The sequence below is a fragment of the uncultured Methanobrevibacter sp. genome, assembly GCF_902784195.1.
Lineage (GTDB): Archaea > Methanobacteriota > Methanobacteria > Methanobacteriales > Methanobacteriaceae > Methanobrevibacter.
This window is the reverse complement of sequence record NZ_CACZTX010000009.1, coordinates 173,015-230,685: the sequence shown is the minus strand read 5'-3', so window position 1 is coordinate 230,685 and position 57,671 is coordinate 173,015. Positions and strand designations below refer to the sequence as shown.

Below are 57,671 nucleotides of genomic sequence, written 5' to 3'. Positions count from 1 at the left end.
CAAAATTTAATATTACCTTTTGATAAGAATAAAATAGGATCTAAATTTAAAAAGGATGATGTCATCAAAAAAATGGAGGATGCTTTTGAGGATATCCCAGAGTTATCTTTCAAAATGGCTAATGACAATTTAGTTTGTAATATTCCAAATGAATTGGTAGAAAAAGCACCTTTAAACAATAAGAACTTAAAAAATCTGAGTAAAAAAATTAAATTAGATGAAGATAAAAAAGTTTCAATTTCAAGTATTTCTGATGAGGATTTATTAAATCAGGATAATGTTCTTGAACTTATCGATGAGGGTAATGTTCTGGATATTATTGGTGATGATAATCCTCTTGATTTTGTGGATGATAATAAAATATTTGATCTTTTTGATGAAGATAATATTTTAGATCTTATTGATGATGAGGATATTCTTGATTTTGTGGATAATATAGAAGAGCTTATTGATGATGATAAACTTTCTGACCTTATTGATGATGAGGATATTCTTGATCTTGTTGATGATGAGGATATTCTTGATTTTGTAGATTCTAAAAAATTACAAGATTTTGTCCAAAATGAGCAAAATCAGGAAACTGATGAGGTTGTGGATTCTGATCTTGTTGATGATGGTACTGCTCCTGATTTTGAGGGTGAGGTTACTGTTCCTGATCTTGTTGATGATGGTACTGCTCCTGATTTTGAGGGTGAGGTTACTGTTCCTGATCTTGTTGATGATGGTACTGTTCCTGATCTTGAGGGTGATCGAAGTGTTAAAACCATTCTCGGAGAAGGTAAAGTTCCTCAACTTGAAGACAAGGACCATCTTAATGATTTGATTAGCGAAATCCCTAAAAACAAATTAAATGAACTTTTAGATATAGATAAAATCCTTGAATCAATTACCAAAGAAAAAATTATTGATGTCGCTGCAAAGGATAAAGTTTTGGATGCCATTAATAAGGATAAGGTTCCTAAGCTTATTGATAAGGAAAATGTTATTCGTGCAGTTAGTGGTGATAAGATTATCGATGTTGTTGGGGAAGAAGAAGTTTTAGGTCTTGTTGATAGAGAAAAAGTTATTGAAGTTTTGGGTGCAGAAGAAGTTATTAATAGGTTTTATAAGGTAGAATCTAAGGATAAAAAAGGTTCCGTACCTAAATTAGCTGAATTTATATCTAAAGTTTGTAATAATATGGTTTCAACTTCTTTAACTTTTGAACCTTCTAAAAATTCTAAAAATTCTATAAGAGAATTAAGACTTCTTGCAGATAAGATTCGTGATTTGCAAATCAGCGGAACCAAAGGTATTGGTAAAGTTATTACTCGTAAAACTGATGAAGAATGGATTTTACATACTGAGGGATCTAATCTTAGTGCAATCTTTAAAATTGAAGGTATAGATAAAGTAAAATCCACTACTAACGATATTCATGAGATTTATGAAGTTCTAGGTATTGAAGCGGCTCGTAATGCTATTATCAACGAACTTTATACTACTTTGTCAGATCAAGGTTTGTCAGTAGACCTTAGGCATATTATGTTAGTTGCTGATATGATGACATCTGAAGGTGTTGTTAAATCTATTGGTAGACATGGTATTAGTGGTGAAAAATCAAGTGTTCTTGCTCGTGCAGCATTTGAAGAAACTGGCAAGCATTTACTTCATGCAAGTATTAGAGGAGAAGTTGATGATTTAACTGGTATTATTGAAAATATTATTATTGGTCAGCCTATACCTCTTGGTACTGGTTCTGTAAGTGTTACAATGAGAAATGAAGTTTTAGAAAGAAATAATGGTTAATTTACTGATGACATTTCTCTAAAAAGAAATTATTAATAAATTAATTTATTTTTTCTTTTTTATTTTTTTTATTCTATTTTTTGTATTGTTTTTCATATACTTTTTATCCAAATAACTTTTTTAGATTTTATTAAAAAAATATTCATTTTTTGAAATTTGCATTGGAAAATCATAGTAATAATTAAAATTTTTCATTTTCTATTTGGAATAAATAGATAATTATTTAAATTTATAAAATCAAAGATTTATATGGGTAAAACATTTTTTTTTTAAGAGATAATTATTTTAAATTTATAATAGTTTTGGGGGGGTATTTTATGGTTTTAAATCTTTCTAAAGGTTCTGAAGTAGCTTTAAAATATGCAAATATAGAAACATGGTCTTCTAAAAATGAATATTTAACAGAAGATTTGTTACTTTTGGGAATTTTTAGCATAAATAATGCATTTTCTATTAATATTGATGAAACTACTTTTAATATTGTAAAATATGAATATGATGAAATAAATTCAATTCTGAATCATTTTAATTTAAGTTTTGAGAGTATTCATCATGAATTAAAATCTATAATAGGTAAAGGAAATTCTAAACGGAAAACTCTAAATGATGTTAAAAAAACTAGAGGATGTCATGAAATATTATTTAAAGCTAAAGATTTATCTTCAGAGGAACAAAGCAATATTCGTTGTATTCATATTTTAAGAGCCCTTCTAATATCCCCAACTTCAAATTTAAATAGTCTTTTTAATAAACTTAATGTAAATATTGATGAATTTAAGGAAAAATGTGGAGTAAATTCTAATTTAATTCTAAAACCAAACAAAATTCCTACTTTTGAAAAAAATGAAATTAAAGCCAAGAACACCCTTTCTCTTCCTCAAGATTCATTTTTAGGACAATATGGTCAAAACCTTAATGAATCTGTTCTAAAGGGGGACTTTAGTCCAATAGTAGGTAGAGAAAAAGAATTAGAACAATTAGAGATAACTCTTACTAAAATAAAAAAGAGCAATCCATTGATTATAGGGGAACCTGGTGTTGGTAAAACCGCTTTAGTTCAGGCTTTAGCTTTGAAAATAGTTAAAGGGGAAGTTTCTGATAAGTTAAAAGATAAATTTATCATTGAAATTAGTGTTAGTTCATTAGAAGCTGGGACAAGATATAGGGGGGAATTTTCAAGGAGAATTAATCAACTTCTAGTTGAATTAAAACAGTATCCTGATGTAATTTTATTCATTGATGAAATCCATACTATTTTAGGTTCAGGTAGTGCAGGAAATAGTAGTTTGGATGCTGCAAATATGTTAAAACCAGCACTAGCGAATGGTGATATCTCATTAATTGGAGCTACTACTCATAGTGAATATAAAAAGAATTTTGAAAAGGATTCTGCATTTGGACGTAGATTTCAACCTATAATGGTTGAAGAGCCATCTCCTGAAGAAACTATTAAAATTCTTGATGGATTAAAAGAATCTTATGAAAATACACACCAAATTCAAATTTCCGGTGAAGCTATTAAGGCTGCTGTTAATTTATCTGTTAGGTATATTACTGATAGAAATTTACCTGATAAAGCAATAGATGTCATTGATGAAACTTGTGCTAGGGCTAGGATATATGCAACTGATTCATCAAAAAGTATTATTTATGAAGAAGATGTTAGAAATGTTGTAAGTATCAGAACGGGCATCCCTATTGTTTCAGAATCATCACAATTAGAAAAAATTAAAGATATTGAAGTATATTTAAAAGATAATATTGTAGGCCAGGATGAAGCTATAACAAAAGTTTCAAAAAGAATTAAAATGGCACATACTGGCATCCAAGACCCTAATAAGCCATTAGCAGTTTTCTTATTCTTAGGAAATACAGGGGTTGGTAAAACATATATGGCTAAGCTATTAGCTAAATTTCTTTTTGGTGATGAAAATTCGTTAAAAGTTTTTGACATGTCTGAATATAATGAAAGCAATTCAACCACAAAATTTATAGGTGCTCCTCCAAGTTACGTGGGATATGGAGAAGGAGGTACATTAACAAATGCCATAAGAAAGAAACCTTACTCTATTATTCTATTTGATGAAATTGAAAAAGGGGATGAAAAAGTTTTTGATCTATTTTTACAACTTTTTGATGAGGGTAGATTGACTGATTCTACAGGCATTACTGTTAATGCTAGAAATTGTATATTTGTTATGACCTCCAATAAAAATTTACACAGTTTAGATCATCATTTTAGACGTGAATTTATAAATCGGATTGATGATATTATTGAATTTAATGATTTAGGTGAAGAAAGTTCTGAAAAATTAGTTGAATTATATCTTAAACAATTAGAAAAAGATTTCCTAAAACAAAATAATAATAGATTAATTATGGATGATGGGGTGTTGAAGTTTTTAGCAGATACTGAGTTTGATAAAAAGTTAGGTGCAAGAAATCTTAACAGATCTTTAGATAATATTATAAAACTCCCTATTTCTGATTTAATTATTGATAAAAAATTAAAGAAGGGAGACAATCTTAAACTAAGTATTTTAGACAATAAATTGGTTATTAATGTTGAATAGGGATATTTTTGCTAGAACTTTGATTTTTTCTAAATGAGTTCTATTTTAGGTGTTGGTAATGAGTGTGATTGAAGATAATGTTGATATTAATATTTATAGAAAAAATGGTTTTAGATTACTAAATATGTTAATTACAGTTTCTGAAAGTGAACTTTCAAAACAATTTAGGAAAATAGAATCTTTTAAAAGAATATCTGGACAGGATAATTTTGAATATTTGGATAATCTAACTCATGGTTTATATTTGCCGGTTATCCCATACCCTTCTTATAAAGAGTATCAGGAAGCAAATAATAGGTTAAATAATCAAAAAATTCGCTTCATTGATGAACTTTTCTGGTTCTGGCCAACTGCTTTGGATGATTTTGAGAATGAAGAAGCATGGGATTTTTTAGAAAATCAGGATTATGTGAATTTTGTTGAATATTGGAAAGATTTAAATGATGTCAGTGTTTCAGCTCATAATTTGGCAGTTTTTTATCATACTATAGCATTAGATTTGTTCATAACTAATAAAAACAATAAAAAGATGTTAAAATACTCTAGAAAAGCTTTAAATTATTGGAGTTTATCTCTTTCTGAGAGTAATGGGTTTATAAAATTAGTTAAAGAAAGATATAATAATTTACCAAAATCTAGATTAAAAGAATCTTTCATTGAGGAAAATTTACAAGACCTGCCTAAGGTTATATTATCATTATATTTGAGAATTGTTGAAAAGGATATCGAATTAAATAATTTAGAAGAAGCTAAAGAATTTATAGATATGATCAAATACTCTAATTTTGATGATAGTGTGATTGAAATAATTAATGATAATTTATTGAATTTTCTTTTATATAAATTTGATGCAATTATAAAAAATTTTGAATTCTCTTCTGAAAAAATTAAAAAAGAAGAGTTTAAACAGAATACTATTAATTCTATTTCTTTAATGAGGAATGCATCCTCTTTATTAAATATAATGTTGTATATTAATCCGGATAATATTAAAGTTAAAAAAGTTAGGGATAAATATATTAGTTCTTTATGGAGCAAACAACAAAGTATTTTCAAAGAAGTAAATCATCAAGATACTACTAATGAGGTTCGTTTATTTTATGGGTTATTAGTTAATTCTATTTTTTATAGTTTTAAATTGTTTGATTTCAATGAAATTCGTCTTAAACGCACTGATGATAATATTAATCGGATTGAAAGTTATTTAAAAACAGTATCCTGCTCTGATTATGATGAATCATTCATTAATTTGATAATTGAGTTTATTCATAAATATTTGGAGATTGGTTGTGATAAGAAGACTATTTTAAAATACATCAACAAAACAAAAAATTATGAAAATGTGTCTGAAGAAGTTTTCAAAGTAGGTTTTCAAATATTAACTGAATCCTATATGGATTCATTGAAAAATTATGAAAAGATATCAAAAAAATTATATGTTCAAAATTTAAACTTTAAAAAATATGAAATGTTAACTAGGCATTCAACATCCTAGAATTTTTTGTAAAAATTATAATATTTTACTATAAAAAATATTTTTTAATTTTTTGTTAAATGGAGGAAAAACATGTCTAATAATCAAAAATCAGAAGAAAATAATGGAAAACAAATTGGAGGAATTGATTCTAAATTTGAGGGGTCTATTGATTCAAGTGAGTATATTCAATCATTTTATTTATTGATATTGCGAGATTTAACTGATCCCGAAAAAAATGATAAATTTTTTAAAGATAATCCTCAACTACATAGTACTAAGAAATATTCAGAAGATGATGATGTTATTTCATATTTTGATAAATATTTTAAAGACCTTGCAAAAAATGGTTATTTCGATTATTTAGAATATGGTTTTGAGAAAAGAGAGGGAGATCTGTTTGTAAATAAAAATATTCAAAAGGCATTAGAAAATTTTGACTATTCCCTTTCTATACCCCTTAAAGATTTAGCTGAAAAAATGGGGTATGAATATAAGATACATACCATTAAAGAGAAAAAAGACGAGAAGAAAAAACTAGAGGAAAAACTTAAAGAATATAATGATTTGTATAGTAACGATGAATCATTAAAAGGGGATGAAACTCTTAAAAATCAAATAAAAGACTTGGAAAAAAAATTAAAGGGAATAAAAGTCAGGAAATATGGTTTCTTTATTCCTTTTTCTGATTTTAAGAGAAAAATAAAAATTTATTCCATTATTAAATTTTTTAAATATGATTGTGATTATTCTAAAGATAATCCTGCTTTCAGGAATAATTCCCAGTATTTTTTACAAGAAAATGAAGAACAATTTTCAAAACTACAAAATGAAAAAAATGAGATTGAGAAAGTTTTAAATTCTGAAGATATGGAGAAAAAATTAAGCGATATAGTGGAAGAGAATATTAGTTTAAAGAGAAAAAATAGTAAATTAACAGAACAAAACAGTTTGCTGAAAAGGAATAATCTTGATTTAGAAATTCAGATTAGTAAGAGAAGAGATGATTTAAATAGGTCTAAAAGGTCTATTGGACATTTAGAAGAGGAAAACAAAATTCTTGGAGAAAAAATCAAAGAATGCCAAACCCTGTCTGAGGATTTCAGATTAAAAAATTCTGAATTAACAGCGAAATACATGTCTCTTCAAACTCGTGCTGAACAAAAGTTTAAAGAAAAAAATGATGCCATTCTTAAACTTACTTATATAAATCGGAAAAAAAAGACCGAATTTGAAAAATTTTTGGGGGATTATGGTGTTGTAATATATAACATTTGGCGTATGGGTAGAACTCTTGAAAAGGATAATAAATCTTATAAACAATACCAGCGTGTTTTAATTCTTCTAAATAAAATGGGATTAAGAATTGAGGAGTATGATGATATGAAAGATGAATATAAACTTTCTTCAGATGTAACTATATTGGACGTTATTGAAAGTTCTGAAGTTCAAGAAATTATGGTTGAGACGGTTAAACCATCAATTTATTATGGTGAAAAACCAATTTTGGAAGGTGAAGTAATTCTCACAAAACCACAGAACTAAATTAATTTTTAAATATTATTGAATTTTAAAAGAGGATAATATGGCTAGAACAAATACTATTGATTATGGAATAGATTTAGGAACAACTACTTCTTGTATTGTAAAATTTCATGGGAAGGACGATAGGAAGACAGCTATTGTAATTCCTAATAGTACAAATGATTCAATGAATTATACTCCCTCTGCAGTATATTTGCAGATGAGAAATGGTACTGAACTTATTCATGTTGGTAAGAAAGCTAAAGAAAATACTCTCATCCATCCTTTTGATGCCTTTGCAGAATTTAAGCTTAGAATGGGAGATACAAATCCTTATCACTTTCAAGCTGCCAATAAGGATATGTTGGCTGAAGAGTTGGCTGCTGAAGTTTTAAAATCACTTAAAATGGATGCTAGGGAAATATATGGTGAGGAGCTTTCTTCCATAGTAATTACTGTCCCTGCTGATTTTAATCAACCAAAAATTCAAGCAACTGAAAGGGCATCTAAAATTGCAGGATTTAAGGAATGCCATATTATCAAAGAACCTTATGCTGCTGCTTTAGCTTATGCACAGAAATCATCTAAAGAAAATGAAACTGATGATGGCTATTGGATGATTTATGATTTGGGTGGAGGTACTTTTGATGTTGCTATTGTTAGTAAATTTGAGAATAATTTTGAAATAATATCCAATGAAGGTGATGAAAGCTTAGGAGGTAAATTAATTGATTGGGATATTGTGGACAAAATTTTTGTTCCAGCCATAGTTAATAAATACGGGCTTTCTAATTTTAATAGGAATAATATGTTATATAGAAAACAGTTTGCAAAATTGAAACTAGCTGCTGAGGAAGCAAAAATTCATTTATCAAAAAATAGTGCTTATTATGTTGAACTTGATGATTTCTTATTGACGGATGATGGTGACTGGATAGATTTTGAATATGATATTACTATTGCAGAATTAAAGGAAATTATGAAGCCATATATTAATCGTTCTATAAATAGTTGTCATGCTGCACTAAACAAGGCTGATTTGTCAGCTTCTGACATAAATAAACTTATTCTTGTGGGCGGCTCTACTAAAAGTCAGATAATTAAAGAAAGTTTAACAAAAGAATTCAATATTCCTTTAGACAGCAGTATTGATCCAATCACTGTTGTAGCTCGAGGTGCAGCAATTGCGGCTGGAAATATAATTAAATCTTTTGAAGATGTGGTATTGAGCAATAACGAATATTTTATCAAACTCGATTATGAAACAATGGGTACTGCGGATGAATTTTCTGTTGTTTACGAGGTTGTTGCACCTGAAGGTGAAACTCTAGATGGATGTTATATTGAATTTAAGAGTAAAAAGTCTGGTTTTGATTCTGGAAAAATCAGTTTGAACAATAATGTTGGATATGTGGACTTAGTAGCTTATGAGGAAAATGGAATAAATCTCTATAACATTGAATTAACTAATTCAGAAGGGCAATTGTTAAAAATATCTCCAGAATCTCCGGATTCTGTTGAATATATTATTTCAGTTAATGCTCTTGAACCTACTTTGCTTAAGGATGTTGGCTTAGGATTAGCGGATAATAGTTTATTCTATTTTGCTAGAGAAGGGGGCATACTTCCATTTAAAGATACTGTGGTATTTTACACTGAGGATACTCTTGAAAAGGGTTTGGAAAACTTTCTTGAACTACCTTTATATGAAGGTAATAAACCTAAAGCGGATAAAAATACCCTTATTGGAAAACTAAAAATCAGTGGTAAAGACATTCCTAGAAATTTACCTCAAAATAGTGAAGTTGAAATTACCATAAATATTGATAAATCTAATATCATCGAGTTTTCTGCAGAAATTCCTATCTTTGATTTAATGTTAGAACAAGATGCTATAACCATAGGGAATGTTTATGTTTCATCCATTTCGGAATTGAAAGAGAAGTTCGAATATGAAAAAGATAGATTTTATGACTTACAACAGAGATATGTTTCCGCTCCGAATGTTGATGTTGCAGATGAAAATTTCAATAAAATTATCAATGAGAATATGATTAATGATATTGAATCTTTAATCAATGCGGCTGAAAGTGATAGGGATTCACAAACTAGCGCTGAAAAAAGAATAAAAGAATTTGGTTATTCTTTGGATGAAATTAATGATGTCATATCTAAAGAAGAGAAAATTAATGATTTGCGGGAAGATATTGAAAGTTTAATTGAAAATGTGGACCCATTGGTTCAAAAATCTGAGGATTTAAAACAACAAATTTATTTTAAGAAATTTAAAGAAGATTATGATGAGGCTATAAATAAGCAGGATATTGAAACTTTAGAAAGTATTAAAGATGTACTCATAGATTTGCTTTTGGAGTTAAATGTGGATATCTATATCACTATTTTCAATGACTATAAGAATAATGGGGTTTATACTAAAAATCAACTTCAGGCAGATAGTTTAATTAAACGTGGAGAAAGAGTAATTGAAAATAGATATGTGTCTAATGATTTTGTCAATGAATTGGTTTTAAAGGTTATTAATCCACTATCTTCATTAGATGAACGTAGAAAATCGGAGGATTCTGTTCAAAAGAGAAATATTGGGGTTATTACTCGAAAATAATTATACTTTAATTTTAATTAAAAACTTTTATAAAAATAATTTTTATTAACAGTTTAATTTTACTTTTTATAAAGTTTTTTTATGAAATTTTGATATTTGGAAATATGTTAGGTGCTTTTATGGTGGAAATGGTTGAAGCTATATTAATAGTTGAAAATGTATTAAAAATGAATAATCTTCAGTTTCCCAAAAAGCTTGTTGAAGATTTGGCATCAGTTTATATTAGAAGGGATTTAACCGATGGCGAATTAAATAACTTAGTTCTTAAAGTTCAAGAATCCTTAGAAAGGGAGGCTGCAGAAGAGGGGGAAGCTGTAGGAATTATTGCAGGCCAATCAATTGGTGAAGCATTTACTCAGATGTTGTATGATAATAAGCATAGAGGCTATAGTGTAAATGGTAAAAAATCTCTTATTCGGGCTATTGAAATTTTGGATGCGAGGAGATTAATTTCTAATCCTACTATGACTATTTATTTTGAGGACGAGTTCAAAAACGATGAGGAATTCGTCAGGAATATCGCAAGCAGAATTGGTAAAAGTTCATTAAATGATGTACTATCTGACTTTAGTTTAGATTATGCTAATAATTGGGTCGTAGCTTGTCTTGATGAGGAAAAAATAGCTAATAGAAGATTAGATTATTATGATATTATAAATCATATTGGAAGACGTTTTAGGAAAGTTGGTATTGAAGGGGATAAATTATTCTTTGAATCTCGAAATGGCTCTATTCGTGAGCTTAGGGATCTTGCAGACATTATCCGTGATTTGCAGATTAGTGGCATTAGAGGTATTGGCAAAGCTTTTGTTTATAAAGCGGGACTCGGTTCTGTTGATTCTGAGTGGGTTATCCAAACAGAAGGTTCCAATCTTAGGGCGATTCTTAAAATTGAGGGTATAGATAAAGTAAGATCTACTACTAATGATATTCATGAGATTGAACTTGTTTTGGGTATTGAAGCTGCACGTAACGCTATTATTAACGAACTTCATACTGTCTTTTTAGACCAGGGTTTGAATGTGGATATTAGGCATATTATGATTGTTGCAGATGCGATGACTTCTGAAGGTATTGTAAAATCCATTGGCCGTTATGGTATTAGTGGTGATAAATCAAGCGTACTTGCTCGTGCAGCATTTGAGATGTCTGGTGAGCAATTACTCAATGCAAGCATAAGGGGGGAAGTTGATGATTTAACTGGAGTTATTGAAAATATTATTGTTGGCCAAGCTATACCTATGAGCAAGGGTTCTTCTTCAGTTAAACAAAAACATAAGGATTAGATTTCTGTTTTAAATTATATGAATTAGTTATGATATTTTATGAGGAGTTTTATGGTAACTTTTAAAAATGATAAAATAAGTTTTGATTATCCAGAGGGCTATGTTGAAAACACAACAGATGAACATAGAGAACTTGATATAATTGCTTCTTTTGAAAAGAGAACACTTTTAGGTTTGATTAGTGTCTTTGCAGTTTTTAATGAAATTTTTATCACTGATAGAATTCCTAACTCCAAATTTGAAGAAGTTATTAAAGAAGATGGGGATTCTATTTTAGATATTCATCGTTATAGTTTTGAAGAAAAAGAAAGAATTATAATAAAAACTAAAGATGATGCATCTGGAAATATTCGTTATCGTTGTAATATTCCAGAATTGGGTTTTTCAGTTTTATTTATAGTTTTTAATGGGAAAGAAAAATTGTTCATTGAAGATGATATTTATACTATTCTAAATTCTATAAAAAGTTTTAAATCACGGGGAATGGGACTTAAATCTAAAGATTCTTTAGACTCTAAGTTTTGTAGTAAGTGTGGATCTAGAATAGATTCTGGAGCGAAATTTTGTCAAACTTGTGGAAATCCAATTAAAAATTAATATTCTAATGGTGGTATTATGGTTAAAACTTGTTTTCATTGTGGAGAAGAATCTCCAGATATTGCAAAATTTTGTATAAATTGTGGAAATGAATTTGATCTTAGTTTCGGTGGCTTTGACAAGTATCTGGGTCAAGAAACTATAGATAAACTTGATTCTGCTTCATTAAGTTATGATGAGTATGAAAATGTTATTAATGATATCATAGCTAGTGCTAAAATTAATTATGCTAAGTTAATAAGTGATTCTGAGTATGATGAAATGGATTTATTCCCTCTTAAAAGGATTATGTATATTGCTTTAAGTTTTACACCAATTTTATCTAAAATCGAGGGTGAGGGGGATAGTAGTTATGGATTTAACTTAATTAAAGTTGATGAGAGACTAAACTCTTCACAAAAGATTTTGAATATTTTAAAGGAATTAACTCACCATTTACTTGCCGAAATTTTAGAAAATATTATGGCTTATGTTTTAGGTGTTGAAAAAGATGATGGATTAGAAGCAGTTGTTGCAGCTTCTTTGAAATTTAAGAATGCTTTTTTAATGGATGAATATTGTTCTTGTATTGTCCAAGAAAAATTTATTCCATCAGGATATCAAAATTTTGATGATATTTATGAAATTTTAGATTCATTTAAAGAAAATCAAGAAAAGGAAAATGCTTTATTTGAACTAAGTTTTGGTAAATCAATTGCTCAAGATATTATTAAAATATTAAATGAATTCATTGATGATGATTTAAAAGAAAAGATTAAAATCCAATTTAATGTTGATAGAATTGAATCAAACACTGCCCGTGGTGATTTAGAAGATATTTCTGCTATGGAGGATATTCAAAAAGTTAAACATATTACTTTTGTTTCCTTGGCTATTCCTATTAAAATATTTTTTGAGAATAAAGGAGAATACAGTGATATTATATCTCAATACACTGATAAATTTAAAGTAATTAATGAAATCAATAAACAGAATTAACTTTAAGAATTTTTTGATTAATTAGATATTCATTTTAATAATATTTATATATCATAAATGCTATATTATATAGTGTTAGTTTAATTTTTAATTGTTATTCAATTTTTTATTTAATTTAATTATTAATTAGATTAATATGGTTATTTCAAATTTTTAAATTCTAATTTTTATTTAATTTTATTATTTAACAAAATTAATAGCACTTTAAATTACTCTATACTATTACTTTTTAAATTAAAATTTAGGAGGCAGATGATGGATATAGAAAGAGGAATAAGAGTTGCAGTAGACACAGGAGATGTCACTCTCGGCTCAGAAAAATCTATTCAATCTTTAAAATTAGGTAAAGGTAGACTTGCAGTTGTTGCAGCTAACAGTCCTAAAGAAATTTTAGAAGATGTAGAATATTATGCAAATCTCTCTGAAATTCCTTTCATTGTATATGAAGGAACTAGTGTAGACTTAGGTTCCGTTTGCGGTAAACCTTTCACTGTAGCTACTTTAATCATAAACGATCCAGGAGATTCTACTATCTTAGAAAAAATGGGGTAGATTTTGTGTCTATTAAATTTAATGCAAATGAAATCCGTTTTATAGCTCTCTTTGAGAGCATGACTGGTGCAATGGTAAAAGATTGCATACTTGATGATGAAAATTCCAAAGTTACCTTTGTTGTTAAAAACGGTGATATGGGTTTAGCTATTGGTAAAGGCGGAAGCACTGTAACCAAAGTTAAAAAAGCAGTTGGTAGAGGAGTTGAAATCATTGAGCACAATGAAGATCCTGCTCAATTCATTAAGAATGTTTTATCCCCTGCTGAGTTGAAATCCATAAAAATCGTTGAGAAAAACAACGATGAAAAAATAGCTATTGTCAATACAGATTCTTCTAATAAAAGAATAGCTATTGGTAAAAATGGTATTAACATTGAAAGAGCAAAATTATTAGCAAAAAGACAACATGAAATAAATAATATTATTTTAAAATAATATTTAAAAAGAATATTTAAAAATTATTTTAAAAATAATTTTTTAAATTAGTTTTTTTTAAAATAATTCTTTTCTAATATTTTTATTTTGCATTATTGTTTATGGTTAATTTCACATAATCTAAAAAATAATTTTAGATTATGTTTACTTTTTTATTTTTTTATTTTATTTTTTCATTTTTCAAATCTTCAAATTATTTTTAATTTTTAGTAATTTCATCACCATCACACATCAAAAAACCAAACATTTATTAATAAAGTTATTATAATATATTATTATAATAGGTAACATTATGTTAAATTAACATTTGTGTGTAAAAAATTTTATCTTAATTTTTAATGTTGATTAATATAATTTATTAGCTATAATTTCTTTATTTCTAAAACTAATAGCTATGTGTGCGTTTTTGCTATAGTTTTCTTGTATTTATTATAGTTTTACCTATATTATTTTCACATCATTGGATTTCAAATTGAATTTCAATGATTCAAACATTAATTAAATTATCAAAGAATTCGTTTAATTAATGTATTTAATTAGATTCTATACTTATATTCTATTTTGTATAGGAGTTTTGATTGCTATTATATGGTTATTTTATCGTATAATTTTAGTGTTTTGGACATCAATTGAGCTTAATCACCTTAATTTAGAGTCCTAATGGAATGTTTAGTAAATATAATAGTAAATCGCAGCGGTGGACTTCTATCTGAATGGAATTAATTATTTTAATCTTGTAATTTATTCAAAAAGACATTTGTCGTAAAAACTTAAGAGGAAGAATAAATATGCCAGGACTTTTTGCTGCTAAAAAGCTTAAAAAGAATAGACAAAATTTTAAATGGAAAGACGTAGATTACAAAAGAAGAGCATTACGTTTAGATGTAAAAGCAGACCCTCTCGAAGGGGCACCTCAAGCTAGAGGAATCGTTATTGAAAAAGTAGGAATTGAAGCAAAGCAACCTAACTCTGCTATTCGTAAATGTGTTCGTGTTCAATTAATCAAAAACGGTAAACAATTAACTGCATTTGCACCAGGTGACGGAGCAATCGGTTTTATCGATGAGCACGATGAAGTTATGATTGAAGGTATCGGTGGACCATCTGGAAGATCCATGGGTGACATTCCAGGAGTTCGTTGGAAAGTAAGTAAAGTTAACAATGTTGCTTTATCCGAAATGGTAAGCGGAAAAATTGATAAACCAGTAAGATAATTGAGGTAATTTTCATGGCTAAATTATTTGATAAATGGGACCTTGACGAAGTAGAGGTACAAGATTTAGGTTTAAAAAGATACATCTGCTTAGATGAAACTATCGTTCCTCATACTTTAGGTAGACACGTAAAAAGACAATTTGCAAAATCCAAAGTTTCTATTGTAGAAAGATTAATGAACAAAATCATGAGAACCCAAAGAAACTCTGGTAAAAAGAACAAAGCTTACAATATTGTAAAAGAAGCTTTAGAAATTATTCACAAAAGAACTAAAAAGAACCCTGTTCAAGTTTTAGTTACTGCTGTAGAAAACACTTCTCCACGTGAAGAAACTACCCGTATTAAATACGGTGGTATTGGATACCAAGTAGCTGTAGACATTTCTCCACAAAGAAGAGTAGACCTTTCTTTAGGATTCTTAACTAGAGGAACTTTACAATCTGCATTCAAAAACAGAAAATCTGTAGCTGAATGTTTAGCAAACGAATTAATCTTTGCATCTGAAGAAGATACTAGAAGTTTCGCTTTACAGAAAAAAGAAGAAAAAGAAAGAGTTGCAAAAGCAGCACACTAATTTTAGTGTTTTTAATAATTATAGAATTAATCAGAATTTTATTTTTAATTTCTTTTTTGAATTTTTAATTAAATTTTTAAAAAAGCATTCTAATCTGAATTCTGTTTAATTTTTATATTCTTTAATTTTTTAATTTTTTTTATTTAAAAGACATAATATTGACTTAAATATAGACTTAAATAATAAACTAATGTTTATAGGTGATGATTTTGAGTAGACGAGACAAAATGATTGCAAAAATCAAAGAATTGATGTATCAACCTGCAAATATCAGAAACATTGGTATCTGTGCACACATTGACCACGGTAAAACTACTTTATCCGACAATCTCTTAGCAGGTGCAGGAATGATTTCTGAAGAACTTGCTGGAGACCAAAGATTCTTAGATTTTGACGAACAAGAACAAGCTCGTGGTATTACCATTGACGCTGCAAACGTATCTATGGTACACGAATATCATGATGATGAATATTTAATTAACTTAATTGACACTCCTGGTCACGTTGACTTCGGTGGAGACGTAACTCGTGCAATGAGAGCTGTAGACGGTGCAGTAGTAGTTGTATGTGCAGTAGAAGGTATCATGCCTCAAACTGAAACTGTACTTAGACAAGCTTTAAGAGAAAAAGTTAAACCTGTATTATTCATTAACAAAGTTGACAGATTAATCAACGAAGTAAAATTAGGACCAGAAGAATTAGCAAACAAATTCATTGGAATCATCAATGAAGCTAACAAATTAATCACTAAAATGGCTCCTAAAGATAAAAAAGATGAATGGCTTGTAAAAGTGGATGATGGTAGTGTAGCATTCGGTTCAGCATACCACAATTGGGCTATTAACATCCCAATGATGCAAGAAACCGGAATCAACTTTAAAGACATCATTGATTACTGTAATGATGAAAACCAAAAAGAATTAGCTAAAAAAGTACCTTTAGCTGAAGTATTATTAGGTATGGTAGTAGAACACTTACCTTCTCCTGAAGTTTCCCAACAATACAGATGTCCTAACATTTGGGATGGAGACATTGAAAGTGAAGCTGGTCAAACCATGATTCACACCAGCCCTGACGGACCTTTAGCTGTAATGGTTACTAATGTATCTGTAGATAAGCACGCTGGTGAAGTAGCTACCGGTAGAGTATACGGTGGTACTGTAGAACAAGGTACTGAAGTGTTCTTGGTAGGAGGTCAAGCTAGATCCAGAGTACAACAAGTAGGTGTTTTCTTCGGTCCTGAAAGAGTTCCTACTGAAAAGGTTCCTGCTGGTAACATTGTTTACATTACTGGTGCAAAAGGAGCTACCGCAGGTGAAACCATCTGTTCTCCTGAAAACAAGATTGTAGAGTTTGAAGGAATTGAACACATCTCTGAACCTGTAGTTACTGTAGCTGTAGAAGCTAAAAACACTAAAGACTTACCAAAACTTATTGAAGTATTAAGACAAACTGCAAAAGAAGACCCTACCATTCACGTTAACATTAACGAAGAAACTGGTGAACACTTAGTTTCCGGTATGGGAGAACTTCACTTAGAAGTTATCGGTGTAAGAATCAACAACAAAGGGGTAGATATCAACACTTCCGAACCCATTGTTGTATACAGAGAAACCGTTGCAGGAAAAACTGCTAACCCTGTAGAAGGTAAATCTCCTAACAAGCATAACAGATTATACCTTGAAGTTGCACCTTTAGAAGATTCAATCTTCCAAGCATTGCAAAATGGTGACATCAAAGAAGGTAAAATCAAAGATAAGGAAGAAGCTCAAAAATTCATTGAACATGGTCTTGACAAAGAAGAAGCTAGAAGAGTATGGGATGTTTACAACAAATCCTTATTCATCAACATGACTCGTGGTATTCAATACTTAGATGAGATCAAAGAGCTTGTTATTGAAGGTTTCGAATCTGCACTCGAAGAAGGTCCAGTTGCAAACGAAATTGCAATGGGTATGAAATTCACTCTTGTAGATGCAAAACTTCACGAAGACGCAGTTCACAGAGGACCAGCTCAAATTTTACCTGCTATCCGTAACGCTATTAAAGGTGGTATGATGATGGCAGACCCTACCTTACTTGAACCTGTTCAAAAAGTTTTCATTAACACCCCAACTGATTACATGGGATCCTGTACTAAAGAAATCTTAAACAGAAGAGGTCAAATCATCGACATGCCAACTGAAGGTGACATGGTAAACGTTGAAGCTAAAGTACCTGTAGCTGAAATGTTCGGTTTCGCTGGTGAAATCAGATCTGCAACTCAAGGTAGATGTTTATGGTCTACTGAAAACTCCGGTTTCGAAAGATTACCAAGAGAATTGCAAAGTCAAATTATTAGACAAATCAGAGAAAGAAAAGGATTATCCCCAGAACCATTTGGTCCTGACCACTACTTAGGATAAGTTCTAAGTTAGACAAGTTCTAAATTAGACAAGTTCTAAATTAGATAATCTCTAAGTTAAATTAAGATAATCTTTATCTTAATTTTTCTGATCTGTTTTTATTAAATTAGGAATTTTTCCTAATTTTAATTTTTTATTTTAATTAATTATTTTTTTAATTAAATCTCATTAAGTTTTATACTTAATATACTGTTTTTTTAATTTTTTCAATTATTAAAAAAATAGTATTATAATCATATAGTTTATATATTATAAAAAATATAATAATATACATATAGTTGAGTATTCTTATATTACATGTGATTTATTTTATATTGCATGTAATTGTTACCATGTAATTTTTACATGTAAGTTATAGAATAAATCCGTTGATATATCTTTGATAACATTTATTGATTATTATTTCATAAGTATTTCAAAAATATTCAACAATATAAATAACTTAACAAATAATTTTACTTAATTATATACTTAACTTATATACAATTTATAAAAAGAGGTTTTTATAATGGCAAAAGCAAAAGAACATTTAAATTTAGCATTTATTGGACACGTTGACCACGGTAAATCCACTTTAGTAGGACACTTATTATTAAAAGCTGGTGCAATCGCTGAACAACAATTAGATGAAGGTGAAGACAAATTCAGATTTGTTATGGACAAATTAGGTGAAGAAAGAGAAAGAGGAGTAACCATTGACTTAGCTCACCAAAAATTCTCCACCAACAAATACGACTACACTGTAGTAGACTGTCCTGGACACAGAGACTTCGTTAAAAACATGATTACTGGTGCATCCCAAGCTGACGCAGCTGTATTAGTAGTAGCTGCTAACGACGGTGTAATGCCACAAACCAAAGAACACATGTTCTTATCCATGACTTTAGGTATTAAACAATTAATCATTGCTGTAAACAAAATGGATATGGTAGATTACAGTGAAGACAGATTCAACGAAGTAAAAGATGAAGTATCTGACTTACTCAGATCCATCGGTAGAGACCCAGCAACCACTCCTTTCATCCCTATGTCTGCATTTGAAGGAGACAACATCAAAGAGCTCTCCGGTAACATGTCCTGGTACAAAGGTAGTCCATTAATGGATGAATTAGACAAATTAGTACCACCTGAAAAACCTGTAGACTTACCATTAAGAATTCCTATTCAAGACGTATACTCCATCACTGGTGTAGGTACTGTACCTGTAGGAAGAGTAGAAACTGGTATCATGAAACAAGGAGACAACGTTATCTTTGAACCTGCTGGAGTATCTGGTGAAGTAAAATCTATCGAAATGCACCACGAAACTTTCCCTGAAGCTGAACCTGGTGACAACATCGGATTCAACGTAAGAGGTGTAGGTAAAAACGATATCAGAAGAGGAGACGTAGCTGGACACACTACTGACGCTCCTACTGTAGCTAAAGAATTTACTGCACAAGTTGTAGTATTACAACACCCTGGTGTAATCACCGTAGGATACACCCCTGTATTCCACTGTCACACCTCACAAACTGCATGTACTTTCTTAGACTTAACTTCTAAACTCGACCCTGCTACCGGTCAACCTGAAGCAACCAAACCTGACTTCATTAAAACTGGTGACGCAGCTATTGTACAAATTAAACCAACCAAACCTATGGTTATGGAAGAAGCTGCAAACATCCCTCCAATGGGAAGATTCGCTATCAGAGATATGGGTCAAACCGTAGCAGCTGGTTTATGTCTTAAAGTAACTGACAAAAAATAAGATCAATGATTAATTTTTAATTAAATTATCATTTTTTATTTTTTTTAGTTTTAATTTTGAAAATTTATTAGAGAAAGTTTTTAATTTTCCTAATAAATCAAATCTTTATTTTTAGGTTTTAAATAATACTTATTTTAAATCTATAGTATGTTTTAATCTAGTAATCTAGTTTAATCATATTTTAGGTTTAAACTAGATTATTAACCTGTTTAAGGAGGATTAAAATGAATCAAGCTAGAATTAAACTTACAGGTACTGATCCTGAAAAAATTAATTATGTCTGTGACCAGTTAAAGAAAATTTCTGAAAGAACTGGTGTAGATATTTCTGGCCCTATTCCATTACCTACTAAAAAATTAGTTGTACCAACTAGAAAATCTCCAGATGGAGAAGGAAAAGCTACTTGGGAAAAATGGGAACTTCGTATCCACAAACGTTTAATTGGAATTGGCGCTGATGAAAGAGCTATGAGACAAATTATGAAAGTAAGCGTTCCTGATAACGTAAGTATTGAAATTGAACTTAAATAATTAAGTTAATTGTTCTGAATTTATTTTCAGAATTAATTTTCATACTTTTATTTTAAATTTTTACTAAATTTCTATTAGATTATTCTTAATAAATCTATATTTATTTTACATATCATATGCCGAGATAGTCTAGCCTGGTAAGGCGCGGGACTTGAAATCCCGTGGTGTAATAGCCGCCTGGGTTCAAATCCCAGTCTCGGCGTTTTTTTATAACTTTTTTTATTATTCTTAAATTTTCTAATATTTTTAAATTTTTTTCATTTTGTTATGATCATTAATTTTTTATTCTTTAATTTTTCTAATTTTTTTCTAATTTTATTTTCAAATTTTTAAAAATTTCCATTAAAAATTCAATTTTTCAATTAAATTTTTTGATTAAAAAATTCATCATAGTTTAATTAATGATAACTTTCATTAAAATAATACTTTTTATAAAACTTTTAATTTAATTGTGTATAGTTTTAATTTAATTAAAATATTGTTATAATAATAATTTTTGAAAAATAGTAATCTATATGCAGTTAGTAAAATTTAATAATTTATTAAAAAATAGGATATTGATGATGATTTTTTGAAAATTTTTTGATGAAGAAAAAAAGTATTTATGGTGGTAAATATTTGGATGATTTAATATTAATTTTAAAAATTAATAGAAAATCTATCTTAAGCTTTTTTTGCTATGACAGTCATTAATGCAACAACAATAATGAAACCTACGATCATAACAATTGACATTGATGAAAGTCCGTTAATAATATCTGCTATTAAATTCATAATATTCCTCCTAAAAAAATCAATAATTTATTTAATAATTATAATTTTATTTAATAATATTTTTGTTAATATACTATTTATAATTTTTTTAAATTTTTTACATCTAGTTCTTGTAGCTTAGTTCTTGTAGCTTAGTTAATGTTGCATGCTTCATGTACCAGTTTAAATGTTTCCATCTACAATCCTATTAGCAATCTTATCTGTTAATAAAATTATTGCTGAAACAATGATGATTAATACCCAATCAAATAATCCAATTGCACAGGTCTTGAAGATTGTTTGCAGGAATGGCACATAAATAACAAGAACCTGCAATATGAATGATCCAATAAGGGATAACCAAAGCATTGTGTTTCTAGTTTTTGAACTGGACCTATAATTCAATGCATTAAACAATTGATACAATACAAATACTGTAAATGCAATGGTAATTGCTTTGGTCTTAACATCTCCCACTCCATTATTCAATTCATAAATGAATAGTCCTAATGTGCCTATTGCCATGACTATTCCGGAAATGGTAATTTTGATTATTGTTTTCCTGTTAATCAATTCTCCTTTTTCAGGGGGTCTTCTCATTATGTCCTTTTCTGGTCCTTCCAAACCTAATGATTGTGCTGGAGGGCCATCCATTATTATATTGATCCATAAAAGCTGAATCGGAGTGAATGGAGTTGGTATTGGCAATAATGATCCTATAGTGATGGTTAATATTGCCCCAATATTAGTGGATAATTGGAATTTTAAGAATCTTTTGATGTTGTCAAATATTGTCCTCCCTTCTTTTATTGAAGAGACTATTGTAGCAAAGTTATCATCTTGTATAATCATGTCTGCAGATTCTTTTGTAACATCTGTTCCACTTCCCATAGCTACTCCAATGGAAGCTTTCTTAAGCGCTGGTGCATCATTTACACCATCACCAGTCATTGATACGATTTCGCCATGGTTTTGCAGAACTTCAATTATTCTTCTTTTCTGTTCAGGATATACTCTTGCATAAACTCTGATGTCCTTCGCAATCTCATCGTATTCCTCATCACTTAAATCTTCCAATTCCTGTCCAGTTAAGATTGAATTATTATAATTTTCTTCATGGATATAGTAGTCTCTAGGGAGAATGCCCAATTCCATAGCTATTGCAGTTGCAGTGTCCTTGTGGTCTCCAGTAATCATCACTACATTGATTCCTGCCTTTTGGCAATCTGTTATTGCATCAATAGCTTCTGGCCTTGGCGGATCCATGATTCCAAGAAGGCCTGCGAATATCAAATCTTTTTCAAAAGATTCTCCATGATGCTTATTTTTGGAATATGTTCTATGTATTTCAGAATCGCCTTTTTCAATTTCCTTATTGTCTAAATCTGAAATCTTTTCATATTCCCCCTTATCTATTTTATTATAGGCAAGCGCTATGACTCTTAATGACCTTTTTGTCATTCTGTCAATTTCCCGCATTATTTCATTTTTTGTGCCAATGTCAAAATCATTTATATGTCCATTGAAATCGATTTTTTCAGATAGATCTAAAATTAATTCAGGAGCCCCTTTTGTTAAAACGTAATAATCTTTATTATTCTCATCATCTATTTCACTGTAAATGAAGGTCATTCTTTTTCTATTGCTGTCAAAAGGTATTTCAAATTCTTTTTCAAAATTCCTATTTGCTTTAATCTTTTCAAAATCGTTATCAAGTGCAAAGTAGTATGATGCCAAATCGGTAGGGTTTCCAATCAATTCACCATCTTCGTATCTCACTCCATTGCATAAACCTGCAATTAATACTCCATTCTCTTGACTGGTTAAGAAAGGTTGCCTTACACTCATCTTATTTTTGGTCAATGTTCCTGTTTTGTCTGTACAGATGTACGTGCATGATCCTAATGTCTCTACAGATGATAATTTTTTAACGATTGCATTGGATTTTGCCATTTTTTGCATTCCTAATGCTAAAGTCAAAGTTAAAACTGCAGGAAGTCCCTCTGGAATAGCTGCAACAGCTAGGGAAACTGCAGTCATGAAGCTTTCAAGAAGATCCATAGCTTGGAAAAAGTCTATAAAGAATACAAAAATACAAACGATAATGGATAGTATTCCAATCTTTTTACCTAATTTGCCCACTTTAATTGTTAAAGGAGTTTCCTCTTCCTCTCCTTGAATCATGGTAGCTATTCTGCCGATGGTTGTTTCCATTCCAGTAGCTATTACAACACCTGTTCCTTTTCCAAAGAGTACATTTGAATTCATGGATACTATTTTACTTTGCACCGCTTCCTCTTTGGAATGTTTTTGGATATTCTTGATTTTATTTGAGAAATCTGAAATGCTTTCATAATTTGTGTCTTTTTTAACAAAATCTGACTCTCCGGTTAAAGAGGATTCATCCACTCTCAAATCATATGATTCAATTAAGATTAAATCTGCAGGAACTTTGTCTCCCTCTTCAAGAAGTACAATGTCTCCAGGTACAAGATTTTCACTTGGAATTCTATTAAGGGTATTGTCTCTTTTAACATGTGCATCAGTGTGTACTAAGCTCTTAAGCTTTTCCATAGCATTTTCAGCACGATATTCTTGAATGAAACCTATTATTGAGTTGATTATCACTACTACAAGTATTACAATTGCATCTAAATGATTTCCAATCATGTAACTTGCTATAGCTGCAATGATAAGCATGAATATTAAAACATCTAAAAATTGAGATAAAAATAATTTCAAAGGACTGTTCTTCTTTTGTTCTTTCAGTTTATTCAGCCCATATTCTTCTAATCGAGCGTTTGCTTCAGAAAGGCTAAGCCCTTCTTTTTGAGTGGAATACTGTTTTAATATTTCTTCTATCAATATGAATCCCCAGTTCCTAATTTCTAAAAATAGTATTTGGTGAAATTAATTATATTTTCACCATTTAAATTCTTATCATTTACATTTAAATTCTTATCATTTACATTTATATTTATATATAAATAATAAGGTGTAAATGTATATCTTTAATTTTTTTTATTTAAATATTTAAGGTTTTAATTTTTAAGGTTTTGATTTGTGAAATCCTTTTTTTATCTTTCATATATGTAAAATGAGGCACGATTATAATTTTTTAACTTCATTTTTTTGGTTTTCATATTCAAATCCTCATTGAATAATGGTTTTATTATTAGTGTAGCATTAACATTATCCCTTATTTTCATAATCGCTTCCTGCAATTCCGCTGGAGGTCTGATTGAAAACAATATGTCTGCATCTTTATAGATGCTCATATTTGGATTGAAGACATCGTCCCTAATAATGTTTTCATTTGCAGGATCAATATCTGTCATTACAATATCAATATTCTCATTTTCACTTAAATTTTTAGAAATTGTTTGAAATTTGCCTGCTCCAATTTCAACTATTTTTGTCTTTTTGCCTGTTTTTTCGCTATTCTCAATAGCTAATTTTAGTATATATTCCTCTAAATCATTCCACATTTTTATTCCTTTTTAAGTTTTTGTTTCTTGATATCATTTGTGTTTCTATAATCATATATTATTTTTTAACAATTTAAATGTTCTATTTTAGCCCAATTTAGTCTTACTTTGTCTTAGTTTAGCCTTAGTTTAGTCTTACTTTAGTCTTAGTTTAGTCTTAGTTTAGTCTTAGTTTAGTCTTAGTTTAGTCCTAATTCCGCCTAGTTTAGTTCTAGTTTAGTTCTATTTTATCTTACTTTTTATGATATTAATTTAATTTTTAGAAATCTTTTTAATAGAGTAAATCAAATAATATTAATATAAATTTTCAATTAGAAAATAATGATTAAAGAATATATCTATTGATTTTTCAAGTGTTTAATATGTTTATTCGTGAATTTGTCCCTTCTGATTTGGCTAGGGTATATCAAATTGAAGTAGAGTCCTTTTCCACACCTTATGAATTGGCCATTCTTCAGCAATTATATGAAATCGGTGCAGGTTTTCTTGTAGCTGTTGAAGATGGTGAAATTGTAGGATATATTATTTTTTGGGTAAAAGAAGAAGGATTAGGCCATATAATTGCTCTTGCAGTTGATAGCAAATTCCGCAGACAGCATATAGCAACTCGATTGCTTATGATGGCAATAAGCATATTCAAGAATATTGATATTCATAGGATAACCTTGGAAGTGAAATCTCATAATGAAGCGGCAGTTAGTTTCTATCAAAAATTCGGTTTTGAAATTGATAGGAAAGTACCTAATTATTATGAGGATGGATCAGATGCTTATGTAATGTTATTCAGCACCAATAAAATCAGCAATTAATCAAATAATTAAAATATATAAAAATAATTAAAATTAATAAAAAGGATTAAAATTAATAAAAAAAGTATTAAAATTTATAAAAATAATTAAAATTAATAAAAAGAATTAAAGAAATGAAATAAAATTAATAATTTTAATTATTTTTAGTCAAATCTAGTTTATAGCTAAGGTTGTTCTCTTTTTTCAATTCACTTAAGTCTTTATTGATTCTTATATACTCTTTTTCAACTTCCAATAAAGATGTAACTAATCCTTCCCTATAGTTATTCACTTTTTTGGTATCCAATAGGAACTTCTGTTGAGTATATGGTTTAGAGTTGACTATATTTGAAATCTCTTTATCTTCCAGTTCAATATTGATTTCAAGTTGGTCCCTTAACTTTTCAAAGTCTTCCACAGTTATAGGTTCATTTTCAATTTCGTGCCTATTTATCAGATTTTCTGCGGATCTCAATTCCTCCAAATTCCTATCCTCATATGCCTCTTTAGAGGCGAAAAATAGATTTTCTTCATAATCTGTTGGTTCAAGCAATAAATCAGGATGAATCTTTCTTATGCAATCCTTGTAAATGGTGTGCAATTCCTTGAAGTCCTGTTTTTTACTTAAATTATTCTTATGCTCTTCAATAAGGATATTCACTTTTGCAGTTTCTGTTTCCAATTCAAGAACTTCTTCACTAAACTCATTTTCAATATGGCTTTCAATTTCACTCATATTGATTTTTGGCTTATTTATTTTGGTTTTGTTGATTTTGATTTGATTTTCCTCTAATTCCTCAGGTTCCTTATTGAATTGATTAGAAGATTGTTGATCAATCATTTTTTTAATGAGTTCAATAGTTCTTTTTGTTTTTTTGATTTTAAGCTTATAATCTTTAATCTTGTATTTATAAACTCCAAATTTCAAGGAATAATCTGTTTCAATTTCTCTGCAAGTGAAATTTATTAAATTATCTTCTTCAAAGAGTTTGCTAGCTAGAATCTCTCTTAAATAGCTTATTTCATCTTTTAAACTATCAATATATTCTTCATCTTTTGCATTGTTTTGAGGTTCTGTCATTTTTGAACTCCTTGTATAATAATTTTCATATAATATTTTTTTTTCATTTGTTCTTTGATTTATCTTCGCCTTCTTTCTTGCCTATGTAATCTTTTTGGCTGATTGGACGGATAATCGTAATCTGAATAATATCTTGAATCTATATTTCTATGGAATTGTCTAGGATTTCTGCCATATCTTTCTCTTTGCATTCTTTTCCTATATTTCCTTTCTTTTCTTCTTCTGATTCTTCTTTTTATTCTTTTTATTATAGTTCTCACTATCAATAGGATTACAATTATTATAATGATTATTATTCCTATTGGCAAGATTTCAAATAGGAAATCGCTGTAGTATTTATGGAATTCCATTTCTGATGGGAAATTCATAGTGCTTGCGCTTGTGTCATCTTCTGTAAGAAGTGCAAAATTGTAAACCAAGTCATAATATCCAATAGTTGCTCCTTCATAGTTAATTGAATCCGGTGCTTTGCCATGTTCATTCATATAGTCTACAACTATATCTGCCATATTGTAATAATCGTTAAATGAGTATTCTCCTTTAGTAAAGCTTGAATATTTCTGAGGGTTATCAGGAGCTCCAAACTCTCCAGGAACTTCTAATCCGTATCCATCTATATATGAGGCACTCATATACAATAATTGAGGGGTAGTGTAGGAACCATAGGATTCCTGCATATCGCTTCCATGACCATCAACGATTTTTTTAGAATCTTCTGCCAAGTATTTAGGGTCTAACTTGTGATAAACTATTAAATCTGTATCCAATTGCTTGTTTTCACTTGTTCCAGCATAAACTGCATTGATGATTTCATTTGCAATGTATTCGTTTACATTATCGCTGTCATATGCGATAATTCCTTTATAGCAATCGTCAGGATACTCCTGAGCAGGTTGAATCAAGCTTATTCCAGCGTCATTCAAGAATTTTCCAGGGCTTTTAACTGATGCAAATGTGTAATGTGACCAATTGTCATCATAGGACCTTCTAAGGAAATTTATTGTATTCAAATCAAGGGTACCTGCATTTACATAGATGATCTTTTTGCTGACTTTAGTGGAATAGTCTGCAAGGTCAACTAAATTTCCTGCACAAGCGCCAGCTATTGTAACGGCCACATCACATCTGGCTGCCATTACCCTTGTCCCTTCTCCGGGATTTGAAGCTGAATCATCAACCACTACAACAATGTCCCCATTGGTTTTTGATTCAATTCTTTCCTTGATATCATTCAATCTTGCAAAATCCGCATCATGCTCATGCAAATTGTCTGAAGTTAAGAATAATGTAGTTGCATCTGCACTTTCAGCAATTATTGGGCATAAAATGATTAATGATAAAAGCAATAATGGAATAATCTTTTTCATAGTCTTATCTCTTAATAATACAAGTAAATATAATATTTTAATAAATATTCAAATATAACCTTTTGAATATAAACTTTTTAATATAAAATTTTTAATTAGATTTCTTCTTCATCTTCTTCAAGAACCCATTTGATGGTGTCTAATCTAATGTCATTTGTCCAAATCATAGCATGAATTTGGTTTTTCATTTCTGCATTTCCTGCAATGGATGCTTCTTCATATTTTTCATTTAGTTCCTCTGCCCTTTGTTCAAATTTTTCAAGCAAGTCACGAACTTGGCTTTCAGAGCTAACTAAAGTGCTTGTTAACATGATTGATTGCAATTCGGATCCTGCAAGGATTACCTTAAGTTCATTTGTTAGATTATCTTCTTCAGCTCTTAACCCTGCAATCTTATCATTTAATACTTCAATTTTTTCTCCAATTTCCTCTTTTGTTTTCATTTTGTAATCTCCAATAATCATCAGTTTTAATTAATTTTTGTATAATTTTAATTTTTTTTTTACTGAGCAATAAATAAAAACTATTTTTCCATATCCCAATTCACTGGTTTTTTCTTTCGCCTTCCCCATTTGGTTGATTTCCACATTCCAGTATTTCTATTGGTCATGCCTTCCCTTAAGTCAATTCGCTCTTCAGGTAAGTCCTTAGGGTTGATTTCCTTCTTTTCACTTAAATTAGCTCCGCATTGGCTGCAAAACTTAGCGTTGATATCATAAAGTTTTGCCCCACACTTTGGACAAAATTGGTTCATTGTTTCACCTTCAGCTTTAAATTGTCATAAACTAAATATAATTTAATTATTATTTTAATTATTTTTATAGATATCTATAATTATAATTAAGAACAATTATTTATAAAAAGATTTATAAATTTTTAATTAGTGAAATTAAAAAAAGATTTTAAATTTTTAATTAGTGAAAATAGAACAATGTATTGGTATAGTATATAAAGATATTTTTATGAAATGCATAATGTGATAATATGGCTGATGGCATTATTGATATTGAAGATTATGAAGTAAAGGATACTCAGATTATAGAAACAGATAATGGTGATTACCAAGGTGATTTTAATCAAAAGGAATACGATAATGGATATGATAATCAAGGAAGCGTTAATGGGTTTTATAAATCCATTTCATTAAATAACACTTCTTTATTGATTATTCTAATGGTTATTGTTTTATTGGTGGCTATTTTTATAATGACTTTTGATTAATTAAAAAGTTTGATTTACTTTCATGATCTATTTGATTTGAATGTTTAATTTAGATAATTTATTAAAAAGATTTTCATTTGAGAAAAATAATGAAAGATTTAGAATATATAATCTCATTATTTTGATCGTAGGGTTGTCCCTTTACTTATTGAACAATCATTTCTTGCATGAAATCAATTGGTTTTTCATGTTTTATTTCAATGATTTTTTAGCTATTGTTGTGTTATTAAGCTTTTTAAATCTAATTTACCCTTATAAGTTGACTAATGTATGGCTAATAATTATCGTGACTATCTTAGCTTCATTTGTATGGGAATATGTGGCATTGTACATTAAAGCAGGAGCAATATTTGACATTATTGATGTTATCTGCTATTTTGGGTCAATGGTGATTTACATAATTTTATTGTACTTTTTAGAGGGGAAAATTAATACTTCAATTTAATATTTCATTTTAATGATTAATTTAATAGTTTTTATTCTTTGTGATATTATGGAAAAAAATAATTCTAATTACTCTCCAGATTCTAGATATCTTCTTAATTTTTCTTTTTCACAAAAGAGATTAAGCTCTAAAGATGATGGGCAAACTTTGAACTTTCAAGCTTTTTCCAAATCCTGCATGAGTTCAAACATCATCTCTGAAACCTCACTTGAAGAGAATCATATCTTATTGAAAAAGAAATCATTGCTTCAACGTAAATCCATGGGTTCCCTTAAGATTTTTTATAGCGAAATCATTGACTTGAAACTTAATAAGTCTGATTTGTCTTCATTATATTCTTCTATAGTAATTGTTTATTCAAAAAATGGCTATACCAAGCATTTAATCTCTTTAAGCAGTTCTGATGGATTTGCAGTCAGATGGTTCTATGATGAATTGGTTGTAAGACATTCCATGATCAAATCTAATCTAAACAAATCAGATTTCATCAAATCAAATGAAAAGGATTATTTGGATGGAAATGATAATGATTCTAGGGGGTCTGAAAAATTTGACAATTTCATGAATCAAATGAATGCTGAAATTTCCCAAAAACGTAAAAAAGAGATTTCAAAGCAAATGAAATTTGATAGATGTTCTACTGAGGAACGCTGATTTCTACTCAAGATTTAACTCAAATTTACTCAAAGTTTAATTTTAAGTTTAACTCAAAAGTTTTGTTTTTTATTTTTTATTTTTTTATTGATTCTTGTTCAATCTTTATTAAAAATCAGTTATTTTTTATTAACAATTAAACTATTCTTAAACTATTTTTTTAAAATTTATTTTTTCAATAGATAACTTAAAATATTTTGTATAATAGATATTATATTATAATGTAATATTTAGTTGAAATTTGATTAAATTCTATGAATTTTTCATAAGATTTTTTTATAAAAATCGGATTTATAGAATAGTTTAAATTAAATAAATTACATAAATAATTAAGGTAAATTAATTTAGCAAAAAGTATCATTTTTTATGGAAAATACTTTAGATTGCTATTTAATTTGATGATTATTTTAGATTAAATACAATGAATAAAATGGTGAAAATATGGGAAATGAAGCAAAATTAGCTTTAGAAGATGGAACTGTTCTAAAAGGTGAAGCCTTTGGTTATGAAACAGTAACTGTAGGTGAGCTTGCTTTCTCAACCGGTATGTCTGGTTATACCGAAGCGCTTACTGACCCGTCTTTCAAAGGACAAATATTAATGTCCACTTATCCTTTGGAAGGTAACTATGGAGTCAGTGAGGAATGGTATCAATCCGATAAGGTACAGGTTGAAGGTTTTGTAGTAAGAGAAGCTTGTAAAAAATTATCCAATTTCGGTACTAAAAAGACTTTAGATGACTTTTTAAAAGAGTTTAAAGTACCTGGAATTGAAGATATCGACACAAGAGACTTAACTTTGAAGATTCGTGAAAAAGGTTCTCTTAAAGCGGCATTAGCGACTGAAGAAATTGATGATGATGAACTTGTGGCTCGTGCTCAAGAGCATAAAAGCATTATTGATTTAGACTTGGTTCCTTTAGTGTCAACTCCTGAAGTAAAGACTTTCGGAGACTTTGATAAAACTGTAGCTATTCTTGATTGTGGTGTTAAAAAGAATATCATTAATTGTTTCTTGGAAAATGATATTGGTGTTGCTTTATTCCCTTACGATACTGATTATCAAACCATTTTGGATTATGGTGTAAATGGACTTATGGTATCTCCAGGTCCTGGAAACCCAGAAAGATTGACTGACACAATTGCAAATGTGGGTAAATTAATTAACAAGTTCCCAGTGTTTGGTATTTGTATGGGTCAGCATGTAATTGCAAAGACATTTGGTGCTACCACTTATAAAATGAAATTTGGTCACAGGGGAGCAAACCAACCAGTAAAGGACTTGCAAACTGGAAAAGTGTTCATCACTTCTCAAAATCATGGATTTGCTGTAGATCCGGATTCATTAAAGGGCACTGATTTGGAATTGACCCAAATTAACTTGAACGATGGTACTCCTGAAGGATTCTTGCATAAGGAATTGCCTTTAAGAACTATCCAATACCATCCAGAATCTGGTCCTGGTCCAAATGATACAAGAGTCTTGTTTGAAGAGTTTGGAAAAATGATTAAGGAGTACTAGGATTTGAATTTCATTGTATTTAATTGATTATATTTAATTGATTATTAAATTATTAAAATTTTAAAAATTATAAAATTATTACTTTAATGTGGATTGAGAGAGGATAATATGCCTGTTGATGAGGATATTAAAAAAGTGCTTATAATTGGTTCTGGGCCTATTCAGATTGGTCAGGCTGCTGAGTTTGACTACTCTGGTTCTCAAGCTTGTAAATCACTTAGAGAAGAGGGATTGGAAACTGTTCTTGTAAACAGTAATCCTGCTACCATTCAAACTGATATGGATATGGCAGATACTATTTATACTGAACCGTTAACCGCAGAACTTGTTGCTCAGATTATTGAAAAAGAGAATATTGATGCTATTTTGCCTACTATGGGTGGACAAACCGGTTTAAACATTGCAACTGAACTTGGAAAATTAGGACTATTGGAAGGCATTAAGGTCATTGGTTCTGATGTTCAAACCATTGCAGATGTGGAAGACAGAGACCTGTTTGCGAACTTTATGGATAGGTTAGATGAACCTATTCCTAAATGTCATGCAGTTGAATCTGTTGAAGAGGCTTTAGAGGCTGTTGAGGAAATCGGTTATCCTGTAATTGTACGTCCTGCATTCACCTTGGGTGGTACTGGTGGTGGAGTGGCTCATAATAAGGAAGAGCTTATCGAAGTTACAACTCATGGTCTTGACATGAGTTACATTAACCAAGTTTTAATCGATGAATCCGTTCTTGGATGGAAAGAAATCGAATTTGAGGTAATGAGGGATAAGAACGATACCTGTATCATTGTATGTAACATGGAAAATGTGGACCCAATGGGTATACATACCGGAGACAGTATTGTAGTTGCTCCTATTCAAAACCTTAATGATGAAGTATGCCAAAGATTAAGGGACGCTTCCATCAAGATTATTAGAAACTTGGGAATTAATGGTGGATGTAACATCCAATTCGCTTTAAACCCTGAAACCAATGAATATAAGATCATTGAAGTAAACCCTCGTGTAAGTAGAAGTAGTGCACTTGCATCTAAGGCAACAGGTTACCCAATTGCAAAGATCTCTTCAAAAGTTGCACTTGGACTCACTTTAGATGAAATCAGAAATGACATTACCAAGGAAACTCCTGCTTCCTTTGAACCATCCATCGATTATATCGTAGTGAAAATCCCAAGATGGCCATTTGACAAGTTCAAAGGAATTGACAGAAAAATCGGAGTTCAAATGAAAGCGACCGGGGAAGTAATGGCTATTGGTAGAACCTATGAGGAAGCTATTCAAAAGGCTATTCGTTCCTTAGACATTGGATTGCATGGATTTGAATATTTAGAATACACTGAAGATAATTTAGCAAATCCTACTGATGAAAGATTATTCCACATGTACTCCGCTATAAAAGATGGAAGAAGTGTAGAAGAACTTGCAGAACTTTCCAAAATGGATGCATTCTTCTTATACAAAATCGAAAACATAGTAGAGTTTGAAAAGCAAGTAACAAAAGAAGCACTTGAAGATGAAAAATTCTTGCTTAAGGCTAAAAAATTAGGATTCTCTAACTTCACTCTTGCAAAACTCGCAGGAATTAAAGAAGAAGATGTAAAAGCACTTCTTGATAAGTTTGACATCAAGCCATCCTATAAGATGGTAGATACCTGTGCAGCAGAGTTTGAAGCAAAAACTCCATATTATTACAGTAGTTATGACAAAGGTAATGAACTCATTAAAACAGATAACAAGAAAATCTTGATTATTGGTGCAGGTCCAATTAGAATTGGACAAGGTATTGAGTTCGATTACTGTTGTGTACACTCCTCTCTCGCATTAAAAGATCAAGGAATTGAAACTATCCTTGTAAACAACAACCCTGAAACTGTAAGTACTGATTATGACATTTCAGATGAACTGTTCTTCGAACCATTAACCTTTGAAGACATTATGGGAATCATTGAACAAGTTGAACCTGAAGGTGTAATCGTTCAATTCGGTGGTCAAACTTCAATTAACCTATCTGTCCCTCTTGCAAAAGCAGGAGTCAAAATCTTCGGTACTCCATATGAAAGCATTGACAGAGTGGAAGACAGAGAAAGATTCACCGAAGTGCTTAACGATTTGAATATTCGTCAAGCTCCTTATGGATTGGCTAATTCCTTTGATGAAGCAAGAGAAGCAGCTGAAAGAATTGGATTCCCAGTTCTTGTTCGTCCATCATATGTTATCGGTGGAAGAGCAATGGAAATCGTTTACTGTATAGAAGAACTTGAAGAGTATATGAAGGAAGCTGTAAAGGTTTCCCCAGAGCACCCTATTCTTGTAGACAAGTTCTTGGAAGATGCTGTTGAACTTGATGTTGACCTCTTATGTGATGGTGAAGATGTATTCATTGCAGGTATTATGGAACACATCGAGGAAGCAGGTGTTCACTCTGGAGACTCTGCATGTGTAATACCTCCTCAAACAATTCCAGAACATTTGCTTGAAGTCATTAGGGAAAATACAAGAAAATTAGCTTTAGAATTAGATGTTATTGGATTGATGAACATTCAATATGCAGTTAAATTAGATGAAGAGAAAGTTTACATCATTGAAGCTAACCCAAGAGCAAGTAGAACAGTTCCATTTGTAAGTAAAGCTATTGGTGTTCCTCTTGCAAAAGTTGCAACCTCATTGATGATGGGTGCAAAACTCAAAGACCTTAATTTAACCAAAGAGATTAAGATTAATCACGTAGCTGTTAAGGAATCTGTTTTCCCATTCTTGAAATTAACCGAATCCGACAGTATCTTAGGTCCTGAAATGAAATCCACTGGTGAAAGTATTGGTATAGACGAGAACTTCGGTCTTGCTTTCTATAAATCACAGCTTTCAGCAGGTATGGACTTGCCTAAGGAAGGAAATCTTTTGATTAGTGTAAGGGAACAGGACCAAAAGAAGATCCAACCAATAGCTGAAAAAGCTCATGCTTTAGGATTCAATATATTTGCTACAAAAGGTACAGCTAATGCCATATTTGATGTTCCTATTACAAGAATTAAGAAAGTTTCCCAAGGAACCCCTAACATCAAGGAAGCTATTTTAGACGGTAAGATTGATATGATCATAAACACTCCTCATGGTGAACAGGCTTCCAAAGATGGTTATACCATTAGACGTTTAGCTATTGAACTTGGAATTCCTTATGTGACAACTTTAGCAGGAGCAAGAGCAGCATTAAATGCTATTGAAGCTGTTAAAGAGAATGAATTAAAAGTTAAATCATTAAATGATCATATAGCAAATATTTAGATTTTTTAGAAGTTTATTAATGGAGATTTTCTCCATTTTCTTTCTTATTTATTTTATGTGGTGTTAAAATGCCTTTTAAAATTGACAGTGCAATAATGAAATTAGATTCAGAAACCGGTAAATACGATTTAGTGGATCCGGATGGAAAGTTCAATAAAAAAGATGCTTTAATGGTAGTTGAAAGTGATGACTTCATTACTATGCAATTAGTAATCAATGCAATTATCAGAAACGATTTTAAAGCATGGAAAGAAGTTAAATGGGATGATTCTGACAGTCTCAAAGCTATTCTTGTTAAATTAGGATATGGCAGAGAGGAAATCGTTGAATTGCTTAAAGAATTTTAATTTTTTATTAATAGAATATTTTTTTATTTTTCTATTAAACTATTTTTACTTATTTTGTCCTTTTTAGTTATATTTTTTCTTATTTTTATTTTATTTGTTTGTTTTTTTCTTATTTTGTCCTTTTTAGTTATATTTTTTCTTTTATATTTTTTCTTATTTTTATTTTATTTGTTTGTTTTTTTCTTATTTTTATTTTATTTGTTTGTTTTTTTCTTATTTTTATTTTATTTGTTTGTTTTTTTCTTATTTTTATTTTATTAGGCTATTTTTATCTTATTTTCATATTATTAATTTTTTTAAATTAATCAAGAAAAAACAATTAAAGGATAAAGATATGCAAATAAAAAACAAATAATAAAAAAAAATCTGAAAATAGCAAAATTAAAAAAGTAAAGTTTTAAAAAAAGAGAAAATAAGAAGATTTACAATTCGGCTAAATCTTCTTTGGATAATAGGTTGGCATCTGCATCTTTCAATGCTTTTACACCGTCTTCATAGTTTTCGATTTTAACGACAACAATAGCTTCATCTGTTTTAGAGCTTACGAATGCATATAGGTATTCAACATTTATGCTTTCCTTTTCAAGGATTTCAAGCATGGTGTTAAGGCCGTTAGGTTCGTCTTTAACCCCTACAACAATTACATCAGTTTCTTTGACTGTGAATTTTTCTTCTTTTAAAGCTTTGATTGCCACTTCATTGTCTGAAACGATTAATCTTAAAATTCCATATTTGGAACTGTCTGCAATGGAAAGAGCTCTAATGTTCACTCCTGCCTGTGACATTGCATTAACAGCTTTTTTTAATTTTCCTTCTTTGTTTTCAAGAAATACGGAAAGTTGTTTTACACTCATATTATCACTTTCTTAATAATTGATATAAAATATATTTATTAAAGTTCATTTAATCAAAGTTCCTCTCATCAATCACTCTAATAGCTTTTCCTTCACTTCTTGGTAAGGATTCAGGTTCTACTAAAGTTACATCTACACTAATTCCAATTGCACTTTGGATTTTCTTAGCAATTCTTCTTTCAAATTCTTCAATCTTCTTCATTTCATCAGAGAACAATTCTGGAGAAGTTTCCACTTTCACTTCAATTTCATCAAGTGTTTTTGGTCTGGAAACATGAATTTGATAGTTTGCAGTTAATCCTTCGATTTGCAAGATGGCAGCTTCGATTTGAGATGGGTAAACCATTACTCCCTTGATCTTTAACATGTCGTCGCTTCTACCAGTGATTCTGTCCATTCTAACAGTGGTTCTTCCACAAGGACATTTATCTCTTCTAAGTGCAGTGATGTCTTTTGTTCTGAATCTGATAACTGGCATTCCTTCTCTTGTAAGGTTGGTTAAGACCAATTCCCCTTTTTGCCCATCTTCAAGGGTTTCTCCAGTTTCGGAGTCGATGATTTCTGGATAGAAATGATCTTCTTGTATATGTAATCCTGTTTGGTATTCACATTCTGTAGATACTCCCGGTCCCATCAATTCAGTTAATCCGTAAATGTTATGTGCAGTAATTCCAAGTTTTTCCTCTAAGCTATGTCTCATTTCTTCAGTCCACATCTCAGCTCCGAAAATTCCTGCATGCAAACTGATGCTTTCTGCATTGAATCCTTCTTTTTCAAGGGATTCTGCTAAATACATTGCATAGGAAGGAGTGCATGTTAGGATATCGCTTTGGAAGTCTTCCATAATCTTCAATTGTCTTGCAGTGTTTCCTGAAGACATTGGTATAACAGTTGCACCCATTGCCTTTGCACCGTGGTCGATTCCAAAACCTCCTGTAAATAATCCGTATCCGTATGAATTTTGGATTTTTGAGTTTTTGTCTCCTCCAGCCATAGCAATAGCTCTTGCAGTACATTCTCCCCAAATGTCAATGTCCTTTTGTGTGTATCCGGATACAACAGGGGTTCCAGTGGTTCCAGAAGTACTGTGGATTTCTATGATCTCATCATCTGGCACCGCAAATAAGCCGAATGGGTAAGCTTCCCTTAAATCTGCTTTGGTGGTAAATGGTATTTTGCTAATGTCATCAAGAGTTTTCAAGTCCTCCGGATGGAATCCCGCTTCATCAAACTTTTTCTTGTAGAAGGGTACATTTTCATAAACTCTCTTTACTTGTTGTTGGAATAGGGCAAGCTGCATTTCTTCTTTCTCTTCCCTTCCCATACATTCTGCATTTTCATTCCAAATCATATAATTTCTCCAATGATTCAATATGTCTTTTGAGTAATAATTTAGTTAATATTATAAATTTAAAATTTTTTATAAAATAGTTCATAAACTTATAATTTAATAACATTACTTATTTTATTTTTAATCATTAATATAGTTACTATTTTAAAAAGTCTTTTAGAGGTTTTAAATGTATATTTTTTGTTCATTTCTACACATTTTAGTTTTTATTTTTCCATTAGTCATATTTTGGCAATTTATTAACTTAATTAAGTTCAAAAAAGTTTTTAAAGTATTATTTACAGTTTTAAAAAACATTTATATATAATATTCATTAAAAATTAATGTGTAATTATTATTAAATTATTTTTTTAATATTAATCTTTATTTAGAGGTTTTTGAATGAATTATTTTTTATTAGGAATAGTTTTTATAGTCTATTTCATTATGGTAGGGTATGTAGGATACCTTGCTTGGAAGAGAACTAATTCCTCTGAAGACTTTATGATTGCAGGTAGGGAAACTCACCCATATATCATGGCATTGAGTTATGGGGCTACTTTTATTTCCACTGCAGCTATTGTCGGTTTTGGAGGAGTTGCAGGTAAGTATGGTATGGGTATACTATGGCTTGTATTCTTGAACATCTTCGTAGGTGTTTTCATCGCATTCGTATTCTTTGGTAAAAGAACTCGTAGAATGGGTAAAAATCTTGGATCTCTCACATTCCCAGAGTTTTTAGGCCGTAGATTCAATAGTAAATTCATACAGTACTTTAGTGGAATTTTAATCTTCTGTGCTATGCCGATTTATGCGGCAGTGGTTCTTATTGGTGCAGCAAGATTTATGGAAAGTTCTTTAATGCTTGACTTTAATTTAGCGCTTTTAGTGCTTGCAGTTGTTATCTGTGCTTACGTATTGTTTGGTGGATTGAAAGGTGTTATGTATACCGATGCATTGCAAGGAACAATCATGTTTGTCGGTATGATAATCTTACTTGTATTCATTTACTGGGTATTAGGTGGTGTTACTGAAGCGAATACCGCATTAACCAATATGGCTCCTCTTTATCCTCCTGATGCTATCGCAGAAGGTGGTACAGGTTGGACAAGTTTCCCAACACTTGGAAGTCCATTCTGGTGGTCTCTTGTAACTACAACCATTATGGGTGTAGGTATCGGTGCATTGGCTCAACCACAGCTTGCAGTAAGATTCATGACTGTAAAATCCAACAAAGAGTTACACAGATCACTTTTAATCGGTGCTATCTTCATTGCTGTAATGACTTGTACTGCTTATATTGTAGGTTCCTTATCCAATGTATACTTCTATCAGAATTTCGGACAGATTGCAATTGATTATGTTGGAGGAAACATGGATTCAATCATTCCAACATTCATTTCAACAGCACTTCCTGAATGGTTTGTATACATTTTCCTATTGTCATTGCTTGCGGCAGCCATGTCCACTTTAAGTTCACAGTATCACACTCAAGGAACTGCATTAGGTCACGATATTGTTGATGCAATCAGAAACAGAGGTGGCTCTGACGAATATACTGCAGAGGAAATTAACAAAAGCGGTGCTGCTGTAGAAGAAAGTAAAATTGGATTTATTTCAGTTAGCCAAGCAGGCATTTTGATAGCAGTTATTCTTTCATTGGTAATAGGTTTAGCATTGCCAGGCAGTATTGTAGCACTCGGTACTTCATTGTTCATGGGATTATGTGCTGCTGCATTCTTGCCGGTTTATTGTGCAGCTTTATTCTGGAAACGTACCACTAAACAAGGTGCAATTGCAGGACTTTTATCCGGTACATTAACAAGTTTATTCTTGCTTGTATTTGTATTTAAGAAAACTGCAACAGGTCTCGGTATTTGTAAACTCATATTCGGTGTAGACATGTTAATCAATACCATGCCTTGGTATACAATTGATGTAATGATTTTTGCTATACCTGTTTCAGCAATATTTACCATTGTAGTAAGTTTGCTTACACAACCAATTGATGAAAAAGTCCTTAACAAATCCTTTGAGGGGATTTCTAAAGAATAGGTGATATTATGATGGTTTTAGGAATTGAAGATCCTTGGATTTGGGGAGCATATGTTTTAATAATTTTAATTACACTTATTTGTGTTGTGTATGGCGCATTAAAATGGAATAGTGAGGATTAATTTAATCCTTATTTTTATTCTTTTTTTATTTTTTTATTTTTCATTCTTTTTTATTTTATTCTCTTTTTTATTTTATTTATAGTTTTTATTTGCATTGATTTTACTTTTTTTACTATTTTTAGATGAATTTTATATTTTTTATCATTTGTTCTTGTTTTTAGCTTGTTTTCATTTAATTTTTCAAAATATTTATTAATTGATTTAAATAAAAAGAATATTGTTTATAATAAGAAATTTTTCAATTAGAATAATTATCGAACTTATTTTCGGAGAGAGTTTTTATGAGAATAGTTAAGGAATTAGTCGGTAAAGAGGTTTTAGGCAATGACATAATTAGTATGGGAAAAGTTGTTGATGTTGACGTTGACCTTGATGATAATGCCATAGAATCCATTATCGTATCTAAAGGAGGAATTCAAGAATCTTTAAACATCAGTAAAAGTGAATTGGTCATTCCTTTCGATATGATTAATAAAATTGGGGACAAGATTATTTTGAAAGATGTTTTTGATGAAGACCTCGCTCAAATGGAAGATGAAATTGAAGATTTGAAAAGTCAATTATAAGTCATTTTTACATAGTTGTGAGTACAATGGTTACAAAAGAGTATTTGATTGAAATATTAAAGGAAAATAAGGTATTTGAAGAAGGTGATTTCACTCTTGCTTCCGGTAAGAAAAGCAATTATTATGTCAATATGAAAAGAGCCATTACCGAACCGGAAATATTGTCAACAATAGCTAAATTAATCAATGAGGAGATTGATGATGACATTGATAAGATTGCAGGCCCTGCATTAGGTGCTGTTCCTATAGCAACTGCTGTTTCACTTGAATCAGGAAAACCTCTCTTAATGATTAGAAAAGAGAAAAAAGGTTACGGAACTTCAAAATTGATTGAAGGAAATTTGATTGAGGGTGACAATGTAATCCTTGTTGAAGATGTTACCACTACTGGCGGATCTTTATTAAAAGCAATAAATGCAATACTTGATAATGGTGGAGTAGTTAAAAAAGCATTTGTTGTTGTTGACAGGGAAGAAGGTGCAATGGAGACCTTTGCAAATGAAGGAATCACTCTTGAACCATTAATTTCCGTAAGCGAATTTTTTGAATAATTAATTTTAAATAATGATTGTTTTTTCATTATAGATTTTAATCTATTTTTTTATTTTTTTATTTTATTTTTTATTTCATTCTTTTTCAATCATTTTCATTTCTTTTTTATCTTTTTAATCTTCATATGTTAATCTAATTAAGTATATATTCTAAAATTGATAGAGATATAATTGAAATTAGTAAAACTTATTCTGGTGTCAATATGAAGATAATTAATTTAATGGTTGTTACATTGATAGTTCTAATCGTAGCCATTGGTTCTGTTTGTGCAGGAACTGATGATGGTCTTCTTTCTGATGGCGATGATTTCGATGAAGATAATGAAGACGATTTTGACCTTGATGATGATGGCGATGACGATGACAATGATGATGATTTAGACGATGAAGATAATGATGGTGAGGATGATTCGGATGATGATTTAGGCGATGAAGATAATGATGATGATTCTGATGAAGATTTGGATGATGAAGATGAATCATTTGAAGAAGAATTCGATGGGGAATTTGATGGAGAATTTACAGCATTATCTGCTGGATTCGATATTTCAAGTGCAAAGGGCATGAATGGTGAAATGGCATCAAATTCTGCTGGAGGTTCTCAAAATAGCTCAGATTTAAGCCCTAAAGCTGGAAATCCTATTGGTGTCTTATTATTGTCTTTATTGTTTTTAATAGTGATTCCATTAAGAAATAGATAATCTATTTCTTTTGGAAACTAATTTTTTACTTATTTTAAAAAAATATTATTTAAACTTATTTTCAACTTTTTTTTTTAAAAAATTATTAAATATTTAAATCTTATTTTGTGGCATGCTTTTTCAAGTGACCTAGTTCATCAATTATGATTCCAAGACCAGTCTTCACTGCATTTGGAGAGCCAGGCATTGCAAATATCATGGTTTTTCTATAGATTCCTGCAGTTGCTCTTGACAATAGTGATCCTGCTCCTAATTCCTCATAGGAAATGGCTCTGAATATTTCTCCAAATCCCTTGATTTCCTTTTCAAAGAGAGGTTCTATTGTTTCAATGGTGATGTCCCTTGATTCAAGTCCTGTTCCACCAGTTGTAATGATAACTTCTATTCCGTTATCAATCATTTCCTCAATAGTGTTTCTTAAGGTGTCCATTTCATCAGGAATAATTGCGTAAGCATCAACGTCATATTTTTTAGCCAATTCCTCTTTTAAGTATTTTCCAGATAAGTCCTTTTCTTCCCCTTCCTTGTCATTGGAAAATCTATCACTGAGAGTGATTACACCACAGGATACTTTTATTGGTGCTTTCTTTTTATGCAATTCCATAGTTTCGCTTTTCATAAGATTACTTCCGTTTAATTATTTTTAATAAAATTCCTTAGTTTTTTTTAAATTGATATATTTCATATTAATTTTTATTAATTTCATATAAAATATTTTTTATAATTTATTGAATTTTTCATTAAACTTCAATGTCCATATTGCAGTTTCATAGGTTAAAGTTTCATAAATTAGTATCATTAAGTTTATTTATATAAAATATAAATATATTTATCATGAATGATTTATTTTATATCTTGGATGCATCTGCATTTATCAATGGCTTTGAACCAAAAAGCCAATTTAACTTCACTGTTTCTGAGATAACTGATGAAGTTAAGGACTTGAAATCCAAGATATTGTTAGATCAAGCTATTGAAGAAGGAAAAATAATAATAAAAGAGCCAAAAGAAGAGTTTATTAAAGAATTGAATGAAATAATCTCCAAATCTGGAGATGACTTGCGTTTATCCGAAGCGGATAAAAAGTTATTGGCTCTAGCTTTAGACTTGAAGGAAGAGAATGAAAACATTAAGGTTTTAACCGATGATTATTCAATGCAGAATGTTTTGAAAATCATTGATATTCCATATGGCAGCATAATTACTGAAGGGATAAAGGGAATATACAATTGGGTTAAAACATGTGAAGGATGCAAGAAGGAGTTTGATGCAGATTATCCTTTCGATGATTGTGAAATATGCGGGTCTAAAGTTTTTAAAAGAAGAATAAAAACCTATTAAACTGTATTTGGTGTGAATATGGAAATTGGTGTTGTAGTACATGGTCCAGGAATAGTTGATTCCGGATGGGCCGAAAAGATTATTGATATCCTATCTAATTTTGGTAATGTCAGTTGTCGTTTAGGAGGAACAATGGGCAGAACAGCAGTTATTGATGCTGGATTGGAGGATGTCATTGACATATCATTAAAATTATTGCCTAGTCAATCATTGGAGTTGTTCAACAGGGAACATGCTGATGTCATTTTCCTATTGAATTATGGAAAATCCCCTGAAACTGGACGTGTTTTTGGGTATAAAGTGTTTACTCATTATTTCAAACAGATTTCCAATGAGGATTTCTTGGCTACCAATCATAAGCCATTGTATGAATCAAGCATTCCGGTTATTCAGATAGAAAGACCTGGGGAGGAAGATGGTGCAATCATCAGCTGGAATGTGGTTTTAAACGAACAATTGGCTAAAAGCAAAAAGAGCAAAAGGGCACGTTTAGGCTTAGGCGATAAGAACATGCTTGAATCTCTTTCATTTAGCTTTGAAGAATTGTTTGATGGCTTAAAGGCAGCTTTGGATTTAATTGAAGTCACACCTGAAGAAGTTGTTTCAGACTATTTCTCAAACAATCAGGAAAGCGAAGATGAAAAATCCATTGAAAACTTATTGCAATCCTATGATGATTATGAAACCAGCCATTACACTTACCGTAAGATTCATGGTGTAAGCCCTGATGAGAATATCTTCATTAATGGAATTGTTGTTGGATATTCCAATGCAGATTCAATTGTCCTGATTGCACGTGATGGAATGATTGTAGACATTATCAACGGTACCATAAAATATCATGGTCTGGAAAAATTAGGGCCAGTTGATTTGGAAAGGATTATTGTGAAAACAGGATTGCTAAGAAAATCTGAGGACGTTAATCCGAGGATATTGTCTCATAATGATATTTATGTAAAGGATACTGAAAGAAATCTTTATTCCGGTGAAATTTCTGAGGATGAGTATTCATTTAAAGTGGCTTATGTGGATCATGCCGCTTATGACATTTATAAATTCAAGGACTTTGACTTGGTTGTTACAATTGGTGATGACACTTCATTGGTCGCTTCTGACATTTTGTACAGATTCAATATCCCAATCATTGGTATCATTGATGGAGATTTGGATAAGGTTGTTGAAAACGGTTTTGTCAATGAAAAATCAATATTCATTGAAGTCGCTTCCGGTTTTGATGATATTGTCGGCCAATACATCAATGAGGAAATATTCATGTCAAAGGACACTTTTGAAATGCCTTTTGATGAGGAAGCCAATTCTGTAGAAGAGTTTAAAAATGCAATATTCAATGTCTTCAAGGGGCTTGTGATTGAGAAGGTAAAGGATATCGTTCCAAGTTTCGTAGAGAAGGATTGCGATTATAATGTAATTGATTCTTATCATGAGGTTGTTGATGAGAATCCTGAGCTTGTGGAAAATCTGGATGAGTTTATTGATGGATTTGAATATGAGTCCTTTGAGGAAGGGGAAGAAGTTTATTTGGATGAAAATTATGATTCTCCACTTGAAGAGGAATATACTGATGATGATTTTGAGGAACTTTCAGATGCTCAACTTGAAGAACTGTTAGTTGAACATGGGTCTGGTGAATACGAAGAAGTCTATTTCGATGAAGAGATTTATCTTGATGATGAGGCCTATCCTGATGAAGAGGATGCCATTTATTATGATGAAGTTCCATTTGAAGAAACTGCCGATGAGCCTTTAGTTGAGGAGATCTATGTTGATCATGATGAGGAAGTCATTTATGAAGATGTTCCTGTTGAAGAGGTTTATTTAGATGAAAATATAAATGAGGTTTCTCCAGAAGAGCCTGTTGATGAAGTGTCTGTTGATGAAGATGCAGATGAGGCTGATGGATGGGCTGAATATATTGAAGAGGAATTTGGAGAGTCTATTGAACAGTCAGAGGATGAAAACAAACAGGATTAACTTTTTGATTTAATTTATTAAATATTTTTCTTAAAATTATTTTATTATTTAATTTAATTATCATTTAATTCAATTATTATTTAAATTCAATTATTATTTCAATTCAATTATTTTAAATTATTTTTATTATTAAAGGTGTAATGATGGATTTTGAAGAACTTGTTAAATCACTTCAGGAATTTGTAGGAGTCAGCCGTAAGAATTTCATTGAGAAAGTTACAAAAACCTTAGGTGAAGTTTATAATATCTCCGGCGAAGTCCTTCTTGATTTTGGAGATGATGCTTCAGCTATTGACATTGGAAACAATAAGGTTATATTGCTTGCAGCAGATGGGATTTGGGGCCAATTGATGAGTGTAAATCCTTATTGGGCAGGTTATTGTTCAGTGCTTGTAAATGTTAATGATATTGCTGCTATGGGTGGAAAGCCAATAGCTATGGTGAATACAATGTCCATTTTCGATGATGAGATTTATGATGATCTTCTTCAAGGAATTGTGGATGGATGCAAGAAGTTCAATGTCCCTATGGTTGGTGGACACCTTCACCCTGATTCCGAATTCAATTCATTGGATGTGGCTATTGCAGGGATTGCTAAGAAGGATTCATTGATAACTTCTGCAGGTGCGAGTGTTGGTGATAAGGTCCTTATAGCTATTGATACTGATGGAAGGCAACATCCCCAATTTGCTTTAAATTGGGACACTACCTATGAAAAGGATGACAAGTTGGTTCAAGATCAAATAAAGGTCATGCAGGAAATTGCAGAAGCGCATCTTCCTACAGCTGGAAAGGATATCAGTAATCCGGGAACATTAGGCACTTTAGAGATGCTTCTTGAGGCATCTGGTGTAGGTGCTTGCGTTAACCTTGATTTGATTCCAAGAAATCCTGATGTCTCTTGGGAAGATTGGTTAAGGGCTTATCCTGGAGCAGCTTTTGTATTGACTGCCAAAGAGGAAAACTGCCAAGAGATCATTGATACTTTAACTCCATATTCATTTGAAGTTGCTGTTGTTGGTGATGTGATAGAAGAGAAAGTTCTTTATTTGGAACATGGCGATGAAAGAGCAGTTTTATTCTCTCAGGAAAAGAATCCTGTATTGAAAATGAATGAATAAATTAATTTTTTCAATTTCAAATTTTTTTTAATTTTTTCTAATATTTTTTTAATCCTATTTTTTTTAATTTTTTCTAATATTTTTTTTAATCCTATTTTTTTAACTTTTTCATTATTTTAATTAATTGTTATTTATTTTGCTTATAATAACGTAATTATTCTTTATTTTCTTTTTATTTGATTCATTGCCCTTTAAAATTTTCATTTTTCCAAACATTTTCTTTTGTTTTTATTATATGAAACAGATTTTTACTATAATTTCTATTTTTATTAAAAAATTTTATCATATTGTTTTATAATTTTTATTAAAAATTATTCATTTTCTAATTTAATAAAACTTAAACATTATTTATTATTTTTTGCTTTTATTAGTCATAACTTGCATTTTTGACTCTATTTTTAATATTTTTTTGATTAAATGACACTATTTTATATAATATGATTTTCTTAAATAATTATGTAGATTAGATTTTTTTATTTATCTAATTTATAATATATTATAAATTAAAAATATTTGGTGTAAATATGAATAAAAAAATAGGAATTATATTAGGGGCTGCATTATTAGTCTTCTTATTAATCGGTGCTTCCAGCGCAGGTTTCTTTGATTTTTTAGGTGGCGATCAAGCAGCTACTGATAACGATGACAGCACTTTAGTTGTTGGTTTCGACGCAGAATTCCCTCCATACGGATACAAAGATGACAGTGGGGAATATGTTGGATTTGACTTAGACTTAGCTCAAGAAGTTTGTGACAGAAATAACTGGACTTTAGTAAAACAACCAATAGACTGGGACGCTAAAGACAGTGAATTAGACTCTGGTTCAATCGACTGTATTTGGAACGGATTTACCATCAACGGTAGAGAAAACGATTACACCTGGTCTGAACCATACATTGACAACAAACAAGTTATTGTTGTAAAAACTGATTCCGGTATCGACGATTTAGATGACTTAAAAGGTAAAATCGTAGAAACCCAAAAAGATTCCTCTGCATTAGCAGCTCTTGAAGGAGATCAAAAACCTTTAGCAGACACCTTTGATTCCTTAACTCAAATTGCTGATTATAACACTGCATTCATGGACTTAGAATCCGGTGCTTGTGACGCAGTTGCAATCGATATTGGTGTAGCTCAATACCAAATCAGCCAAAAAGGCAGTGACCAATACAAAATATTAGATGAAGAAATCTCTTCTGAACAATATGGTGTAGGTTTCAAAAAAGGTAATGAAGAATTAAGAGACCAAATCCAAGCTACTTTAGACGAAATGTTTGAAGACGGAACCGTTGCAAAAATCGCACAAAAATACGATGAATTTGGTGTTCCAGGTTCTCTTATTCAAAAATAAGTGATATATTCTTAGTTTATGCATAATTCGTTATGTATAAACTTTTTTTATTATTTTTCCTATTTTTTAAATTTAAATAAATTATTTGATTTACAATGATGTTTTGAATAATTTATTTAAATTTATTTAATTAAAAATAATTAATTTGATTTAAGCAATATGACTTAATTAATTAATGATTATTTGTTAAACGATTAATTTTAAATTTATTTTTTTATGTTTGGAGAATTTAAATGTTATTGAGTAAAATTTTAGAAGAATTATTATGGGGTATGGGAACCTCCATAGAAATATTCTTGCTTACATTGTTATTTTCAATTCCTCTTGGTTTAGCTGTAGCTGCAGGAAGAATGAGTAGCTTTAAGCCATTGCAATGGTTTATGAAAGCATATATTTCAATTATGAGAGGTACTCCATTGATGCTGCAATTGATTGTGGTGTTCTTTGGACCATACTATATTTTCGGAATGAGTCTCTCAAGAGATTTCAGGATGATTGCAGTTATCATTGCATTTACCATTAACTATGCAGCATACTTTGCAGAAATCTTCCGTGGAGGAATCGAATCCATTCCAAATGGTCAGTATGAAGCTGCACAAGTATTGGGTTATAATAGATTAGAGACATTCTTTATCATTATCCTGCCACAAGTAATCAAGATTGTGCTTCCTTCAATTACAAATGAGGTCATTACATTGGTAAAAGACACTTCTCTTTCATTCGTTCTTGCAATTCCAGAAATGTTCACAGTTGCAAAACAGATTGCAGCTGCTGAAGCATCCATCTCAGCATTGCTGATTGCAGGTGTTTTCTATTATGTATTCAATGCATTAGTGGCATTTATAATGGAACGCTTTGAAAAGAGATTGGATTATTATGATACATAGGGAGAGATATCATGAGTTTATTGGAAGTTAAAAATCTAAAGAAAAGTTTTGGTGACAATGTAGTATTAAAGGATATCTCTTTTAATGTTGAAAAGGGAGAAGTGTTATCCATTATTGGGCCATCTGGATCTGGTAAGTCTACATTGCTCAGATGCATTACAGATTTGGAAACTGAAGACAGCGGAGAGATCAATTTTGATGGAACCTTCGGTTTGGTGTTCCAGAATTTCAATCTGTTCCCACATCATTCTGTAATGAAGAATATTGCAAATGCACCTATAAGGGTTCAAAAAAGAGATAAAGAAGAAGTTTACGCTCATGCAAGAGACTTGCTTAAAAAGATGGGTCTTGAAGATAAGGAAGATGCATATCCTTCTGAGCTCTCTGGTGGACAGCAGCAAAGGGTATCCATTGCAAGGGCACTTTGTATGAATCCGGACATTCTGTTCTTTGATGAACCTACTTCTGCACTTGACCCTGAGCTTACTGGTGAGATTTTGCAGGTAATCAAGGATTTGGCTGCAGAGCATATGACAATGGTAATTGTTACCCACGAGATGAACTTCGCTCGTAATGTGTCTGATACCATCATTTTCATGGATGGTGGAGTCATTGTAGAGCAGGGATCACCTGAAGAGGTATTCTCATCAGACAACCAAAGAATGAAAGATTTCTTAGGTAAATTCTATGAATAGATAGAATTTACTTTTTTCTATTTTTTTTAAAAATTTTTTATTATTTTTCTCTTTTTTTATTCCATTTTTTAAATAGGATTTTTAATATTTATTGTACTATTTTTATTATTCTAAATTTATTTAAAAACTGTTTTATATTATTAAAAATATACATATATTTAATTTATAAAATAGGGATATTTTTTTTAATTTTTTACTTATTGAATTTATCTTATTTTATAATATTGTTAAAATTTTAACATTAGATAATAATTATTATTTATTGAAAAAAGAGGCAAGCCTATGCTAATTAAAATTAATGGAGAAGATGTGGATATTCCTGAAGGTTCTACCATCAAGGATGCAATTGAAATCTCAAATGCTCCTTACAAGAAAGGAAGTATCGTTTGTCTTATCAAGGGAGAAAGCGAAATACAAAGCAATATCCTTAAATATAAGATCAAAACACCTAAGGGAAGTATTCTCATTGAATTGGAAGTTTCTGAAAAATCACAACCTTTAACTGATTTCTTCAAGGAAAACTATTCTCAGTTTATCTCTAATAATGTTCGTTGGGAAACATCTAATGAAGTGGCTATAGGTCCTGTAAGCTCTAATTTTGAACCTTCACATGACGAATTTGCATATTTCGACAATGAGGTCCTGATTAGCTTATCTGGATTTTCAAATGATGCCACTCATATAATCTTTGTCAAGGATGACCACAAGAACGTTTACGGTGTTCCAAAATACAGTGACCGTGGAGTCTTTGCAAGGGTTATAGGTGGAAGAAAAACTTTGTTCTCCCTTACTGATGATGATGAAATCCTAGCTATTGAACCTGTAATTGAGCGCAGTACAGTTAGAGAGAGCACTGGCGGTTCAAACTTGGATGAAGTCTTGGAGGAAGGAAATCAATTGTTCACCTATGTTCTTTTTGAACCTAACTTCAATTCCCCTAAATCTGTTGAACACTTGTTTTCACTCATTAGGAATGACAAGATAGAAGTCAGCTTCGAATCCAACTCATTTGTAGGGTTCTATGAATTGACTGGTTTAACTAAGGAGAAGGAAGAGATCACTGAACGTAAAAGAGGAACAGTTACCTTGAGAAATGATGGATTCGGTAAAGGTAGAGTTTATATTTATAGAGAAGACAGAGTAAGAGCTGAAACCCACACCAATTTAGCTACCGTCAAGCAAGGTATGGAATTGTTTGACATAGCTAAAGAAGGGGATTTCATCACTGTAAGAAGCAACCCTGACAGAATCATGCTTATGATGATGACTCAAAAAGAGGCGGAAGAAAAACTCGCATCTTTAGGCATCACTCATGTAAGAACTGGCAATGAGGATGATGATGCAATTGTCGTGACCCAAGAGCCTGAAAGCACTGTTGGCATCATAGAAGCTGGTGAAGTGATTACCTTTGGTCTTGCAAGCGATGAGCTCTTGAAAGTCAAGTTAACCGATAAGGCTCCAAGAACCAGATGGTATCTTGAGAAAATCACTGGTCTTGCAGAAAAGCCAGTTGGAACATTGAAGGTTTACTTTGCAGTGCCTGACATGAACATGTTCATGTTCAATGGTGATAACGATGAATCCAAGGGACTTATTCCTGAAAACAATCCAACTGACCTTATGAAAGCTGGAGAGATAGGTGTAACAAACATGTCCAAGAAGAATGTGGGACTTGTCGGTATAAGAACCATTGACACCACTGATTTCGGACCTACCGGTGAGCCTTTCTCAGCTACAAACGTTGTCGGTGAAGTTGTTGGAAACATTGAAGGCTTGAACAAGCTTAAAGATGGAAGCACTCTTTATATTCATGAAGTATACGAGGATGAGGAATAGGAGGAATGATTATGCCTGCAAATTTATGTATAACTCCAGATTTAGGTAAAGAGGATATGGATCCAGAAGTTTCAACAAGGATGATCATTTTAAGTTCAAAGGCAAATGTAAGTGAAAGTGAGGTAGTGAACTTCCTCCATATGTTGAATTTGCCTATTACAATCAAATGGACTTGTTATGGGGCTATGATTAGTGGAAAAGATGAATATGTGAGAGAAGCTATTCGTGAACTCCGTAAATTAGACCCTTATGGAATTTTTACAAAGGAAAGAGGTTTTGCTCCTGGTGACCCAAGAAGATGCAGAGGTCACAGATACGGACCAAGAGAAGGTTTCCACCAAATGGAAAAGGAATTTAAGATTCTTGATTATGTTGGAGAAGCTTTAAAGAATCCTAAGGAAGTTGTAATTGAGAAAAAGGAACCTGTTTCTGTTGATTACTTCAAAGAGATTTTACAAGAAGAAGAAAATAAAAAAGAGGATGATAAACAATAAGAAAACTTTTTAAATGGGATTGTTTGCAAAAAGTTTTCTTGATTATATTAAGAGGATGATATTATGGTAAAAGTAGCTATTTATCCACCAAATTCATTGGTTCTAGCTGACTTGATTGAGAGAAAAGGCCACACTCCTTTAGCTCTTCAAAAACAAATAAGACAAAAGATTAAAGATCCGGAGATTGATTCTCCTCCAATGAACATTACAGAAGAAGATCCGATTAATGGATTGAAATATGCAGCTATTGAAGTGCCTTCAGGGGTCAGAGGAAGAATGTCCATTATTGGACCTCTTATAGATGCAGCAGAAGCAGCAATCATTGTTGATGGAGCTCCATTTGGTTTTGGTTGTGTAGGATGTGCAAGAACAAACGAATTATCAATTTTCTGTTTACGTAAAAAAGACATACCTGTCTTGGAAGTCACATACCCTGATGATGAGGATGGAACAAGACTAATGGTAAATCAAATCATGGAATTCCTTGATTCCTTGCCTGGAGGCGGGGGAGACTTGGAAGGAGAAAGTGATGTTTTAGGTGAACCTATTGCAAATAAAGGAGGAAAATAATATGGTACAGATTGCATTGGTTTCCTGTGGTACTGAATACAGTGGTATCCAAAAGGAAATCGAAAAGGCAGCTTTAAAATTTGGAGCTGAAATTATTCTTCCTGAAATTGATTTGGATTACATAAATGAAGCTTATGAAAAATTCGGTTTCTCTGCTCAAAGTTCAAGCTTAAAGCTTATGATTGCAAGAGCCATGTCTATTGTAGAAGGAAAGTGCAAGCCTGATGCAGTATTCATTGCTACCTGTTTCAGATGTGCAGAAGGTGCATTGGTCAGAAACGAAGTAAGACGTTTCATCCAGAACAATACACGTATTCCGGTAGTAACATATTCCTTCACTGAAAGGACAAAAGCAGATGAATTATTCATCCGTATGGAAGCATTGGCCACCACTGTTACACGTAGAAGCATTCTTGCACGTGAAAAGCAAGAAGGACTTACCCTTGGACTTGACTCAGGTTCAACAACTACAAAAGCTGTTCTTATGGAAAACAACAAGGTTATCGGAACCGGTTGGACTTCCACAAAAGACATCATTGCATCTGCTCAAACTGCAGCTGCAGAGGCATTTGAAGGAACTGGCTACAAATGGGATGATGTTGATGGTATAGGAACTACCGGTTACGGTAGATTCACTATGGGTCAGGAATTTGGAGCTGAACTTATCCAAGAGGAATTGTCTGTAAACGCAAAAGGTGCAGTATACTTGGCTGATTGTCAAAAAGGTGAAGCTACCGTACTCGATATCGGTGGTATGGACAACAAGGTAATTACCGTAAACAATGGTATTCCGGACAACTTCACCATGGGTGGTATCTGTGCAGGTGCATCTGGTAGATTCTTGGACATGACTTCAAGAAGATTGGATGTGGACATTACAGAGCTTGGTCCACTTGCAGTGCAAGGGGACTGGAGAAAAGCTATGCTTAACTCCTACTGTATTGTATTCGGTATTCAAGACTTGGTTACCACTCTTGCTGCTGGAGGATCTAAGGCAGATGTAGCAGCTGCTGCATGTCACTCCGTATCTGAACAAGTTTATGAACAGCAATTGCAGGAAATTGACATTCGTGAACCTTTAATCCAAGTAGGTGGAACCAGTTTGATTTCAGGACTTGTTGAAGCGGTAAGTGAAACTTTAGGTGGAATTGAAGTTATCGTGCCAGAATACTCACAGCATATTGGTGCAGTAGGTGCAGCATTGCTTGTATCTGGTATGGGAAATAGGCATGAATAAATAATTTGTGATTGGATTTAAATTTTAAAATATTTTTATCCCCTTTTCATTTTTATTTATTATTTTAAGTAGAGTGATTATATGTATATTGAATCAAATGACCCTGAAGGAGCAAAAGTCTACGATATGATCATCAGACAAATCTTGCAGGATTTGGTCTTACCTCCTTCCATTGATGACATGCGCGCTTATGTCAATCCGGATGAGGTATGCTTCATCATTGCTATAAAGATGAGAAAGACTTCCAAGCACATTACCTTAAAGGAAGTCGCTAAAGTAAATTATGAAGCGGAAGATGATACAACAGTTGTCTTGATAGATGATGAAAATTATCTTCCAAACATCTTAAAAACCCTTTGGAATACTAATGGTAGAGAAAATGTCCATCAGCCAAGCAGATATGTCATTCACATGAAAGGAGAGCATGAAGTGTCTGATTTGGTAGTGGATGACCCTCATGAGAACCTTAAGCGAAGAATCTATGATGCAATATTCAGAATAGTTCCTGAAGGATTCAAGATAATGAAGGACATTTCCCGTGATGATATCGTTTCTGTTATAGCTACTGATGAGCTCATTAAGGATGAATGGGTTGAAAAGGCTGAAGGATATATTGTTGAATTGAACACTCCTAAGACATGGGATTAAATTTAATTCATATGATTGATTAAATCTTTTTAGATTTAATCCATTTATTTTTTTAAATCATTAAATTTTCATTTTTTATAGGGTTGTTTTAATTTTTTGTCCAATTTTTCATTAATTTTTTAAAACGGTTCGTAATTTTCAATAGTTTGTTCGTATATGTTAGAAACAAATAGGAAGCTTTAAATACTATATTGTTAATAACAATAGTTATAAGTTTAAGCGTAAATGAATGAATATAATGAATAAATTTTGTAAATTGTAGTGGGATTAAATTAAAATTGGAGAAAAAATTAAGTTAATTGAATGACTATTAATTTAATGATAAGTTAATTAAAGAATAAATTAATTAAAATGATTATAATAATTAAAATATTGTGTTGAGGTAATACTATGACTAAAAAAGATTTAACTTGTGGAGGAAGTCATAAAGGTGCAAAATTTGCACACATTACAAAAGTGCATCCATGCTATAATGAAAAATTGCATGATAAGGTAGGAAGAGTTCACGTACCAATCGCTCCTAAATGTAATATTGGATGTAATTTCTGTATAAGATCAATTAATACTGAAGAGGACAGACCAGGAGTTGCAGGTTCCATTATGGATGCAGATGCTGCAGTGGAACATGTATTGAATGTAACTAAAGACAGTGCAATCACTGTTGTAGGTGTTGCAGGTCCTGGAGATTCATTAGCTAACGAGGCTACATTTGAGTTCTTTGAAAAAATCAATGAGGTTAAGCCGGATTTAATCAAATGTATGAGTACAAATGGTCTTTTGCTTCCAAAATATGCTGAAAGAATTGCAGAGCTTGGCGTAAATACAGTAACTGTTACAGTGAATGCAGTGGATCCTGAAATCCTAAAGGAAATCAATGGATTCATCGTCTATGAAGGCAAAGCATACAAAGGACTTGAAGCAGCTGAAATTCTCTCTAGAAACCAATTGGAAGGAATCAAGAAAATCACTGATCTCGGTGTAGTTGTAAAAGTCAACATTGTTCTTATTCCTGGATTGAATGATGAGCATATTGTGGAAATCGCTAAAACAGTAAAAGAATGCGGTGCAGACTTAGTGAATGTTCTCCCACTCATTCCATTAAACAAGATGGCTGATTATCCAAGACCGGGATGTGGAGAGATTGAAAAGGCACGTAGTGATGTTGAAGAGTATCTTCCAGTTTTCAGAGCATGCACTCAATGTAGAGCAGACGCTTATGGAATTCCTGGTAAGAAACATGAAGATCATCACTTAGGAAATGCCCCTCAGTCTCACTTCTAAGCGATTATATTTATTTTAATGGGATTATTGTATTCCCTATTTCTTTTTTAACTAATTAAATTTTTTTACTAATTTTATTTTTTTTACTTATTTTTTAAGTTTTTTAACTATTTCTTCTATGAAACTTTTTATAATAATCTATTTATTTTAAAAAGACCAATATTTTATTGTATTTTAACAATTTTTATTTCATTAATCGATTATTTTTATTATTAATATTTTTCATGTGATTATTATGAGAACTTTAGAATGGGAAGACAACAAATTAAAGCTTATAGATCAAACCAAATTGCCGGATGAATTGACTTATGTCTATTGCTGCACTTATCAGGAAGTTATAGATGCAATCAAGACCATGGTTGTTCGTGGAGCTCCTGCAATAGGTGTTTCAGCTGCTTTCGGTATGGCTCTTGCTCAGATTGCAGGTGAAGACATGGAAAAGGTTGCTGTAGAGATGAAAAATGCAAGACCTACTGCAGTCAATCTTATGTGGGCAGTTGACAGGGTCATGAAGGCTGACAATATGCTTAATGAAGCAATGGCAATGGCTGGAGAAGACATAAACACTAACTTAGCTATTGGTGAATATGGGGCTGAGCTTATTGATGATGGAGATACAGTCTTAACCCATTGTAATGCAGGAGCACTTGCCTGTGTAGATTATGGTACTGCATTAGGTGTTTTCCGTTCTGCATTCAATCAAGGAAAGGATATTCAAGTCATCTGTGATGAAACCCGTCCAAGAGGACAAGGTGCAAGCTTAAGCGTTTGGGAAATGCAACAGGAAGGAATTCCTGTAAAACTTATTCCAGATGTGGCAAGCGGATATCTCATGTCAATAGGAAAGATTGATAAGGTTGTAATCGGTGCAGACAGAGTGGCTTATGACGGTATTGCAAACAAGATTGGTTCATTTATGGTCGCTCTTGCAGCTAAAAGATTTGACATTCCATTTTATATAGCCGCTCCTTTCAGTACCTTTGATAAGGAGATTTCCATCTTTGATACAGTTATTGAAGAAAGAGATCCAAATGAAGTGATTTACTATGGTGGAGCAAGAATCTGTCCAGAAGGAACTGAAGTAATCAACCCTGCTTTTGATATAGTTCCTAAAGACTTAATCACTGGAATCATTACAGAAAAAGGAGTAATTGATTTAAACAATTTAGAAAAGGACTTTAAGGATCTTTTCTAATATTCTTTAAATTGGTGATGAAATGTTAATTGATTTTAATGAACTTTCAGAAATCACAATTCCAAATATGAATGGTGGGGAAGGAAAGATAATTGCAAAAATGGATGTGAATGATTGTGGAAGATTTATTAAAACTGTTATTCCACCTAAATCATCAATTGGGCATCATCTTCAGGAAACAAATGATGATATAATCTGGTGAAGGGATTGCAATATGTGATGATTTTGAAGAGATTTTAAAAGCTGGAACTTGTCATGTTTGTCCAAAGGGATCCACTCACTCCATAATAAATGTTGGTGATGAGGATTTGGTGTTTTATACTGTAGTTCCTCAAAAATAATATTTTTTTATTTAAATAATTTTTTTAATTATTTTTTTTAATCTTTTTTTATTTTTTTTTCTGTTACTTTACAATCAATAGCTACATGCCACATTCCAGGGCTTGAAGATTTAACTTTACGTGTATTGAGTATCTCAACTTCTTTATTTTGCTTCTCACAAGCTATTTGTGCTCTTTCTATTCCTTGTGAAAATCCGTCTGAAAATTCGTAGTAGTGAATTACTCCACCATCCTTGCATAATGAAACAGCTAAATCAAGGAATTCCGGTGCTAATCCTGGAAGATTCATGATAAGCCTATCGAATTTTTTGCCTTTCAATTCATTTAATGCAACTTCATTTGTATCACCGCAAATTGCAGTTATATGGGCATTAGGAGCTAACTTGTTTAACTTGATATTCTCATTTAAGTATTTGATTGCATATTCATTAATGTCCACTGCAGTGATATTCACATTCTTTTCATGAGCTATTACAATTGGAAACGGACCGATTCCTGCAAACATGTCAAGAATCTCTTCTCCCTCATTTGTTGCTTCTTGAACTCTTTTCCTTTCAGTAGCAAGTCTTGGTGAGAAGTAAACGTTTTTGACATCTAATTTCAATCTTGTGCCATGTTCCTTATGGATTGTGATAGGATTGTCCTCTCCAGCGATAAGTTCAAGTTCCCTAACTCTTGTAACACCTTTAACAGCACTTTTTTTCATGTAAACTGTTTTTCGTTTAGTGAATTGAAGGGTTGCTTGACCTATTTCCTTTTTATGGGCTTCAAGGTCTTCTGGAATCTCTACAATGACAACATCTCCAATGATGTCAAAGGATTTTTTAAGCTCTTCAATTTCCTCTTCACTTAATTTGTCTTTAAGAAGTTCTGTTATGCTTCTTGGAAATCTCTTTACAGTTTCGAGGTTATCATCTTGGCTTAAATCCATGATTTCAATTGTATAATTCTCATTTTGCTTAATGATTTCTTCCTTGCACTCTTCCATCACTTTTGAAAGCACATCTTCATCTGTCCCTTCTTTAATGGGAATATATCCGAAACCATTTTCGACTTTAATCTTATAGTCAAAGTCAATAATCTTATGATTTAGCACAATTTGCCTTGTCGCCTCTATATTCTGCACTGGAATTTTTAGTGTTAACATAGTATCTTTTATTAAATTAGTTTTATCATTGATAATTTTACTATTTGTTGTGTGTGCTTTAAGTTTTATCAATCGTTATTTTATTTAAATAGATGGTTT

General features: G+C 31.2%; 52 protein-coding genes and 1 tRNA gene (1 of these 53 cut by a window edge). 43 read left to right on the top strand and 10 right to left on the bottom strand.

The window, feature by feature from the left end:
- From QZU90_RS08070 to QZU90_RS07995, 16 genes are all read left to right on the top strand, one after another.
- Nucleotides 1-1,788, top strand: partial view of a hypothetical protein gene (locus tag QZU90_RS08070; protein ID WP_363142483.1) — the 3' portion only. The gene continues 1,161 nt to the left of window position 1, outside the view; the window shows 1,788 of its 2,949 coding nt (coding positions 1,162-2,949); its start codon lies beyond the left edge, outside the window; the stop codon is at nt 1,786-1,788.
- Between the two features lie 317 nt (nt 1,789-2,105).
- Nucleotides 2,106-4,361 carry an AAA family ATPase gene (locus QZU90_RS08065; protein ID WP_296856572.1) on the top strand — a complete coding sequence of 752 codons (2,256 nt, stop codon included), beginning with the start codon at nt 2,106-2,108 and terminating at the stop codon, nt 4,359-4,361.
- 58 nt (nt 4,362-4,419) lie between these two features.
- Nucleotides 4,420-5,856, top strand: a complete 1,437-nt coding sequence (locus QZU90_RS08060; RefSeq protein WP_296856570.1) for a hypothetical protein — start codon at nt 4,420-4,422, stop codon at nt 5,854-5,856.
- Between the two features lie 72 nt (nt 5,857-5,928).
- Nucleotides 5,929-7,380 (top strand): hypothetical protein, encoded by a 1,452-nt coding sequence (locus QZU90_RS08055; RefSeq protein ID WP_296856568.1) that lies wholly within the window; start codon nt 5,929-5,931, stop codon nt 7,378-7,380.
- Between the two features lie 40 nt (nt 7,381-7,420).
- The gene (locus QZU90_RS08050; RefSeq protein ID WP_296856566.1) at nt 7,421-9,982 is read left to right on the top strand and encodes an Hsp70 family protein; all 2,562 of its coding nucleotides are present in this window, start codon (nt 7,421-7,423) and stop codon (nt 9,980-9,982) included.
- Between the two features lie 119 nt (nt 9,983-10,101).
- A complete protein-coding gene (locus tag QZU90_RS08045; protein WP_363142482.1) occupies nt 10,102-11,268 on the top strand; it encodes a DNA-directed RNA polymerase subunit A'' in 1,167 nt (388 codons plus the stop codon).
- A gap of 51 nt (nt 11,269-11,319) precedes the next feature.
- Entirely contained in the window at nt 11,320-11,865 is a 546-nt protein-coding gene (locus QZU90_RS08040; RefSeq protein ID WP_296856565.1) for a zinc ribbon domain-containing protein, read from the top strand.
- An 18-nt stretch (nt 11,866-11,883) separates the two neighbouring features.
- Nucleotides 11,884-12,843 carry a zinc ribbon domain-containing protein gene (locus tag QZU90_RS08035; protein WP_296856563.1) on the top strand — a complete coding sequence of 320 codons (960 nt, stop codon included), beginning with the start codon at nt 11,884-11,886 and terminating at the stop codon, nt 12,841-12,843.
- 252 nt (nt 12,844-13,095) lie between these two features.
- On the top strand, nt 13,096-13,395 hold the full coding sequence (locus QZU90_RS08030; RefSeq protein WP_296856561.1) for a 50S ribosomal protein L30e: 300 nt from the start codon (nt 13,096-13,098) through the stop codon (nt 13,393-13,395).
- 5 nt (nt 13,396-13,400) lie between these two features.
- A complete protein-coding gene (locus tag QZU90_RS08025) occupies nt 13,401-13,832 on the top strand; it encodes a NusA-like transcription termination signal-binding factor (protein ID WP_296856559.1) in 432 nt (143 codons plus the stop codon).
- 788 nt (nt 13,833-14,620) lie between these two features.
- On the top strand, nt 14,621-15,046 hold the full coding sequence (locus tag QZU90_RS08020) for a 30S ribosomal protein S12 (RefSeq protein ID WP_067147408.1): 426 nt from the start codon (nt 14,621-14,623) through the stop codon (nt 15,044-15,046).
- A gap of 14 nt (nt 15,047-15,060) precedes the next feature.
- Nucleotides 15,061-15,621 (top strand): 30S ribosomal protein S7, encoded by a 561-nt coding sequence (locus tag QZU90_RS08015; protein ID WP_295605545.1) that lies wholly within the window; start codon nt 15,061-15,063, stop codon nt 15,619-15,621.
- Between the two features lie 209 nt (nt 15,622-15,830).
- On the top strand, nt 15,831-18,026 hold the full coding sequence (locus tag QZU90_RS08010) for an elongation factor EF-2 (RefSeq protein WP_296856557.1): 2,196 nt from the start codon (nt 15,831-15,833) through the stop codon (nt 18,024-18,026).
- Between the two features lie 508 nt (nt 18,027-18,534).
- Nucleotides 18,535-19,776: a translation elongation factor EF-1 subunit alpha gene (tuf, locus tag QZU90_RS08005; protein ID WP_296856555.1), complete on the top strand. Its 1,242-nt coding sequence runs from the start codon at nt 18,535-18,537 to the stop codon at nt 19,774-19,776.
- A 224-nt stretch (nt 19,777-20,000) separates the two neighbouring features.
- The gene (rpsJ, locus tag QZU90_RS08000) at nt 20,001-20,306 is read left to right on the top strand and encodes a 30S ribosomal protein S10 (RefSeq protein ID WP_292776411.1); all 306 of its coding nucleotides are present in this window, start codon (nt 20,001-20,003) and stop codon (nt 20,304-20,306) included.
- Between the two features lie 118 nt (nt 20,307-20,424).
- Nucleotides 20,425-20,508, top strand: a tRNA-Ser gene (locus QZU90_RS07995).
- 734 nt (nt 20,509-21,242) lie between these two features.
- Here QZU90_RS07995 and QZU90_RS07990 read toward each other — a convergent pair.
- Nucleotides 21,243-23,921: a cation-translocating P-type ATPase gene (locus QZU90_RS07990; RefSeq protein WP_295605638.1), complete on the bottom strand. Its 2,679-nt coding sequence runs from the start codon at nt 23,919-23,921 to the stop codon at nt 21,243-21,245.
- 215 nt (nt 23,922-24,136) lie between these two features.
- Nucleotides 24,137-24,547 carry a UPF0146 family protein gene (locus QZU90_RS07985; protein WP_296856553.1) on the bottom strand — a complete coding sequence of 137 codons (411 nt, stop codon included), beginning with the start codon at nt 24,545-24,547 and terminating at the stop codon, nt 24,137-24,139.
- A 362-nt stretch (nt 24,548-24,909) separates the two neighbouring features.
- Here QZU90_RS07985 and rimI point away from each other — a divergent pair, with 362 nt between their 5' ends.
- Complete coding sequence (rimI, locus tag QZU90_RS07980) at nt 24,910-25,356, top strand: ribosomal protein S18-alanine N-acetyltransferase (protein WP_295605552.1); 447 nt, start codon at nt 24,910-24,912, stop codon at nt 25,354-25,356.
- Between the two features lie 133 nt (nt 25,357-25,489).
- Here the strand turns inward: rimI and QZU90_RS07975 are convergent, their stop codons facing one another.
- The 4 genes from QZU90_RS07975 to QZU90_RS07960 form a co-directional block, all read right to left on the bottom strand.
- Complete coding sequence (locus QZU90_RS07975; protein WP_296856551.1) at nt 25,490-26,416, bottom strand: hypothetical protein; 927 nt, start codon at nt 26,414-26,416, stop codon at nt 25,490-25,492.
- 59 nt (nt 26,417-26,475) lie between these two features.
- Nucleotides 26,476-27,783: an adhesin gene (locus tag QZU90_RS07970; RefSeq protein ID WP_296856549.1), complete on the bottom strand. Its 1,308-nt coding sequence runs from the start codon at nt 27,781-27,783 to the stop codon at nt 26,476-26,478.
- Between the two features lie 95 nt (nt 27,784-27,878).
- A complete protein-coding gene (locus QZU90_RS07965; RefSeq protein WP_295605558.1) occupies nt 27,879-28,226 on the bottom strand; it encodes a hypothetical protein in 348 nt (115 codons plus the stop codon).
- 80 nt (nt 28,227-28,306) lie between these two features.
- Nucleotides 28,307-28,537 carry a zinc ribbon domain-containing protein gene (locus QZU90_RS07960; RefSeq protein ID WP_295605560.1) on the bottom strand — a complete coding sequence of 77 codons (231 nt, stop codon included), beginning with the start codon at nt 28,535-28,537 and terminating at the stop codon, nt 28,307-28,309.
- A gap of 230 nt (nt 28,538-28,767) precedes the next feature.
- Between QZU90_RS07960 and QZU90_RS07955 the strand changes: the two genes are divergently transcribed.
- The 6 genes from QZU90_RS07955 to QZU90_RS07930 all read left to right on the top strand — a co-directional run bounded on the left by QZU90_RS07955 (nt 28,768) and on the right by QZU90_RS07930 (nt 35,256).
- A complete protein-coding gene (locus QZU90_RS07955) occupies nt 28,768-29,004 on the top strand; it encodes a hypothetical protein (RefSeq protein WP_295605562.1) in 237 nt (78 codons plus the stop codon).
- Between the two features lie 40 nt (nt 29,005-29,044).
- Nucleotides 29,045-29,449: a hypothetical protein gene (locus QZU90_RS07950; protein WP_296856546.1), complete on the top strand. Its 405-nt coding sequence runs from the start codon at nt 29,045-29,047 to the stop codon at nt 29,447-29,449.
- Nucleotides 29,450-29,497: 48 nt separating this feature from the next.
- The gene (locus QZU90_RS07945) at nt 29,498-30,103 is read left to right on the top strand and encodes a hypothetical protein (protein ID WP_295605566.1); all 606 of its coding nucleotides are present in this window, start codon (nt 29,498-29,500) and stop codon (nt 30,101-30,103) included.
- A gap of 441 nt (nt 30,104-30,544) precedes the next feature.
- The gene (gene carA, locus QZU90_RS07940) at nt 30,545-31,624 is read left to right on the top strand and encodes a glutamine-hydrolyzing carbamoyl-phosphate synthase small subunit (protein WP_295605568.1); all 1,080 of its coding nucleotides are present in this window, start codon (nt 30,545-30,547) and stop codon (nt 31,622-31,624) included.
- 108 nt (nt 31,625-31,732) lie between these two features.
- Nucleotides 31,733-34,909 (top strand): carbamoyl-phosphate synthase large subunit, encoded by a 3,177-nt coding sequence (carB, locus tag QZU90_RS07935; protein ID WP_295605570.1) that lies wholly within the window; start codon nt 31,733-31,735, stop codon nt 34,907-34,909.
- A gap of 68 nt (nt 34,910-34,977) precedes the next feature.
- Nucleotides 34,978-35,256 (top strand): hypothetical protein, encoded by a 279-nt coding sequence (locus QZU90_RS07930; RefSeq protein WP_295605572.1) that lies wholly within the window; start codon nt 34,978-34,980, stop codon nt 35,254-35,256.
- A gap of 422 nt (nt 35,257-35,678) precedes the next feature.
- On the opposite strand, the gene QZU90_RS07925 is transcribed toward QZU90_RS07930, so the two are convergent.
- Nucleotides 35,679-36,110 (bottom strand): acetolactate synthase, encoded by a 432-nt coding sequence (locus QZU90_RS07925; RefSeq protein ID WP_295605574.1) that lies wholly within the window; start codon nt 36,108-36,110, stop codon nt 35,679-35,681.
- Between the two features lie 49 nt (nt 36,111-36,159).
- Complete coding sequence (locus QZU90_RS07920; protein WP_296856543.1) at nt 36,160-37,461, bottom strand: phenylacetate--CoA ligase family protein; 1,302 nt, start codon at nt 37,459-37,461, stop codon at nt 36,160-36,162.
- Nucleotides 37,462-37,842: 381 nt separating this feature from the next.
- Between QZU90_RS07920 and QZU90_RS07915 the strand changes: the two genes are divergently transcribed.
- The 5 genes from QZU90_RS07915 (at nt 37,843) to QZU90_RS07900 (ending at nt 41,435) form a co-directional block, all read left to right on the top strand.
- On the top strand, nt 37,843-39,495 hold the full coding sequence (locus QZU90_RS07915; RefSeq protein ID WP_296856541.1) for a sodium:solute symporter: 1,653 nt from the start codon (nt 37,843-37,845) through the stop codon (nt 39,493-39,495).
- An 8-nt stretch (nt 39,496-39,503) separates the two neighbouring features.
- Nucleotides 39,504-39,617, top strand: coding sequence for a symporter small accessory protein (locus QZU90_RS09660; protein ID WP_363142481.1), 114 nt, complete (start codon nt 39,504-39,506; stop codon nt 39,615-39,617).
- A gap of 281 nt (nt 39,618-39,898) precedes the next feature.
- A complete protein-coding gene (locus tag QZU90_RS07910; protein WP_295605581.1) occupies nt 39,899-40,183 on the top strand; it encodes a PRC-barrel domain-containing protein in 285 nt (94 codons plus the stop codon).
- A gap of 26 nt (nt 40,184-40,209) precedes the next feature.
- Nucleotides 40,210-40,734: an orotate phosphoribosyltransferase gene (pyrE, locus tag QZU90_RS07905; protein WP_295605583.1), complete on the top strand. Its 525-nt coding sequence runs from the start codon at nt 40,210-40,212 to the stop codon at nt 40,732-40,734.
- Between the two features lie 203 nt (nt 40,735-40,937).
- Nucleotides 40,938-41,435, top strand: coding sequence for a hypothetical protein (locus QZU90_RS07900; protein WP_295605585.1), 498 nt, complete (start codon nt 40,938-40,940; stop codon nt 41,433-41,435).
- Nucleotides 41,436-41,535: 100 nt separating this feature from the next.
- Here the strand turns inward: QZU90_RS07900 and QZU90_RS07895 are convergent, their stop codons facing one another.
- Nucleotides 41,536-42,054: a molybdenum cofactor biosynthesis protein B gene (locus tag QZU90_RS07895; protein WP_295605587.1), complete on the bottom strand. Its 519-nt coding sequence runs from the start codon at nt 42,052-42,054 to the stop codon at nt 41,536-41,538.
- Nucleotides 42,055-42,269: 215 nt separating this feature from the next.
- Between QZU90_RS07895 and QZU90_RS07890 the strand changes: the two genes are divergently transcribed.
- From QZU90_RS07890 to QZU90_RS09655, 15 genes are all read left to right on the top strand, one after another.
- Nucleotides 42,270-42,776 (top strand): ribonuclease VapC, encoded by a 507-nt coding sequence (locus QZU90_RS07890; protein ID WP_295605589.1) that lies wholly within the window; start codon nt 42,270-42,272, stop codon nt 42,774-42,776.
- 18 nt (nt 42,777-42,794) lie between these two features.
- Nucleotides 42,795-44,768: a DUF2117 domain-containing protein gene (locus QZU90_RS09680; protein ID WP_394349899.1), complete on the top strand. Its 1,974-nt coding sequence runs from the start codon at nt 42,795-42,797 to the stop codon at nt 44,766-44,768.
- A 125-nt stretch (nt 44,769-44,893) separates the two neighbouring features.
- Complete coding sequence (locus tag QZU90_RS07880; RefSeq protein WP_295605640.1) at nt 44,894-45,889, top strand: methanogenesis marker 2 protein; 996 nt, start codon at nt 44,894-44,896, stop codon at nt 45,887-45,889.
- 524 nt (nt 45,890-46,413) lie between these two features.
- Nucleotides 46,414-47,241: an amino acid ABC transporter substrate-binding protein gene (locus tag QZU90_RS07875; RefSeq protein ID WP_296856538.1), complete on the top strand. Its 828-nt coding sequence runs from the start codon at nt 46,414-46,416 to the stop codon at nt 47,239-47,241.
- 233 nt (nt 47,242-47,474) lie between these two features.
- A complete protein-coding gene (locus QZU90_RS07870; protein ID WP_295605593.1) occupies nt 47,475-48,128 on the top strand; it encodes an amino acid ABC transporter permease in 654 nt (217 codons plus the stop codon).
- A gap of 11 nt (nt 48,129-48,139) precedes the next feature.
- Nucleotides 48,140-48,823, top strand: coding sequence for an amino acid ABC transporter ATP-binding protein (locus QZU90_RS07865; RefSeq protein ID WP_295605594.1), 684 nt, complete (start codon nt 48,140-48,142; stop codon nt 48,821-48,823).
- Nucleotides 48,824-49,105: 282 nt separating this feature from the next.
- Nucleotides 49,106-50,659 (top strand): methanogenesis marker 3 protein, encoded by a 1,554-nt coding sequence (locus QZU90_RS07860; protein WP_296856536.1) that lies wholly within the window; start codon nt 49,106-49,108, stop codon nt 50,657-50,659.
- A gap of 11 nt (nt 50,660-50,670) precedes the next feature.
- Complete coding sequence (locus QZU90_RS07855) at nt 50,671-51,153, top strand: methanogenesis marker 6 protein (RefSeq protein ID WP_295605598.1); 483 nt, start codon at nt 50,671-50,673, stop codon at nt 51,151-51,153.
- 63 nt (nt 51,154-51,216) lie between these two features.
- A complete protein-coding gene (locus QZU90_RS07850) occupies nt 51,217-51,723 on the top strand; it encodes a methanogenesis marker 5 protein (protein ID WP_295605600.1) in 507 nt (168 codons plus the stop codon).
- 1 nt (nt 51,724) lies between these two features.
- Nucleotides 51,725-52,960 carry a methanogenesis marker 15 protein gene (locus tag QZU90_RS07845; protein ID WP_292787888.1) on the top strand — a complete coding sequence of 412 codons (1,236 nt, stop codon included), beginning with the start codon at nt 51,725-51,727 and terminating at the stop codon, nt 52,958-52,960.
- 81 nt (nt 52,961-53,041) lie between these two features.
- Complete coding sequence (locus QZU90_RS07840; RefSeq protein WP_295605603.1) at nt 53,042-53,608, top strand: methanogenesis marker 17 protein; 567 nt, start codon at nt 53,042-53,044, stop codon at nt 53,606-53,608.
- 390 nt (nt 53,609-53,998) lie between these two features.
- Nucleotides 53,999-54,889: a radical SAM protein gene (locus QZU90_RS07835; RefSeq protein ID WP_296856533.1), complete on the top strand. Its 891-nt coding sequence runs from the start codon at nt 53,999-54,001 to the stop codon at nt 54,887-54,889.
- A 235-nt stretch (nt 54,890-55,124) separates the two neighbouring features.
- Nucleotides 55,125-56,084: an S-methyl-5-thioribose-1-phosphate isomerase gene (gene mtnA / locus QZU90_RS07830; RefSeq protein WP_296856531.1), complete on the top strand. Its 960-nt coding sequence runs from the start codon at nt 55,125-55,127 to the stop codon at nt 56,082-56,084.
- Nucleotides 56,085-56,106: 22 nt separating this feature from the next.
- Nucleotides 56,107-56,286: a hypothetical protein gene (locus tag QZU90_RS07825; protein ID WP_296856529.1), complete on the top strand. Its 180-nt coding sequence runs from the start codon at nt 56,107-56,109 to the stop codon at nt 56,284-56,286.
- 4 nt (nt 56,287-56,290) lie between these two features.
- Entirely contained in the window at nt 56,291-56,425 is a 135-nt protein-coding gene (locus tag QZU90_RS09655; protein ID WP_363142484.1) for a hypothetical protein, read from the top strand.
- Between the two features lie 37 nt (nt 56,426-56,462).
- Here the strand turns inward: QZU90_RS09655 and QZU90_RS07820 are convergent, their stop codons facing one another.
- Nucleotides 56,463-57,572 (bottom strand): class I SAM-dependent methyltransferase family protein, encoded by a 1,110-nt coding sequence (locus tag QZU90_RS07820; RefSeq protein WP_296856527.1) that lies wholly within the window; start codon nt 57,570-57,572, stop codon nt 56,463-56,465.
- Nucleotides 57,573-57,671: the final 99 nt, after the last annotated feature.

Bases quoted from the DNA above. Each gene is read 5' to 3' on its own strand.
- QZU90_RS08065 (WP_296856572.1), top strand. From the start codon at position 2,106: ATGGTTTTAAATCTTTCTAAAGGTTCTGAAGTAGCTTTAAAATATGCA.
- QZU90_RS08060 (WP_296856570.1), top strand. From the start codon at position 4,420: ATGAGTGTGATTGAAGATAATGTTGATATTAATATTTATAGAAAAAAT.
- QZU90_RS08055 (WP_296856568.1), top strand. From the start codon at position 5,929: ATGTCTAATAATCAAAAATCAGAAGAAAATAATGGAAAACAAATTGGA.
- QZU90_RS08050 (WP_296856566.1), top strand. From the start codon at position 7,421: ATGGCTAGAACAAATACTATTGATTATGGAATAGATTTAGGAACAACT.
- QZU90_RS08045 (WP_363142482.1), top strand. From the start codon at position 10,102: ATGGTGGAAATGGTTGAAGCTATATTAATAGTTGAAAATGTATTAAAA.
- QZU90_RS08040 (WP_296856565.1), top strand. From the start codon at position 11,320: ATGGTAACTTTTAAAAATGATAAAATAAGTTTTGATTATCCAGAGGGC.
- QZU90_RS08035 (WP_296856563.1), top strand. From the start codon at position 11,884: ATGGTTAAAACTTGTTTTCATTGTGGAGAAGAATCTCCAGATATTGCA.
- QZU90_RS08030 (WP_296856561.1), top strand. From the start codon at position 13,096: ATGATGGATATAGAAAGAGGAATAAGAGTTGCAGTAGACACAGGAGAT.
- QZU90_RS08020 (WP_067147408.1), top strand. From the start codon at position 14,621: ATGCCAGGACTTTTTGCTGCTAAAAAGCTTAAAAAGAATAGACAAAAT.
- QZU90_RS08015 (WP_295605545.1), top strand. From the start codon at position 15,061: ATGGCTAAATTATTTGATAAATGGGACCTTGACGAAGTAGAGGTACAA.
- tuf (WP_296856555.1), top strand. From the start codon at position 18,535: ATGGCAAAAGCAAAAGAACATTTAAATTTAGCATTTATTGGACACGTT.
- rpsJ (WP_292776411.1), top strand. From the start codon at position 20,001: ATGAATCAAGCTAGAATTAAACTTACAGGTACTGATCCTGAAAAAATT.
- QZU90_RS07985 (WP_296856553.1), bottom strand. From the start codon at position 24,547: ATGTGGAATGATTTAGAGGAATATATACTAAAATTAGCTATTGAGAAT.
- rimI (WP_295605552.1), top strand. From the start codon at position 24,910: ATGTTTATTCGTGAATTTGTCCCTTCTGATTTGGCTAGGGTATATCAA.
- QZU90_RS07975 (WP_296856551.1), bottom strand. From the start codon at position 26,416: ATGACAGAACCTCAAAACAATGCAAAAGATGAAGAATATATTGATAGT.
- QZU90_RS07970 (WP_296856549.1), bottom strand. From the start codon at position 27,783: ATGAAAAAGATTATTCCATTATTGCTTTTATCATTAATCATTTTATGC.
- QZU90_RS07965 (WP_295605558.1), bottom strand. From the start codon at position 28,226: ATGAAAACAAAAGAGGAAATTGGAGAAAAAATTGAAGTATTAAATGAT.
- QZU90_RS07960 (WP_295605560.1), bottom strand. From the start codon at position 28,537: ATGAACCAATTTTGTCCAAAGTGTGGGGCAAAACTTTATGATATCAAC.
- QZU90_RS07955 (WP_295605562.1), top strand. From the start codon at position 28,768: ATGGCTGATGGCATTATTGATATTGAAGATTATGAAGTAAAGGATACT.
- QZU90_RS07950 (WP_296856546.1), top strand. From the start codon at position 29,045: ATGTTTAATTTAGATAATTTATTAAAAAGATTTTCATTTGAGAAAAAT.
- QZU90_RS07945 (WP_295605566.1), top strand. From the start codon at position 29,498: ATGGAAAAAAATAATTCTAATTACTCTCCAGATTCTAGATATCTTCTT.
- carA (WP_295605568.1), top strand. From the start codon at position 30,545: ATGGGAAATGAAGCAAAATTAGCTTTAGAAGATGGAACTGTTCTAAAA.
- carB (WP_295605570.1), top strand. From the start codon at position 31,733: ATGCCTGTTGATGAGGATATTAAAAAAGTGCTTATAATTGGTTCTGGG.
- QZU90_RS07930 (WP_295605572.1), top strand. From the start codon at position 34,978: ATGCCTTTTAAAATTGACAGTGCAATAATGAAATTAGATTCAGAAACC.
- QZU90_RS07925 (WP_295605574.1), bottom strand. From the start codon at position 36,110: ATGAGTGTAAAACAACTTTCCGTATTTCTTGAAAACAAAGAAGGAAAA.
- QZU90_RS07920 (WP_296856543.1), bottom strand. From the start codon at position 37,461: ATGATTTGGAATGAAAATGCAGAATGTATGGGAAGGGAAGAGAAAGAA.
- QZU90_RS07915 (WP_296856541.1), top strand. From the start codon at position 37,843: ATGAATTATTTTTTATTAGGAATAGTTTTTATAGTCTATTTCATTATG.
- QZU90_RS09660 (WP_363142481.1), top strand. From the start codon at position 39,504: ATGATGGTTTTAGGAATTGAAGATCCTTGGATTTGGGGAGCATATGTT.
- QZU90_RS07910 (WP_295605581.1), top strand. From the start codon at position 39,899: ATGAGAATAGTTAAGGAATTAGTCGGTAAAGAGGTTTTAGGCAATGAC.
- pyrE (WP_295605583.1), top strand. From the start codon at position 40,210: ATGGTTACAAAAGAGTATTTGATTGAAATATTAAAGGAAAATAAGGTA.
- QZU90_RS07900 (WP_295605585.1), top strand. From the start codon at position 40,938: ATGAAGATAATTAATTTAATGGTTGTTACATTGATAGTTCTAATCGTA.
- QZU90_RS07895 (WP_295605587.1), bottom strand. From the start codon at position 42,054: ATGAAAAGCGAAACTATGGAATTGCATAAAAAGAAAGCACCAATAAAA.
- QZU90_RS07890 (WP_295605589.1), top strand. From the start codon at position 42,270: ATGAATGATTTATTTTATATCTTGGATGCATCTGCATTTATCAATGGC.
- QZU90_RS09680 (WP_394349899.1), top strand. From the start codon at position 42,795: ATGGAAATTGGTGTTGTAGTACATGGTCCAGGAATAGTTGATTCCGGA.
- QZU90_RS07875 (WP_296856538.1), top strand. From the start codon at position 46,414: ATGAATAAAAAAATAGGAATTATATTAGGGGCTGCATTATTAGTCTTC.
- QZU90_RS07870 (WP_295605593.1), top strand. From the start codon at position 47,475: ATGTTATTGAGTAAAATTTTAGAAGAATTATTATGGGGTATGGGAACC.
- QZU90_RS07865 (WP_295605594.1), top strand. From the start codon at position 48,140: ATGAGTTTATTGGAAGTTAAAAATCTAAAGAAAAGTTTTGGTGACAAT.
- QZU90_RS07860 (WP_296856536.1), top strand. From the start codon at position 49,106: ATGCTAATTAAAATTAATGGAGAAGATGTGGATATTCCTGAAGGTTCT.
- QZU90_RS07855 (WP_295605598.1), top strand. From the start codon at position 50,671: ATGCCTGCAAATTTATGTATAACTCCAGATTTAGGTAAAGAGGATATG.
- QZU90_RS07850 (WP_295605600.1), top strand. From the start codon at position 51,217: ATGGTAAAAGTAGCTATTTATCCACCAAATTCATTGGTTCTAGCTGAC.
- QZU90_RS07845 (WP_292787888.1), top strand. From the start codon at position 51,725: ATGGTACAGATTGCATTGGTTTCCTGTGGTACTGAATACAGTGGTATC.
- QZU90_RS07840 (WP_295605603.1), top strand. From the start codon at position 53,042: ATGTATATTGAATCAAATGACCCTGAAGGAGCAAAAGTCTACGATATG.
- QZU90_RS07835 (WP_296856533.1), top strand. From the start codon at position 53,999: ATGACTAAAAAAGATTTAACTTGTGGAGGAAGTCATAAAGGTGCAAAA.
- mtnA (WP_296856531.1), top strand. From the start codon at position 55,125: ATGAGAACTTTAGAATGGGAAGACAACAAATTAAAGCTTATAGATCAA.
- QZU90_RS07825 (WP_296856529.1), top strand. From the start codon at position 56,107: ATGTTAATTGATTTTAATGAACTTTCAGAAATCACAATTCCAAATATG.
- QZU90_RS07820 (WP_296856527.1), bottom strand. From the start codon at position 57,572: ATGTTAACACTAAAAATTCCAGTGCAGAATATAGAGGCGACAAGGCAA.